This window comes from Pseudomonas sp. A-RE-22, from assembly GCF_019956035.1.
GTDB classification, from domain to species: domain Bacteria; phylum Pseudomonadota; class Gammaproteobacteria; order Pseudomonadales; family Pseudomonadaceae; genus Aquipseudomonas; species Aquipseudomonas brassicacearum.
The window spans coordinates 230,687-285,750 of record NZ_JAHBCZ010000022.1; the positions used below are offsets into that span (position 1 = coordinate 230,687).

Sequence of the window (55,064 nt, forward strand, 5' to 3'; positions counted from 1 at the left end):
CTGGCGCTGGCGGCCAGCGCATTGGGTTTGAAAGCGTTGATCGTCGTGCCGCGCGGTAACTCGCTGGAGAAGAACAACGCCATGCGCGGTTTTGGCGGCGAGGTGGTCGAGTATGGCCGCGATTTCGATGAGGCCCGTGAAGAGGCCGCACGCCTGGCCCAAGTGCATGGCCTCTACCTGGTGCCGCCGTTCCATCCCGAGTTGGTCAAGGGCGTGGCGACCTATGGGCTTGAGCTGTTCAACGCGGTGCCGGACCTGGACACCGTCTATGTGCCGATAGGCTGTGGCTCGGGGATCTGCGCGGTCATCGCCGCCCGCGATGCCTTGGGCCTGAAGACCCACGTGGTGGGCGTGGTGTCCACCGAGGCCGTCGCGGCGAAGTTGTCGTTTGAAACGGGCAGGCTATGCGAGACCGATTCGGCGAACACCTTTGCCGACGGCTTGGCCGTGCGCAGACCCATTCCCGAGGCCTTTGCCATCTACGGCGCTGGGGCGGCGCGAATCGTCGCGGTCAGCGACGCTGAAATTGCCGGGGCCATGCGGGCGTATTACACCGACACCCACAACCTCGCCGAAGGTGCCGGCGCGGCCGCCTTGGCAGCGCTGATGCAGGAGCGTGAAACGATGCGGGGGAAAAGGGTGGCGGTGATTCTGTCCGGTGGGAATATCGACCGGCCGGTGTATGCGAATCTGATTGGCTGAATCCAGGCTTGCCGTTGTGGAAGGCGTTTCCACGCGACAAGTTTAGATCGATTATTTCTTACGGTTATTTATATAGGTTTGGATGGCATATCGATGACCGGAGAATCGAAGCTGTCGTAGGGGAAGTGTCTGCAATGAAAGCGCAGGGCATGCAGCAGCAGACGACTCTGCGCGCGTCACTCCGGTAAGCCTGCTTGAACGTTCATTCCTGCTGTTCGACCGTCATCTTGTCGGGCCCGGGCCAATCCTTAGAATCCGCCCCATCAGCCTCATCCGACTCTCGAACCTTACAGGGAACACCACCATGATGAATGCCATGCAGATGCCGATGAACGCCAACATGCCGATGATGCCAATGATGGGCATGCCGATGATGATGGCGACCATGACCTGCGAAATGATGGATGACGGCATGCTGTGCAAAATGATGCCCGCTGCCGGCATGGACATGGCCATGTTCAAGAACAGCGCCGACATGATGCAGATGATGATGAACTGCGGCATGCCGATGATGATGCACTGCGGCAACATGAGCATGATGTGCATGTCCCCGGCGAGCATGGCCATGCCGATGGCGAGCATGATGATGCCAATGCCTATGATGGGCATGCCGATGCCGTCGATGAAGTGTGTGATGGAATGTACGGTGATGGCTGACTGCATGATGTGCAAAGTCATGCCGATGGCCGGCATGAACATGGACATGATGAAAAGCTGCTGCGCCTTGATGATGAAGATGATGAACGACTGCAGCATGCCGATGATGATGAGCTGCAACGGTATGCCGATGATGTGCTGCACCTGCTGATTCGTTGCTATGGTCAGTGGGGAAGCCTGGCAGTGCGGTGATGTTGTTTACTTATGCCGTTACCGCAGAAACGGATATACACACCACCCTGCCTTTCAGTCCAGGCGTTCCGGGTAGGTAACCACCAGATACGCCACCGCTTCACTGTCGGCCGGGTTGCGATAGCGGTGAGGCTGGTCGGCATAGAACAGAATCGAATCGCCCGTGGAGAGCAGGTAGCGCTCGTCGTTGACGCTGATCTCCAGCACACCTTGGGACACCACCAGGTTTTCCTGGACGCCGGGCCCGTGCCCTTCGGACTGGTCCTCGCCCAAGGGGCTCAGGCGCAGCTCGTAGAATTCCGACTGGCGTGCCACATCGAACGGAAACAAGGCGCGGCTGACGAACGCGCCATTGGCGCTGACCAGGCGTTTGCTCTGGCTGGCCGACAGCACTGCCACCCCTTCGAAAGCCCGGTGTTCCAGGAACGCGGCCACCGACACCTTCAAGCCCTTGGCGATTTTGCACAGCACCTTGATCGACGGCACGCTGCGTCCGGATTCGATCTGCGCCAGCATGGCCCGGCTTACCCCGCACTGGCGGGCAAGGGCGTCGAGGGACAGGTGTCGCTTGGCGCGCAGGCGTTGCAGGTTCTGCGCAACCCGTTCGCAGATCGGATCCTCATCCAAGGCTTCCAGGTGATTGAGGTCCACTTCGGGTTCATCGGTACTCGCCAAAAAGCGCGAGGGTTCCTGGGCGCTCACGCCTGGTACGTCCTGGTCGGCTGGGACGCCTGGATCCACTGGAACGCCTGGTAACCGGCATTACGCGCGTACATTTCCCACATGGCCCGGGCCAGTTGCCGGGCCTGCTTGCGTTTGCGGAATTGGACGAAGTCGATAACGTTGTCAGTCGGTTTCATGAGGCACTTCACTGTCGTGACCAAAGGGACGGGATGAGCTGAGAGTACGTGGTTATTTTTATAACCATAAATACTGATTGTTTATTTATTAATGCTTTTGTGTTCTTAGCGAGGCGCCTGATCAAATCACGTGGGCGCGGTGCAATTCGGTCAGGGCCAGCGCCTTGAGTCGGGCCAGCAACGGGTCGCGCCGGTCACGCGGGTGGTCCAGTTGCACCGCCAATTCTTGGCGAATGCGGCTGGGGCGGTTATCCATCACCAACACCCGGTCGCTCAGGTACAGCGCCTCGTCGACATCATGTGTCACCAGCAACAGGGCGATGGCGTGCCGCTCGGCCAGTTGCAGCAACAGGTCCTGCAGTTTCATCCGGGTGAAGGCATCCACGGCGCTGAAGGGCTCGTCCAGCAACAGCACCTGTGGTCGCGAGTACAGGCCGCGGGCAATCGCCACCCGTTGCGCCATGCCGCCGGATAACGCCTTGGGCAAGGCATCGGCAAAACCCGTGAGGCCGACTTCCTCGATCAACTGCGCGACCCAGGCCTGATCGTAATGGTCGTCATCGCTGAAGCCTATGTTCTGCTGCACCGTCAGCCAGGGCATCAACCGCGGTTCCTGGAACACAAAGGCCAATTGTTCGGTGTGGCTGAGCAGTTGCCCTTCAAAGTCCTTTTCCAGGCCGGCGACGATGCGCAGCAAGGTGCTTTTGCCGCAGCCGCTGGGACCCAACAGGCTCACGGTTTCTCGAGGCTGTAATTGCAGGTGGATGTGATTGAGCACGGTGGTGGCGGCGAAGGTCTTGCGCTCGACGTGGATCTCCAGCATGGCTTGGGTCATGGCTCACTCCTCGGTGCCGTTAAAGGTGTCGCGCCAGGCCAGGAAGCGTTTTTCCAGGCCGGCAAGCAGGCCGTCGCTGAGTTTGCCCAGCAGGGCGAGCACGATGATCGCCGCCAGCACAATGTCTGGGCGCGAGGTTTCGCGGCCATCGCTGAGCAGGTAGCCCAGGCCTTTGGTCGCGGCGATCAGTTCGGCGGCCACCAAGAACATCCAGGCCAGGCTCATGCCGCTGCGCAACCCGGTGAACAGGCCGGGCAGGGCGGCCGGCAGGAGAATCCGGCGCACCAGACAGCGGCGGCTGAAGCCGTACATGTGGCCGACCTCCACCAGTTTGCGGTCGATGTTGCGAATCGCCGCCACGCCATTGAGGTAAACGGGAAAGAACGCGCCGATGGCGATCAGTACCACTTTCGAGGTTTCGTCGATGCCCAGCCACAGCAGGAGCAATGGCACCCAGGCCAGGCTGGGGATCGAGCGCAGGCCGGCGAAGGTCGGCTCCAGATAGGCCTCAGCTTCCCGGCTCAAGCCAACCCAGGCGGCGAAGATCAAGGCCAGGCCAGCGCCGATGGCGAAGCCCAGCAACACTCGCAAGAGGCTGGCGCTGATGTGTTTCCACAGCGCACCTTCGGCCAGGTCGCCAAGGGTCAGGGCGATCTCGCTGGGGGCCGGCATCTGGTAGGCGGGCAGCCAACCGATGCGCACGATGATCTCCAGGAACACGATGATCAGCACCGGCAGGGCCAACCCCTTGAGGCGCAGCCGCCAATGGTCGGGATTGAACAGCGGCGCTTTGCCTGGTGTGGACAGAGCCAGGCGCGGGCTGGAGAGGTCTTTGCTGTTGCTGCTCATGGCGGTTCTCCGGCAACGCCGAATCCGCGCCAGGCGCGGATCGGTTGTCGCCTGGGCTAGGGGTTATTGACGGGCCACGGCCTGCTGGCGGCCGGTGTCGAGCAATTGATCGATCACCTGGTCGACATTCACCCCGCGACGTACCAACTCTTCGGAGACCAGGATCGGCGCTGCAGCCTTGGAGGCCAGCACATCCTTGGCGCTCAACTGCGGGCTGCCCAGGTCGGTGCGCGACAGTTGCAGCCGGGCAACTTCCAGCGGCAGGCCGGATTCGTCGGCCAGCAATTTGGCCAGTTCTTGCGGATGCTCCACCGACCACGCCCGGGCCTGTTCGTAGGCCGCGAGCACGGTGTTGATGGTCTGCGGATGCTCCTGGGCATATTTCTCCGTGACGCTGACCACGCCGTAGCTGTTGAAGGCGGGGTTGCGATAGAGCAGGCGCGATCCGGCCTGCACTTCGCTGGCGGCCATGTGCGGGTCAAGACCGGCCCAGGCATCGACGTCGCCTTTTTCCAGGGCGGTGCGTCCGTCCGGGTGCTGCAGGTGCACCAGCTCCACATCGTCTTTTTTCAGCCCGGCCTGTTGCAGGCTGCGCAGGGTGAACAGATATGGATCGGTGCCTTTGGTGGCGGCGATTTTCTTGCCCTTGAGGTCGGCGATCGTCTGGTACGGCGAATCCTTGCGCACCACCAGGGCGGTCCATTCGGCGCGGCTGTAGACATACACCGACTTGATCGGGCTGCCGTTGGCCCGGCTCAGCACCGCGGCGAGGCTGGCAGACGAAGCGAAGTCGACGCCGCCACTGTTGAGGTATTCCAGGGAACGGTTGCTGCCCTGGCTCAGGACCCAGCTGACCTTGGTCTGGGGCAGGGCTTTTTCCAGATAACCGAAGTGCTTGAGCACCAGGCTGACCGGTGAGTAATAGGCGTAGTCCAGGTGCACTTCGGCCGGAGGGCTTTCTGCGGCCAGGGCCAGGGACGGCAGGCCCAGCGCGAGGGCGCAGGCGCTGATCAAGTATCTGGCGCGGGCCAGGGAGAAGCGGACGTCGGGTTTCATGGAACAGCTCCAGACAAGGCGGCGAGAAGGCAATGTTCTTATTTCCGAAAGATCGGACAGCGGAAGAAAATACCGCCTGAAAGGAATATTGCAGGCTCTGTGCCATAGCCGGCGAAAGGGCGTTTTTCGGGGGGCGCCATGGGGTAAAGGCTTCAAGCCGATGTTGCCCAGCCAACAGTCTGTTGCGGCACTGTTGCGCCCTGGACATTGGCTGCCTGTGACTATGAGCTTATGCTTTAAAAGAATTTCTAATGTGAATTCCAAGAGCGTTATGTTCTATGAAATTCACTCAGGAATGTCTTCATGAAGTTCGCCCGATCCCTGCGCCGTCTGTTCCTCAGCACATTGTTCGCCGCCCCTTTGGTCCACGCCAGCGAGCCCTTGGTACTGCACGTCGGCGACCAGAACTATTACAACGTACGGGCATCGGTGGAGGCTTCGGGTGTGCTTGAGGGCGCACCTTACCAAGTCGACTGGAAACACTTCCAGGCCGCCGCGCCCCTGGCCGAGGCGCTGAATACCGGCGACCTGGACCTGGGTTTCCTCGGCGATTCGGGTTTTCTGTTCCTGGCTGCCAAGCAGGCACCGGTGAAATTGATCGGTGTCTCGCGGCAGAACCCGGACACTATCGCGCTGCTGGTGCCCAAGGATTCACCGGTCAAGACCATCGCCGACCTCAAGGGCAAGAAAGTCGCCTATTGGCCCGGTGCCTGGAGCCAGCAACTGACCTTGCGCGCCCTGGAGCAGGCCGGTTTGCCAGAGAACCATGTGGCATTCATAAAGCTGATGCCGATCGACGCGGCGGCGGCCTTGCCCCAGGGCAGCATCGATGCGTTTCCGGTGTGGGAGCCCTACATCTCGCAACAGATCTTGTTCTCCGGCGCCCGGCCGATCCTGACGGCGAAAAACCTGATGCCCGGCCTCAGCGCCATTGCCGCTTCGACGCCGGCCATCGACAGCAAGCGTGAAGCCATCGCCGACTTTCTCGGGCGTGTGAAACAAGCCCGCGCCTGGGTCGACAACCACACCGACCAATACGCGGACCTGTGGGCGAAAAAGGCCAACCTCGACCAGAACGTCTCGCGTCATTGGTTGCGCCAGGCACACATGAGTGTCGGCCCGGTGGACCAACAGGCTGCCGCCGACCTGCAAAGCACGGCGGACTTCCTGTTCAAGGTCAAGGCGCTGCCGGCACCGCTGGCCACTGCCGGGATTATCGACACGTCCTTCAACCAGGCCTTGAGCGAATAAACCGAGCTGCTCTGGATCAGGGCACCAGTACGGCTTTTGCGCTGCTGCCCTTGGCGATCAGCGCGTACTGGGCCTTGCCGTCCACCAGGGGGATTTCAAGAATATCCGTGGGAGCGTCGATGACGCCTGCCTCGAAGTGCTTGCCAAATTCTTCAAGCATCCGGGCGCAATCGGTATTGTCATAGAGCAGCGAGTTCACCCCGATCAAGATGCCGCCTTTGCGATAGAGCGCCAGGGCGGGGAAGTGCACCATCCCATCCGGCGGGGCAGCAATGATCGCGATGCGACCGAAGTTGGCCAATGCCGATACCGCCTCTTGCAGCCAGAAGCCGGTGGTGTCGAAGATGACCTGCGCCCCTCCCGGAAACACCGCGTTGACCTGCTCTGCAAGGCTGCCGGGCGCGCTGGTCACGATGACGTCGTAGCCTTTGGCTTGCAACTCGGCGGCCCGCTCCGGTCGCCGTACCGCCGCAAGCACACGGGCCCCGCGGGCCTTCGCCAGGGCAAGCGCTGCGCTGCCTACCGCGCCATTGGCGCCAATCACCAAGAATGTCGTGTCGCGCTGCACGTGGGATCGTTCAACGGCATCGTAGGCGGTGGTAAAAGGCACGCCGATAGCCGCCGCCTGGACGAAGGACAAACGCTCGGGCTTCAGGGCCACGCCACTTGCCGGAACCGTGAGATATTGCGCGTGGGAACCGTCACGCAGGAAACCCGGGCCCTTGCCGGTTCCCCAGACCGCTTTGCCGAGCAGGTGTGCCGGGCCTTGCTCAACCACCCCGGCGAAATCACGGCCGGGCACGCGGGGCAAGGTGGTATAGGGGAAGCGGCCCTCGACATTCTTGACATCACTGGGGTTGAGCCCAGCTGCCTTGACCCGGATGAGGACCTCGTCGGGGCCCGGGACGGGTGTCGGCAAGTCAACGAGGCAGAGGTGGTCCAGGCTGCCGGTGGCGGAAAACTGTAGGGCTTTCAAGCTGCAATACTCCTCGACGAAATGTGCATCGAGGATAGCGTCCGGGCCGATAGCGAGCCCGCCAGAGAGTTTCGTCTATCGGACAAATCCCCTTGATGCCATCGCGTTTTTATACGCCGACGGTGCAACGCCCAGGGAACGGCGGAACATCTCGCTGAAACTGCTCAGCGTGTAGCCCAACCGCGCCGCTATCGTCCCCACCGAGTCACCCTCCAGGAGTGCGGCGACGGCGTGGGCCAACTGCACTTGGCGTCGCCACTCGGTGAACGTCAGGCCAAGCTCGCCATGGAACAACCGGGCCAAGGTGCGGGTGCTGGCCCCCACCGACTCGGCATGCTGCTCAAAGGACATGGCCAGGCCGGGGACGTCGAGCACCGTCTCGCACAAATTGCGCAAGCGCCTATCCCCGCCGGCAGGCATGGGCACCTTGAGCACCGCCGAGCGCTGCTCGCGAAGTTCCAGCACCAGCAGGTTGTCCAAGGCATCACGCAACGCAGGATCAGGACGGTTACCCAGCGCCACTCGCCGGATGATCAGCTCGCGCAGCAGTTTGCTGACCTCGAGCACTTCCAGCTCAAGCCCCACGCCCATGGCCAGTTCTGCGCGTAAATAGAGATTGCGCATCTCCAAGGGCGAAACCACTCGGATCCCATGTGTGACCCGCGGCGGCAGCCACACCGCGCGCTGCGGCGGGACCAGCAGCGCAGCACCGGGTGTATCGACCCACATGAGACCACTTTGCGCGTAGAGAAGCTGACCCCATTCATGATGATGAGGCGCGATCAACGTCCCGGATGAGTAGGTGCGGGAAAGCGGTTGAACAAGATGCGTCGTGTCCGTCAGATCGGGAGGTGAAGCAAGGGCCATGACCGGAACTCAGAACGGATAACGGTGCTTTTTAGCACAAGTGCGCAAGCGTTGGGGCCTGGCGTGGCTGTACCGCCGCTATCGCGAGCAAGGGATCCGGGTGTATCTCGAATCTCACAATCACCCCGGACACCTGTGGGAGCGAGCCTGCTCGCAATAGCGGTGGTTCAGATCGCACCGAGATTGGATGCCGCCTCCGCAGCCATGGCCGCCCGGACGCTGGGGCGTGCGGCGATTCGCGCCATGAACGCCGCCAGCGCCGGCCAGTCCCTGATCTGGATATTGAATAACGGCAGCCAGTTCAGGACGGTAAACAAATAGCCGTCGGCCAGGCCAAAGGTGCCCATCAGGTAATCCTGTTGTTCAAGGGCCTGGCTGAGGTAATCCAGACGCCTGAACAGCTTTGCCCTGAAGATGGCCTTGGTCGGCTCTGCAATATCGGCGTTGAACAATGGCGCACATCCGCTGTGAATCTCGCAGGTAATGAAGTTCAACCATTCCTGCAGGCGAACCCGCTCCCAGGTGCCATTGACCGGCGCCAGTGTGTTTGCGGGAACCAGATCGGCCAGGTATTGGACGATGGCGGGGCCCTCGGTCAGGACATCACCGTTATCCAGCACCAAGGCTGCCACGTAGCCCTTGGGGTTGATGGTCAGGAAGTCGAGCCCATCGGCAGTTCGTTTGGTCTGGTTGTCGACCCGGATCAATTCAAAGGGCAGGCCCAATTCCCGCAGCACGATGTGCGGGGACAATGAGCAGGTCATGGGGGCGAAGTACAGTTTCATGGTTTCCTCAAGGTCGGGGGCGTGCCGCCAGAATCCGCGAGGGCCGGAACATTTTCAAAGGACATCTTCAGTGCTAGCGTATGACAAAATCTCATGAGCAAGCCAACCCAATGGCCACAAGAATCCCTTCCTTAAATGGCCTTAGAGCATTCGAGTCGGCCGCTCGGCACATGAGTTTTACCAAGGCTGCGCTAGAGCTGAACGTCACTCAAACAGCCATCAGCCATCAAATTCGCCGGCTCGAAGAGGAGCTGGGCGTGCGCCTGTTCCTGCGGCTCAAGGATGGCCTGGCGCTGACAGACGAAGGACATGGCTATTTCCCAGGCGTTCGTGCGGCGTTCCATGAGTTGCGCTATTGCACGCAGACGTTGCTGGAGAGCCGCAACAACAGCGTCTTGACCATCAGTACGCTGGTGTCCTTTGCCTCCAAATGGTTGTTGCCGCGACTGGCGTCTTTCCAGCAGGCGTTTCCCAGCATTGACGTACGCGTTACGGCCTCCACCGAACGGGTGGATTTTTGCAAGGGCGGCGTCGATGCGGCCATTCGTTACGGTTCCGGGGATTGGAAGGGCTTGCGGGCGGACTGGCTGATGGCCGATGAGATCTTTCCGGTGTGCAGCCCCAGGCTGCTGCAAGGTCCGACAGCCCTGGAGAATCCGCACGATCTGGCCCGGCACACCTTGTTGCAGGTCAGTGGGGTGACCCACGACGACTGGAGTGCCTGGTTGAGTGCCGCCGGCCAACCGAAAAAACTGGCCGAAGGCAGCCGGTTGACTTTCGACCTTGCCATGATGGCTGTTCAGGCTGCGGTTGACGGCCTGGGGGTCTGCATCGGGCGTTCAACCTATGTCGAGGATGCCCTGAAGGCCGGGCGATTGGTTGTCCCCTTCGATCTACGCTTGAAATCTGACCTCGGCTTTTATTTCGTGAGCCCGCATGAAACAGCCGACACCCCAAAAGTGCAGGCCTTTAGAACCTGGTTGATGGATTCGGTGAGTTTTGGCGCCAAAACATAATTACAGCGTACCGTTCAGCCTCCAGCCAGCGAGCCGATATGAATAAAAGGTCCGGTTACTTCCAGGGTTCACCGAGGGTACGTCATGTTTAATACAACACTAAAAAATGAACTGACGGCTAGGACGGCCGAATTGGCAACATACAAAGGACTGGTCGGCGCCTTGGAGCGGTCGATGGCTGTCATCGAGTTCAGCCCCGATGGCAAGGTCCTTCGGGCGAACGAGAATTTTCTTGGCACGATGGGCTACCGTGCGGATCAGTTGGCCAGCCTGTCCCATCGGGATTTTTGCACCCCAGCGCTGGTGGGCAGCGCCGAGTACCGTGAATTCTGGAACCAGCTGCGCGCCGGCCAATTTGTTTCCGGCACGTTTCAGCGCCGTAGCGCGCAAGGGCAGAACGTGTGGCTGGAAGCTAGCTATAACCCGGTAGTGGACGAGCAAGGCCGCGTCGTGAAGGTGGTCAAGTACGCACTCGATGTCACCGCCAAGGTTGCCGCCGAGGCAGAAACACGTGGCCGGCTGGCGGCACTCGACCGGGCCATGGCAGTGATCGAGTTTGACCTGGGCGGCAACATCCTGACCGCCAACGACAACTTCTTGAATGTCATGAATTACACGTTGGCAGAGCTCAAGGGCAAGCATCACCGGATGTTCTGCGAACCGAGCCTGGTGGGCAGTTCGGAGTACAGTGATTTCTGGCGTCGTCTCAACGCCGGCGAGTTTTTCAGTGGCCAGTTCAAGCGCCTCGGCAAAAACGGCAAAGTCGTCTGGCTGGAAGCCAGCTACAACCCGGTCTACGACGCCGAAGGCAAGTTGTGCAAGGTTGTGAAGTTCGCCAGTGACATCAGCGAACGGGTGGAGAAGTTCGAAGAGGATTCGCGTGGCGCTTCCCGTGCGTACCATATCTCCGCCGAGACCGAGCGAGTGGCCGAACAGGGCGCCCAGGTGATCCACCAGACTGCCAAGGAGATGCGCGAGATCGCCGACAACATTGGCTCTTCCGCGCGTCTGGTTGGGCAGTTGGGGGCGCGTTCGGAAGAGATCACAGCCATCGTCAACACCATTCGCGGCATTGCCGACCAGACCAACCTGCTGGCCCTCAACGCGGCTATCGAGGCCGCGCGGGCCGGAGACCAGGGGAGGGGATTCGCGGTGGTGGCCGACGAGGTCCGGCAACTGGCCGGGCGCACCAGTCGCTCCACCTCGGAGATTGCCGAAATGATCGGCATGATTCTCTCCGAAACCCGCGACGCCGTCGCCAGCATGAACGTGACCCATGAAGGCGCATTGCGCGGTGTAACCCTGGCAGACCAGGCCGGCTCGGTCATCGTGCAAATCAGGAACGGGACCACGGATGCACTCGAGGCCGTGAGCATGTTTGCGTCCAAGCTCGACGAGTCCGAGGTGATTCCCAAGACGGCTATCGGCTGGGTGGGTTGAGGTGAGCTGAGTCCTCGCCCCAGCGATCCATGCGCTTGACCAATTCAAGCAATACCGCTCGCAGTTCCGGCGGTCGCACGGGCTTGGCCAGCACCGAGATACTCAGGCTTTGCAGCGATTGGCGTATCCGCTCGATCTCATGCCCGGTGATGACCAGCGCCGGGACTTGCCAGCCGCGCTGCTCGCGTAGCGCGGCAATGCATTCGGCGCCCGAGACTTTTGTGCCCAGGTCGAAATCGGCGATGACGATGTCGCAATCGCTGGTCAGCCCTTCACCGTCGCTGTGGGCCTCCACCTCGCAGCCCCATTTTTCCAGCAGCGCCGAGGTCGCCATCAGCACGTTGGCGTCGTCTTCAACCAAACACACCCGCAACCCGTCCAGGCGATTCTGGACGGGCACCACCTTGGGCGCCATGACACGTGGTGCCGCCGGTTCCAGGCCGCTGATCGCCACCCGGGTGCCTTGTCCGACCTTGGAATGGATGTGTATATCGACATTTAGCATCTGGCTGATGCGCTTGACGATGGACAGGCCGAGGCCGAGCCCCTCGACATCCTTGTCGCGCGCATGGCGAATGCGGTAGAACTCCTTGAACACCTCGGGCAAATGTTCGGCGGCGATGCCGCTCCCCTTGTCGTAGATCACCACGGCCAGGCGCTGGCCCTGGCGTCGCACGCCGATCAGCACGGGTTGGCCGGGTGCGTATTTGAGCGCGTTGGACAGCAGGTTCTGGACCATCGTGGTCAGCAAGCCGGGATTGACGCTGACCCAGTAAGGACAGGCGCGCAAACGCAGCTCGACGCCGGCCCAGCGGGCCGCTTCGGTGTTCTGCTTGACGACGTCCTGCAGCAATTGGCCCAGGTGTACGGTGTCGGCCTTCGGCATCGGTTGGCCGTGATCGAGGGTGTAGATATCGAGGATCGAGCGGAACAGTTGCGACACGGTGTGCAGCGAACGGTCGATGTTGTCCACCAGCCGCAATTCTTCCAGCCCCAGCCTGGCGTCACGCAGGCAGGCCGTAAACAGACCGATGGAGTGGATTGGCTGGCGCAGGTCATGACTGGCCTGGGCCAGGAATCGCGATTTCTCCTGATTGGCCAAAATGGCTTCTTCGGAGGCAATGCGTGTGCGCTTGAGCAAAATGTGCGCGTAGGCGGGCACCACAATGGTGGTGACGATCAACATCAGGAACATGTAGGGCTGCGTATGCCAGAACGGGGTCAGCCAGAAAACCAGTACCAGGGTCGACAGCGCGATAACGGTCGCCAGCGCCAGGTAGCGCGAGCCGAAGCGCATGCCATTGCCCAGCGTGACCCAGAGTAATGCAGCGTACACCGGGAGCGTGCCCTCTCCACCCACGATCATGGCAAATGCGATGCCGGCATAGTCATGCAGCATCGTGAACAGGCGCCGCCAGAAGAAGTGCCCTGGCCAGCGCTTGATGATCATGCGCAGGAACACCGAGACGACGATGAACGTACAGATGTAGATAATGATGGGCACGTAGCTCGCGACGTCTCCTGGATAGAGGCCGGCGAGGATGACGATATACAACAGCGCACAGGCGCTGACGGTCAGGCGTAACGTGGCCTGGTCGAGTTCACTGTTCTTTTCCACTGGCTTTGGCACCGCATGACCTCTGATGCCTCCAAGCGTAGCGGCTAGCCTCGGTGAAGGTTGGGAACAGACGTGATGCTGTCCCCAACGGGCGATGCCATTGCGTCAGTAGACCCTGTAGTACTTCACGACATCATCGACGAAATAGATGGTCAATACCGAACCCTGGCTCTGGCTCTGGCCTGTTTTCGTGCCGGTCACGCTGCTGACGTCATTGGCTACGGTTTGCGCCTTGGACAGTTGTGCCGAGGTTTCATACATCTTCAGGCTGGTTTCGGTCGAGACGTACTTATGGGCCAGCTTCATGTACTTATCCAGGCCTTCATCAGTCTTTTCATAGGTCCAGTTCGACTCGTTGCTGGAGCTCGTCGAATTGAGTTCTTCATTGGTCGGCGCGCCGAACATTTGAGTGATCTGGCCTTTTGTCGTCTTGCCCGGAATGATTGTTTGCTTGAGGTACGAGACGTCGTATTTTTTGGCGCCCTGATTCAAGGAGCCCATCAAGTTGCCCAAGTCGCCGGTGTTTGCACAACCGTTCAGTACGCCCGCCAGCACGCACAGCGCCATTCCATTTCTAAGTGTTTTTCCATATTCGAAGGACATGATGACTTACCTTGAGTTAATGTCAGGACCATTCCATTTCAACCGTGCAGACGGTGAAGTTGACCCAGCATTGCGCCGCCTATCGATTTATAAAATCCATAGGCTTCGCACGTCATAACGTTTCAATAGGTACAGTGATACTGCACGGTGCATGGCATGTTGGCTTTCTTTATGTTTGGCTGTTCCAACAGCCTTTTTATGGAGCGTCCACAGCTTAGGGGGAGAGTACTGGGCGACGCTATAGTACAAGTGTGCTATGGCCTCGGAGATGGGCAGGCAGGGAGGGTGATGCTCAATTAATATTCGCGGTCGTTATACATTTAATTGTCTTGTTTTCCCGGCCATCCACCATTGCCTGGGAAGTTGGAGAACTGCGCCGCAGCCGCCGCGCGCGTGGGCACACCCAGGGATTTGAGCAGGCTTGAGACATGGATGCGCACCGTGAACGGGGAAATGCCCAGGTCCCGAGCTATCTCCTTGTTGGTCTTGCCGGCGGCGATCAAGCCAAGCACTTGCCGTTGGCGCGCGGTCAGTTGGGAAAGTGCATCGTCCAGGATCGCGTTTTCGGCCTGATACTTCACCACCACTTCGCCTTCGCGTATTGCCATGATGGCGTCGGCAATACCGGCGGGGTCGATATTCTTGCCGATGAATCCGTCGGCACCCAGCGCCATCACTTGGGAAATAACGTCGACATCATCCACCATTGAAACCACAATGATCGAGGTGCGCTTGAACTCACTGCGCAACTGGCCGATTACTTGCAACGATTTGATTCCGGGAAAGCGCAAGTCGAGTATCAGGGAGTCCACTTCCATTCCGGAACGTGCCAGCGCCAATACTTCGTCCAGATTTCCAGCCTGTTCTATGGATGCTGTCGGTATGAGTCGTTCAATGGTCCTCAGCATACCTTCGCGAAACAAAGGATGGTCATCTGCCACAATTACTCTGCACGTCATGCTTCAGATCCTTCTGATCTTCCAGTTCACGAATCGTAACCTAAACTGCCCCCTTGGGTTTCAAGTTTGAAACAACCTTTCATGTTGGAATAATCCAGTGACTATGACGGAAAAGAATAGCGAGCTTGATCAGGCTACCTTGAGATTGACGGTCGGGGCCTGTACTGCGCTCTACATCATAGTGGTGGCCTGCCTGGCCAGTGATTTCGAAACCTATGTCCCGATCCTGTGGTACATGGCCTTTTTCTTCGGCGTCGCGGTCCCGCTGCGCATGGCGATCAAGCATTGGCCCGGGCACTTCATCCTGCGTCGTCTTTTTGCCATGACCCTCGACTATGCAAGCCTCGCCTTCGCCTTGATCGTGGGTGGGGAGGGGTTGCTACCGGTGTACGCCGCATTGCTCTGGGTCACGTTGGGCAATGGCATGCGCTTCGGCTCGCGCTACCTGGCTGCCGCGACGTTGATCGCTCTCGCTACCTTGGTGGTGATCTTCCTGCTCACGCCGTTCTGGCGTGGTCAGCCCTACGTGTTCCTGATGCTGATCGTCACCACCATCGTGGTGCCCGCCTACGCGCATATCCTGCTGACCCGAACCCGCATCGCTTCGGAGGAGGCGATTGCCGCGAACCAGGAGAAATCCCGCTTCCTGGCCCAGGCCAGCCACGACTTGCGCCAACCGATTCACTCGATCGGCTTGTTCACCGCCTGCCTGCGCGATGCCCGGTTGGGCCAGGAAGAGTTGCGACTGGTGGACAACATCGACCGCTCGTTGCACATCGTCTCGCAGCTGTTTCGTTCGATCCTCGATATCTACACCCTCGATAACGGGCAGCTTGAACCGCAGGCCGAACCTGTACACCTGGGCGCGTTGCTTCAAGATGTGGTCAAGCAGAACACCGAAGCCGCACGCTGGGCCGGTGTCGAGTTGCGCCTGCGGCCTTGCCGGCATTGGGTCAATGTCAACGCCGGCCTGTTGGCGACCATGGTGCAGAACCTGGTCTCCAACACGCTCAAATATGCCTCCGGCCAACCAGTGTTGATCGGCGTGCGGCCGAAAGGCAGCGGCCTGGCCATCGTCATCTACGACAAGGGCCGGGGCATTGCCGCCGAACACCTGCCCGAGGTGTTCAAGGAGTTCTATCGGGTGCGCCACGTTCGTGACAAGGACGTCGAGGGGCTGGGCCTGGGGTTGTCCATCGTCAAGCGAATCAGCCTCCTGATCAATCTGGACATCCAGCTGGACTCCCGGCTCGGCAAGGGCACGCGCGCCATGATCCAGGGGCTGGAAACGGTTGCGCCAAGGGCGATGGTGGACAGGCCGGTGTCCACCCATAGCCGTTTGCAAGGCTTGCGGGTGTGCCTGGTGGAGGATGACGCCAACGTGCTGATGGCGACATCCGCGCTATTGGAGAAGTGGGGGTGCGAAGTGGAAACCCACAGCGACGGGGTGGGCGTGACCAGTGACTGCGACATCATCATTGCCGACTTCGACCTGGGCACGAAGGTCTCCGGTTCCGAATGCATCGCCGCGATTCGCGAGCAACGGGGTTGGGAAGTCCCCGCCATGATCATGACCGGCCATGAAATCGAAAGAATTCGCCACGCGCTGCACCACATGAACATCTCGATCCTGGCCAAGCCTGTGCGGCCTCCGGAGTTGCGGGCGACCTTGCTCGAGCTGACCAAGAACTTTGCCAGCGTCAGGACCTGACCTCCGTTCGGGCCATGCCTCGTGCTTCCACCATTCCATTTTATGAAACGGTGGATTGCAGTTTGTGCGTATTCCTGCGCCGTCGCTTTGGGCAGAAGATGAGTCCAGCCATTTGCACAGCCGTGCAAACGATGGCGGAGAATCCCTAACCGTAGCGCACTGGCGCAGGCGTTCATGCTGCGAGCGCGAGGAGTAGCTGATGGACGAAGCCTTGCAAGCAAAAACCTCGCCCTGGCACGAAGGAGAGCTGGCCTTGCAGCGCTCCGTCGGGGCAGTCGACATGATGGCCGGTGTCGGGCAACGGCAACTGGCGCGCACGTGGATGCCGGACCAGCATCGGGAGTTCTACGCCCAACTGCCTTTCGTGGTGCTGGGGGCGGTGGATCGGCAAGGCGATGTCTGGGCGACCTTGCGCGCCGGGCAACCAGGCTTCATGAACTCGCCCGATCCGCAGACCCTGCACATCGACCTCGAGCCTGAGCCGAACGACCCGGCCCAGGAGGGCATGGGCGAGGGCGATGCCATCGGGATGCTGGGGATCGAGTTGCACACCCGCCGGCGCAACCGCATGAACGGTGTCGTGCGTCGTCAGCTCGACCCTGGGCTCGAGATTTCAGTGAGCCAGGCGTATGGCAACTGCCCTCGCTACATCAACCTGCGCCAGTACCACTTTGTCGACGCGCAGGCCGTTGCGCCGCGTCAACTGACCGTGTCCGACCCACTGGTGCGGCGCCTGGTGACGGCGGCCGATTCGTTCTATATCGCCACCTACGTGGTGCGCGACGGCGAGCGGCAGGTCGATGCTTCCCACCGTGGCGGCAAGCCGGGGTTTGTGCGCATGGACGAAGACGGATCGCTGACCATTCCGGACTTTTCCGGCAACCTGTTTTTCAACACGCTGGGCAACATCCTGCTCAATCCGCGGGCCGGGCTGGTGTTCGTCGATTTCCAGACGGGCGATCTGCTGCAAATGAGCGGCTCGGCGCAAGTCCTGCTGGACGACCCCGAGATCAGCGCGTTCCAGGGCGCCGAGCGGCTGTTGCGCTTTACCCCGCAACGCATCGTGTATCGCCCGGCGGCCATTGCCCTGCGCTGGAAGGACCAGGACGAAGGCGACTCGCCCAATTCAATGATGACCGGCAGCTGGGAGCAGGCCGCCGAGCGCTTGCAGGCCGAGGCGCTGCGTAGCCGCTGGCGTGCATTGCAGGTCGCGCGGGTGGTGGATGAAAGCCACAACATTCGCTCGTTCTACTTGCAGGCAAGCGATGGCTTGGGTTTGCCCCGGTTTGAAGCCGGGCAACATTTGCCGGTGCGGATCTTGCTGGAAGGACAGAACGCGCCATCGATCCGGACCTATAGCGTATCCAGTGCGCCGTCGGATGATTTTTTGCGCATCAGCGTCAAGCGCGATGGTTCGGTGTCGTCTCACCTGCATGATCAGGTGCAGGCGCTGCACGAGCTTGAGGCGCGGGCGCCCCAGGGCCATTTCACCGTCCAGGCCACCGAGCGACGTCCGTTGGTCTTGCTGGCAGCGGGCGTGGGCATCACACCGTTGTTGTCGATGTTGCGCGAGGTGGTTTACCAGGGCCAACGCATCAGCCGCATGCGCCCGGTCTGGCTGGTGCAAAGCGCCCGCTCGGTGGCCGACCTGGCTTTCCGTGACGAGATCGACGAACTGGCCGCCCGTGCCGGCGACAAGCTGCAGGTGCTGCGCATGGTCAGCCAACCACCCACTGATGGAGGAGGCGCTGAAGGTTATGACCTGACCGGCAGGATCGATGTGGAACTGCTCAAGAAGCTGCTGCCGCTCAACGACTACGACTTCTATTTGTGCGGGCCGGGCAGCTTTACCCAGGCGCTGTACGACGGGCTGCGCAAACTGCGCATCCCTGACGATCGCATCCACGCGGAGACCTTTGGGCCCTCAACGCTCGTGCGGGATCTCGAAGTGAGCATGCCGGCGCCAGAGCAAGTGCCGGCTGCGAGTGAAGCGGTGAAGGTCTTGTTCGCCAGTTCCGGCAAGGAGGCACGTTGGGAGCCGGGCAGCGGGACGTTGCTGGAGCTGGCCGAAGCGCGCGGCCTTAATCCGGAATTCAGTTGCCGCGGCGGTTCCTGCGGCACCTGCAAAACTCGCTTGAGCCGCGGCCAGGTGCATTACCTGAGCCAGCCGGCCGAACCGGTTGGTGAAGGTGAGGTGCTGATCTGTTGCGCGGTGCCGGCCCAGGGGAGCGAGCCGTTGGTGCTCGAGGTCTAGGCTGACCGCCTGACTGTTTCACCGGATGAAATGCTGGATTGTAGAAGCTGGTTATTCCGCTGTCCGGGGCAGGAGCAGAGGATAGCGCCATCGACGCGATCACCGCTTCGAGCCCAAAACAACATGGAGTACGTCATGTCTGAGAAAGCGATCAAACTTTATCGCCACCCGCTGTCGGGGCACGCCCATCGTGTCGAGCTGATGCTCTCGCTGCTTGGCTTGCCAACCGAGTTGATATTCGTGGACTTGATGAAAGGTGAGCACAAGACTCCGGAGTTTCTCGCCATCAACAGTTTTGGCCAGGTGCCGGTGATCGACGACAACGGCACCGTCCTGGCCGACTCGAACGCGATCCTGGTCTACCTCGCGGCCAAGTATGGCAAGGGGCAATGGCTGCCCAGCGATCCGCTTGCCCAGGCGCGGGTGCAGCGCTGGCTGTCGGTGGCGGCGGGCCAGATCAACCAGGGGCCGGCCAACGCCCGGTTGATCACCGTGTTCGGCGCCGGCTATGACGCCGAAGACGCCATCAAGCGTTCCCATGCCCTGTTGAAGGTGATGGAGACGGAGTTGGAGCAGAGCCGGTTCCTGGCCGGTGAGCAACCGACCATCGCGGACGTGGCCGCGTACACTTACGTGTCCCATGCGCCGGAAGGCAACGTCGCGCTGACCGACTACCCGAACGTCCGGGCCTGGCTGGGCAGCATCGAAGCCTTGCCGAATTTCGTCGGCATGCAACGCACCGCCAAGGGCTTGCAGCAAGCCTGATTCACACCGCAGGTGCTTGCCGGGGGGCATCTTCCGGCAAGTACATTCAAGCCACGTGCCCTCAAGGCTGGATCGCCCATGGATCGCTTTCAGGAAATGCAGGTTTTCATGGCGGTTGCCGAGGAGGAAGGGTTCGCCGCTGCCGCCCGTCGACTGCGTATATCACCGCCAAGCGTGACGCGCGCAATTGCGGCGATGGAGGAGCGGATTGGCACCCAGCTGTTGTCGCGCACCACCCGCAATGTGTACCTGACTGAAGCGGGGCAGCGCTACCTGGAGGATTGTCGACGGATCCTGAGTGAGCTCGATGAAGCCGAGGAGGCCGCTGCCGGCAGCTATTCGATCCCCTGCGGGTATCTGACGGTCACCGCCCCGGTGCTGTTTGGCGAGCTGTACATCGCGCCTTTGCTGACGGATTACCTGGATCAATTTCCCTCGGTACACCTCAACGCCTTGTTGGTCGACCGCGTGGTGAACATCGCTGACGAAGGCATCGACGTGGCGATCCGCATCGGCCATTTGCAGGAAAACAATCAGCACGTCATCAAGGTAGGTGAAGTGCGCCAGGTGATTTGTGGCGCCCCGGCCTATTTCCAGCGACACGGACGGCCAACCCATCCTGGCGAGTTGAGCAAGGCCAATATCGTGATGTCTTCGGCCAGTCATTTGCTGAGCCACTGGCAGTTCATGGACGAAGCCAATTCGCTGAGCCTGCGCTTTGATCCACGCCTGGTGGTGACCGCTAATCAGGCGGCAATCAACATCGCCTGCCAGGGTTGGGGCGTGACCCGGGTCTTGTCCTATCAAGTGGCCCGGCAGGTCGCCGACGGCGAGCTTGAGGTAGTGCTCAAGGCGTTCGAGCCACCAGCGTTGCCGATTCACGTGGTGTATCAGAAGAGCAATCGAGTGCCGGCCAAGGTGCGCACGTTCGTGGACTTCCTCGCTGATCGGTTGGGGGACGACGTCACGCTCAAGCCTGTCGTAAAAGGCATCGCCTGATGGCTCGCCACCATGAAATGCTGATGTTCCATGCGCTGTCGCAGTGCCCCAGTCTCGCCTCGGCAGCCCAGCGCCTCAACGTTTCCGGACCGACCGTGATGCGTGCCATCGCTCGGCTGGAGGCGCGACTGGGTGTGCAGTTACTGTCACGCAGCACGCGCGGGGTCGTGCTGACTGAAGCCGGGGTCGGCTTCATGGCTGACTGTTCACGGATCCTCAATGCGATTGACGAGGCCGAGGCGTCGGCCAAGGGCTGGCATGTCCAGGCCCAAGGCAACCTGACGATCCTGTTGCCCTTGCTGTTCAGCCGCTATGTCATGGCCCCGGTGCTGGCCGGCTACATGGATCAGTACCCCGAGATCAGGGTATTTGCCCACTACCACGATCGTTTTCCGAACATGCATGAGGAAGGGCTGGATGTGGCGGTGTTGGTGGGGAATCTGCCCAACTGCTCATTGATCGCACGACCGGTCGGCAGCGTTCGTTCGCTCGTCTGCGCCAGTCCTGGCTACCTGGCGATTCATGGTGAGCCGGTTGTGCCGCAGGATCTGCACAATCATCGATTGATCGCCACGCAGGCCAACCAGGATTGGGTCCAGTGGCCTTTCCAGCAGCAGGCCAGCGGCCTCAAGGCACGCACGCGGCTCAGTTGCGCCACGCTGCAGGCGGCCATCGACGCGGCGGCTCATGGGGCTGGGTTGATGCGCTGCTTGAACTATCCGCTGTACGACTATCTGAACAGCGGACGCTTGCGCCGGGTCCTGCAACCCTATGAACCGCCCTCGATACCGGTTCATGTGGTCTACCGCGAAAGACGCAAGGCGCCGATGCGCGTGCGCAGTTTCGTGGACTACATCGTCGAGCACCTGCGCGAGCACCCGGCGCTGCGAGCGGATGTTTCTTGAATATCAGCTCGCGCTTGGACCCAGGATCCCGCGGCGCACACGGCCTGGCGCCTCACCGAAGACTTCCTTGAATTTCTTGCTGAACGCGGCCTGGGATTGGTAGCCGACCTGTACGGCAATATCGCTCAGCCCCAAGTGTGAGTGACTGAGCAGGCTGAAGGCCAACTCCATGCGGACTTGCGTCAACAGCACCCACGGCGAGACACCGGCCACCTTGACAAATGCACGCATGAAGTTGGCCCGGGACATGCTCGCGATGTCCGCCAGGCCTTGGATGGTCCACTCGTGCGCAGGGTCCGCCAGCATTGCCTGCCAGGCCCGGCCCAGACGCTTGTCGCCGAGCAGGGCCAGCGAGCCGCTGTCCTGTCCCTGGCTGGCCAGATGCGCACGCAGAATCAGGGTGAACAGCGCCTGTGACAGGGCATCGAGCAAGAAGCGCGCGCCGACCTTATTCCCATCTGCTTCTGCGCGCATGACCTCCACCAGCGCCGGCAACGGCCCATTGGCCGGTAATGCGCCGCTGGGAATCACCAGGTATTCGGGCAAGGCGCCGAACAGCAACGAAGCCCGGTTGAAGTGAAAGCCTCCGCAAAGCATGTCCAGCTCCGCGCTGGCGCCGCCAATGCGATGAATCGGCAAGGTGCCCCCGGTCAGGATTCGGGGGGAGGTCGGCGTTACCGTTTTGCCAGGGCTGTGCATGACGTGAGGGGCACCGCGCGGCAACAGCAGGATGTCACCGGCACGCATGGGCAAGCGCTGCCCATCGGCAAACTCGACGCGGCATTCGCCGGCCAGCACGATGTGATAGGGCGCTGTGCCCAGGGCTTGCTGCCCGTGATCCATGGCCCAGTCGCCCTGGAACTGACAGCGCAGGTCCAGGCTGCCGCGCACGTTGGCCAGGCTGATGAGTTTATCGATCGCATTCATTTGAGCATTTCGCCAAAAAAACTGAGCGCATTGAGCAAACCCGAGTGGCGCCAGGGTGAAAAACTGAGGGCGTCAAAACAGTACACCCAACCCACTCAGGAGTTAATGCCATGTTCAATAACTGGTCCGAATTGTTGCCCACCATTCAGAAGGCCTTTGGCGCACTGGGCCGCAGCAACCCGAAAATGGTCAAGGCCTATATGGCGCTAGGGGAAGCCGCCAGCGAAAACAACGTGCTCGATGCCAAGACCCGCGAGTTGATCTCGATCGCCATCGCCGTCACTACCCGCTGCGACGGTTGCATCGCCGCCCACACGGACGCGGCGATCAAGGCCGGCGCGAGTCGCGAGGAGGTAGCGGCGGCCCTGGCAACTGCGATTTCGTTGAATGCGGGGGCGGCCTATATCTACTCGCTGCGGTCGCTTGAGGCGTATGACATGCTGAAGGCGCCGGTGTGATTTGTATGGGGGCATATCCGTTGCTGCGGTAAGGGCGGAACCATAAGCAGCCGTTACCGCAACAACGGATATACACACCAAAAAAACACCCCTCTCGGAACGAAATATCAAAACCTCGGTAAGCCTTTTTTGTTCAGTCAGCTGCGATTGTTTCAGATTACGCAATCAAGTCATGTAATTCCTGGACATTCTCTAAAAACCGTCCGCCAGTGAAACTGATCCCAGAAGCGATTGACCGTTTCGGGTCGTCGCAGCGTTCTCCATCCATCGGGAGATTCCCATGATCGACACGACTTGCACCGGCAACCTTCGGCCCGATACCTCCGTTGCGACTTACCAGGAGCACGAAAGCGGATTCCTGTTGCCCCAATTGATGGGCGCCTTGGCAAGCGAGTCCGCAGGTTTCGTCTCGAACGACCTGTGTCAGCAACGCGCCCACGGCACTTTGCTGGCGAAGGCTGGCGCCTTGGTGATGCGGGTGCTGAAGCTAACGCCGATCGGCTAACGCAGAACCCGTGGCGAGGGAGCAAACAATGAAGCGTCGCTTCGTGCGTACTTGAAAATGGGGATGAAAGAGGTCGCTACTTTTCCGTTCACCGGACTTGAATTCGCTGTTTATTCGTACATTGGCTAGGCAGGAAACGAAAGCGGGCCATGCATTACGATCGACTAAGTCGACACCGAATCATGGCAGCAGACGCAAAGCTTGTTGCCATCGAGATCTCGAAAGTAGGCGCCGTAATAATCAGGGTGGTAGTGGGGTCTCAAGCCGGGTTCTCCCTCACACGTCCCGCCCAGTGCCAGCGCTGTCGCGTAGCTGTTCCTCACCGCTTCCCGGCTGGGGGCAAGCAGAGCCACCATTTGTCCGTTGCCGGGTTGGTGCACCTTGCCGTCAAAGGGTTTTCCAATCACGAAGATCGGGCGCGGTGAATGCTCGGCAATCCAGCCCGCCCAGCCTTTGTGGGCGTCGCTAAATTTCAATGTCAGGCCCAGCCCGGCCATGACCTTTGAATAGAACCCGAAGGCGCGATCAAAATCGGCGATACCTAGAAAAACATGCGAGATCATGATGACTACCGTTTTGCCGTGGGCGCGAGGGTTGTTTGAAATTCCAGCCTACGCTGCCACAGGAATCATCGCGCTGCCAAGTCCGGGCGGTTAGCGCTCCGGCTCAGACGCTCGGCGCCTGGCCTGCCGGGCTTCGGTGCCGACGACCAGCCAGATGCCAATCCCGGAGACCGCCATGCCCGAGACCATCTGCCATGAAAGCGGCTCGTTGAACATAGCCCACGCCCAGAGCATCGTAATGGGCGGGCTGAGGTACAGGACGCTGGCGACCCGGGTGGCGGTTGCGCGGCGCAGGCACAGCCAGTAGAGCCCATAGCCGCCCATCGTCGACAGGCCCGCGGTCCACAATACGCTCAGTGCAAAGCCTGTGCTGGGTATCGGGGCGAGGCTGCCATGGGCGGCTTCGACCAGGGCGAAGGCCAGTCCCGAAACGCAGCATTGCAGCCACAGGTTAGGCAACAGACCCAGCGATTGCGCGGGGGGGAGATATTTCTGCCACAAGGTCGCGACAGCGAGCGAGAGCATGCCAAGCAGCGGCAGGCCATAGGCCCACCAAGGCGCGTTGCCCCACGCCAGCGCGCCTTGGGTCACCAGCATGACGCCGAGCAGGCCGATGAGCAGCCCGGCCCAGATCTGCCAGGCCAGTCGTTGCCGCAGTACACTCGCAGCCAACAGCGCCAGGCCCATCGGCAGCAGGTCGGCGACAAGCGCGGCCAGGCCCGCCGGCACACCCAGGGCAATGCCTTGGGTGATACCGGCCAGGTAGCCCGCCATCGCCAGAAGGCCGATACCGGCATTTTTCAACAACACGACGGGCGAGGTTCGGCGCAGCGCTCTGGCGACGAAGGGCAACAGGACGAGCGTGACCACGACGCAACGCCAGAACACCACCAGCAATGCTGGCGCGTAATCAATGGAAAAACGCGCGCCGACGAAGCCGGAGCTCCACGTCAGCAGCAACGCCGCCTCGAGCAACGGCAATGGAATCAGCCAGTGCCAGTCGGGCTTGGGCAGGGAAGGGCAGTTCATCGATTTGGTCGGGTTCATGACCACAGGCTACGAAACCCGCGTAATCTAATAAATCAAAATGTAGTGCATCAGTCCTTCACAAAGATTGAATCATGACAGCCATACTCGATATCGACTTGATACGTACCTTTCATGCGGTGGCACGGATCGGCAAATTCAGTGCGGCGGCAGAGCAACTGCACAAAAGTCCGGCGGCGGTCAGCGTGCATATTCAGCGCCTGGAAGCGGTCGCTGGCGGGCGTTTGCTCAACAGGGACAATCAATCGGTATCCCTCACCGCGTTGGGCAAGCGTCTGCTCGTGGCGACGACGGAACTGCTGCGCACCCACGACCGGGTGCTGGCCGATCTCCACGGAACCCGGCTGGCGGGACGCATTACGTTGGGGGTGCCGGATGAATACGCCGAGCATGTCATCCGCGACATCCTCCCGACCTTCGCCGCCGCGTGGCCCAACGTGGTGCTGGAACTCAAGACCGCGCCCAGCTACGCGCTACGTGACCTGGTCCAGCGCGGCAAGCTCCAGGCAGCGGTGGTTGCGCAGCCGAAGGGGCAGGTCAGTGCTGGCGGACAAGTGCTGGTTTCCACCACGCCGGTCTGGGTCGGTCCGGCCCACGTGACGGTGGCCTCTATGGAGCCATTGCCGCTGGCGGTGCATGCGGCGCAATGCCCTTATCGGCAAGCGATGATGGAGGCCCTCAGGCAAAGCGGCCGCAGGACCCGAGTCGTCCTGGAAAGCCCCTCCAACCAGGCCGTCAAGGCGTGTGTGGAGGCAGGGTTGGCGGTCAGCCTGATAGACCGCGCGCGGGTGACGGACGCCATGCAGATCCTCGAAGGCCTGCCGGTTATTCAGGAGCATGAGGTGGTGTTCATGCGAGCGCAGGCGTCACATGGCGATGAGGCCGTGGACCTGCTTTCCCGTGCCATGCAACAGTCTTTCCGGCTGTAGAGCCGGTCCAGGGACTGCTGCGCAGCCCCAAGACCAAACCCGCCAAACGATCAAGCCGACAGCGGCGGCGTCCGCGGTGGGATCAGGCGTTTGGAGCCAATCGATTCAAACGCCGAAGCCAGTCGCAACAGCGTCGAATCGTCATAGGCGCGGCCAGCGAACGTCAGCCCGACGGGCATGCCGATGTCCGCCATGACGCCCATCGGCACCGTGACAGTCGGCACGCCCAGGTGGCGGATGGCGAGGTTGCCATTGGCGACCCAGACGCCGTTGCTCCAGGCGATATCGGCAGACGCCGGGTTGATGTCCGCATCCGCCGGCCCGACGTCGGCGACGGTCGGGAAGATCACCGCGTCCAGGCCCAGCTGCGCCATCCAGTCCTCCAGATCGATTCGACGTGTCTCTTCAAGTCCACGCAGGCCGTCGGGCAGGGTCGGGATCTGGTCCCACGGCGTGATGCCGCGCTGGGCCATCTTCACGTACTCATCCATGCCGGCGGCCAGATCGTCCTCCCGGTTGGGCAGGGTGCCCGGGTCGTGGGGGAAGATCTTCGGTCCGTCGACGTCGGCCAGGCGATTCAACTTCGGATCGCCGTTGGCCCGCAGGAAATCATCGAATGCCCAGGCCGACAGGTCCCACAACTCATGGTGCAGGAACTCCTTGGAAACCAGGCCGCGGGTGAAGACCGTCGGTGCGCCAGGACGATCGCCCTCGCAGTTGGACACCAGGGGGAAATCCACCTCGACCACTTCGGCACCACAGGCCTCAAGCGCCTTGCGCGCTTGCTCCCAGAGCTCGATCACCGAGGCGCGGGTGATGATTCGCTGCCCCGTCGGGCCGCCGATGCCGGGGGCCGGGGCCGTGCCTGCTTCAGGGTCGGCGTTGATGTACATCCGAGGAACGCCGAACCGAACGCCTGCCAGCGCACTTGGGTGGCTGGCAAGGCTCGGATACGAGGCCGGGCGAACCGAGTCGACGCTCGGAATCGGCACCCAGGGTTGCAGGCGCCACAGGTCGCCACGGGTGTCCAGGTCCTCGGCGACCACCACGTCCAGCACTTCGAGCAGGTCGGCCATGGTCCTGGCGTAGGGCACGACGACGTCCATGGTCGGCGTCAACGGCCAGTTGCCACGCACCGAGATCACGCCGCGCGACGGCGTATACGCGCACAAGCCGTTGTTCGACGCCGGACCGCGTCCGCTCGACCAGGTTTCTTCGGCAAGGCCGAACGCCGCGAAACTGGCGGCAGTTGCCGTGCCCGCACCGTTCGAGGAGCCCGAGGCAAAGGGCGCGGTGAGGTAGTCGCCGTTGTACGGGCTTTCGGCACGGCCATACACCCCGCGCTGCATGCCGCCGTTGGCCATGGGCGGCATGTTGGTCTTGCCCAGGCAGATGGCGCCGGCGGCGCGAAGCCGCTCGATGGTGAACGCATCGCGATAAGCAACCAGGTCCTTGAACGCCGGGCTGCCGGAAGCGGCAGTGAGCCCCTTGACCAGGTAACTGTCCTTGGCCGTATAGGGAATGCCGTCGAGCGGCCCCAGGGTCTGGCCGCTGGCCCGACGGGCATCGGAGGCCTGGGCCTCTTTCAATGCATCGGGGTTGCGCACCACCACCGCGTTGAGGGCTGTGGGCGTATCGGGGCCGTCGTAGGCATCGATCCTGGCAAGGTAGGCCTGGACAAGCGCCACCGCCGTTGTCTGGCCCGACTCCAGCGCAGCGCGCAATTGGGCAATGGAGGCTTCGGTGATTTCGATCATGCTGTTAGCGCCGCGGCAGAGGGATGGCGGGGTGTTCGGGTCCATTGAAGTTGCTCCTGAGACTTCAGGTCATCTCAAAGTGGATATTTATCGGACTTGCGCACTGTACTACGGAATAGCGATCAGGGGCAGTTCAGGTTTGACCGAACTGCCTCTCTAACGAGCCAAAATTTTCCACCTTCAGACTTCGTTAAGAAACGACCTCGATACTTTCTCCCAATAGCCCGAGGGAGAACGTTGACTCATGCCCGATTTCGACTGGAACATCCACCTGCCGCTGGCCTTCGGTGATGCCGGCCCGCCGGTTCGCCACTTGCACCGGGCTTTGCCGGGACAAGCGCGGCGAGATGAGTTCGAAGCGTTCATCCAGCAGCGTTTTCGCCAGGTCCACGGTGCCGACATTCGTCATTTCATGCCGGAGCTGTTCGGGCTCGACGATGTCCACGGCACGCTCTGCGCTGCCGCTGGCGTGCGCCGCGCCGCACAGGGGCCGCTGTTCCTCGAACGTTATCTGGACAGCCCCATCGAGCCCTTGATCAGTGCCGCCGCTGACCGTCCGGTGGACCGCGCCGGCATCGTCGAGGTTGGCAATCTGGCCGCCAGCGACACGGGCAGCGCCCGGCTGAGCATCATCGCGATCACTTATCTGTTGGCCATGGGCGGTCTGGAGTGGGTTGCGTTCACTGGCAACATCGGCCTGGTCAACAGCTTCCATCGCCTGGGTCTCAAGCCTGTGACGCTGTGCCCGGCCGACCCTCAGCGCCTCGGCGAGGACCGCCATCTCTGGGGCCGCTACTACGAAAGCCAGCCGTGGGTTCATGTCGGAAACATCCGCGCCGGTTTCATTCATCTGCGCAATACCGGCCTGTTCAATCGTCTGGGATTGTCGACGGACCTCGGAGAAACCAGCCATGTCGCCTGAAATGGAACGCTTCAAGCGCACCCTGCGTGGTCATGCCGAGCGCAGGGGCCACGCCGTGGCGCTGTGGGGCGACGGCTCGCAGCTCGACTACGCGACGCTTTATTCCGAAGTGGTATACCGCCAGCAACGCCTGCGCGATGAACACATCAGCGTGGTCGCCCTGGCCCTGGACAATGGCATCGAAGCGATGCTCTGGGACCTTGCCGCACTGTTCGAAGGGCTCACCTGCGTCTTCCTGCCCGGTTTTTTCAGCCAGGCTCAACGTCGGCACTGCCTGGAACAGAGCCAGGCCGAGCGTGTGATTGCCGAGCCTGCGTTCGAGGCGGAGCTGCAAGCCGCTGGCTACCAGCACAGTGGCGAGTTCTGGCGGCGGCACTTCGACGGACCGAGCCGTCTGCCGGCGGGCACCGCCAAGCTGACCTTCACCTCCGGTACCACCGGCACGCCCAAAGGCGTCTGCCTGAGCGCCGACAGCCTGTTGCGGGTGGCCCGTGAACTGGAGCAGGCCAGCCAACCGGTCGAGGCCAGGCATCACCTGGCGTTACTGCCCCTGGCGATTCTGCTGGAAAACCTTGGTTGCTACGCGGCGTTGTATGCCGGTGCCATGCTGAGCCTGCCCAGCCAGAAGACCCTCGGCATCCAGGGTGCCAGTGGGGTCGACCCGACGCGTCTGCTGGGATGCCTGGCCGAGCGTCGGGCGCAGAGCCTGATCCTGGTTCCGCAGTTGCTGTTGATGTTGGTCACGGCTGCCGAACAGAAGATGTTCAACCCGCACATCGTGCGATTCGCCGCCGTCGGCGGGGCACGGGTGTCCCACGATTTGTTGCAGCGGGCCCAGCGTGTTGGCCTGCCGGTGTTTGAAGGCTATGGGCTGTCGGAATGCGCCTCGGTGGTCTGCCTCAATCGGCCACAGGCCCACCGTGCCGGCAGTGTCGGCCAGCCGCTGCCCCATGTGGAGATCCGCTTGGCCGATGACGGCGAAGTCCTGATCAAGGGCTCGACGCTGCTCGGTTACCTGGGTGAGCCACCGCACACCAGCGAATGGTGGCCCAGCGGCGACCTGGGCGAGTTCGACGAAGACGGTTTTCTTTACCTGCGCGGGCGCAAGAAGCACCAGTTCGTGACCAGTTTCGGGCGCAACGTGAACCCCGAATGGGTTGAAGCCGAACTCACCCAGGGCGGTGACATTGCCCAGGCCTTTGTCTATGGCGAAGCCATGCCGCACAACCATGCACTGCTCTGGCCCGCCCGGGCCGACTGCACGGATCAAACGCTGGAGCTGGCCGTGGCCAAGGCCAACGACACGCTGCCCGATTACGCGCGGGTCCATCACTGGACGCGCCTGGACCAACCCTTCAGCGCTGCCAACGGCATGCTCACCGCTAATGGCCGGCCACGCCGGGAGGCCATCGTCGAGCATTACCGCGCGCAGCTCACTTCATCTGTCTTGTCCGAGGAATCCCCATCATGAGTTTTTTTGACACGTTGCAAGAAGCCACCCAGCAAGAACGCCAGACCCTGTTCAATCTGCCGATCATTCGTGACGCCCTCAACGGCCAGGTCAGCCTGGCCAGTTACCGGGGCTTCCTGATCCAGGCGTATTACCACGTGCGCCATACCGTACCGTTGATGATGGCGTGCGGGGCGCGGCTGCCAACGCACCTGGAATGGCTGCGCAAGGCCGTGTGCGAATACATCGACGAAGAGTACGGCCACGAGCAATGGGTGCTGGATGACATTGCCGTGTGCGGTGGCGATAAGGAAGCGGTGCGCAACGGCCAGCCCTCGTTGCCCATCGAGCTGATGGTCAGTTACCTCTACGACTTGATCGCCCGAGGCAACCCGGTAGGCCTGTTCGGCATGGTCAATGTGCTGGAGGGCACCAGTATCGCCCTGGCGACCCATGCCGCCGACAGCATCCGCGAGCGCCTGGAATTGCCGCCCACGGCGTTCAGCTACCTCAGTTCCCATGGATCGCTCGACATCGAGCATATGCAGACCTATCGCGGCCTGATGAACCGCCTGGACGATCCGGCGGACCAGGCTGCGGTGATCCATGCCTCCAAGGTTGTGTACCGGTTGTACACCGACATGTTCCGCGGCCTGCCGCGCGACGGGGAGCATGAACATGCGCTTGTGTGATGCGCGTGTCGTGCTGACCGGTGCCAGCGGCGGAATTGGCCAGGCCATCGCCGCCGCCCTGTGTGCCAGTGGCGCGCGGGTCCTGGCCGTGGCCAGGCATCGCGAAGCCTTGCAGCCGTTGCTGGAGCAGTATCCGCAGCAATTGAGCTGGGTCGAAGCCGACCTGACCTTCCTCGCCGACCGGCGCAAAGTGCTGGTCGCCGCCGAAGCCCAGGGCGGCATCAACCTGCTGATCAATGCGGCCGGCGTGAACCACTTCGCCATGCTCGAGCAACTCGACGACAGCGAGATCAACGCCATGCTGGCGCTGAACATCAGCGCGCCGATCTGCCTGACCAAACTGCTCTTGCCGCTGCTCAAGCAAGCTGACAGTGCGATGGTGGTCAACGTCGGCTCGACCTATGGATCAATCGGTTACCCGGGATACGCCAGCTACTGCGCCAGCAAGTTTGCCTTGCGCGGTTTTTCCGAAGCCTTGCGCCGGGAGTTGGCCGATACCCGTGTCGGGGTGCTCTACGTAGCGCCCCGGGCCACCCGTACCTCGATGAACAGTCCGGCGGCCGATGCGCTCAACCAAGCCCTCAAGGCCAACGTCGACGACCCGCAAACCGTGGCGGCGGCGGTGATCCACGCGATTATCGGCGACCGACGCGAGCTGTATCTGGGCTGGCCCGAACGCTTTTTCGTCGGCCTCAATAGCCTGCTGCCCAACCTGGTGGACCGTGGCCTGCGCAAGCAGTTGCCACTGGTGCGCCGTCTCAGTCATAAACCCGAAAACGAGCACCTCAAGCCATGAAAAAAATCTTCGCTTGCCTGTTGATCGGCACCCTGAGCCAAAGCGTCTGGGCGTTGGAGGCGGCCGACCAGCAACGTCTCGGCGACATCCAGCAGAGTTGGGCCCATATTCAATATGAAGTGCCTGAAGGCCAACGCGCCGATGCGTTCGAAAAACTCGCCGTCCAGGCATCGGCGTTCAAGCAGGAGCGCCAATCGGTGGCCGAAGCGTGGATCTGGTCTGGCATCGTCAACAGCAGTTGGGCCGGTGCCAAGGGTGGGATCGGCGCGCTGGGCAAGGTCAAGGATGCCAAGGGCGACCTGGAAAAAGCCCTGACCCTGGACCCCAAGGCCCTGCAAGGCTCGGCCTACACCAGCCTCGGCGCACTCTACGACCGGGTGCCGGGCTGGCCCTTGGGTTTCGGCGACTCGGACAAGGCCGAGCAATTGCTCCAGCAGGCTTTGCAACTCAACCCGAACGGCATCGACAGCCTGTACTTTTGGGGCGATCACCTCTACCGTCAGAAGCGCTATAGCGAAGCCAAGGCAGCGCTGCAAAAAGCCTTGCAGGCAGCACCGCGGCCAGGTCGAGAAACGGCCGATGCCGGGCGCCGCAAGGAGATCGACGCTTTACTGGTGGATGTGAACAAGAAACTGAACTGACAGGAGCGGATGTGCGTTTATTACTGATCGAGGATGACGTGGCCTTGGGGGAGGGCATCCATCAGGCCCTGAGTCGCGAAGGTTATACCGTCGACTGGGTGCAGGACGGCAGCAGCGCCTTGCATTCGTTGCTCAGTGAAACCTTCGACCTGGCGGTGCTCGACCTGGGCCTGCCACGCATGGACGGCCTGCAAGTGTTGCGGCGCTTGCGTGACAGTGGTTCCAACCTGCCGGTGCTGATCCTCACAGCCCGCGATGCCACCGAGGATCGCATCGCCGGGTTGGACGCCGGGGCCGATGATTATCTGGTCAAGCCCTTCGATCTGGCGGAACTCAAGGCCCGGCTACGGGCCTTGTTGCGCCGCAGCGCCGGCCGCGCCCAGGCGTTGATCGAACATGCCGGTATCAGCCTGAACCCCGGTACCCAGCAAGTCAGTTACCAGGGCAAGCCGGTGGCGCTGACACCCAAGGAATATCAGCTGCTCCATGAGCTGCTCTCGCCGCCGGGCCGAGTCATGACCCGCGATCATCTGATGCAGCTGCTCTACGGCTGGAGCGAGGAGGCCGAGAGCAACACGCTGGAAGTGCACATCCATCACCTGCGCAAGAAATTCTCCACCGACCTGATCCGCACCATCCGCGGTGTCGGTTACCTGGTGGAGGAGCGTCGATGAGTTCGATCCGGCGTCGTACCCTCACGTTGATCCTCGGCCTGCTGTTCCTTGGCCTGTTGATCATCACCGTATTCAACCTGCATGACAGCAACCACGAAATCGCCGAGGTCTACGATGCCCAGTTGGCGCAGAATGCCCGGCTGTTGCAGGGCGTGATGCGCATGCCGATGGCGAGCAAGGAACACGCCGAGCTGTATCAGGCGTTCAATTCGGCGCTGGGGCAGGCGGTTCCCAGGGTCGATGGCCATCCCTATGAAAGCAAAATTGCTTTTCAAGTCTGGAACTCACAAGGTTCGGTGCTGGTTCATACCTCCAGCGCACCCTCGTTCACCTCACCGCCGGGCGCGCCCGGTTTCAGTGAGGTCGTGGACCAGAAGAACCGTAAGTGGCGGGCGTTCGTCCTGGACGATGCGCAATACGGCTTGAAGATCTGGGTGGGCGAGCGCGACGACGTGCGTGCCGACCTGGTCGATCGCATTGTTCGTCACACTGTCGTGCCCAACCTGATCGGCAGCGTGGTGCTTGCCGCAGTGATCTGGCTGGCCATCGGCTGGGGGCTCAAACCCCTGGTCGATATGGCGGCGAAGTTGCGCGCCAGGCATCCCGGCTCACTGGAACCCCTGCAAATGATGCCGCTCCCTACGGAGCTTGAGCCCATGCAGGCGGCGCTCAACCGCGTCTTGGCGCAGATCCAGGAGGTGATGGGCCGTGAGCGGCGTTTCATTGCCGACGCCGCCCATGAAATGCGTACGCCCCTGGCCGTGCTGCGGGTGCATGCACAGAACCTGATGGAGGCGGGAAGCGAGCAAAGCCGGCGCGAGTCCCTGGAGCACCTGATCGCTGGCGTCGATCGCACTACGCGCCTGGTCAATCAACTGCTGACCATGGCGCGGCTCGAACCGCAGGCAGGTGTTCCGACGCCTGCGGTCATCGACCTGCCCGCCACGGTTCGTGCGAGCCTGGTTCAACTGACGCCCTGGTTGTTGAGCAAGGGGCTCGAGCCGGTGCTGGACGTCAGCGATGACATCGGCCCGGTTCGAATCGACCCGGTGGTCATCGACATCGCCCTGAACAACCTGGTGACCAACGCGGCCAATTTTTCTCCGGCCAACGGCACGATCACAGTGAGCCTGGCCAGGAAGGGCGATCACTATGAGTTGTCAGTCGAAGACCAGGGGCCGGGTATCGACGAGGCCGAGCGTGAGCGGCTCTTCGAGCGGTTCTACAGCCGCGGCAATGACCAGGGGGCTGGGCTGGGCCTGACGATCGTGCGCACCATCGCGGATCGTCTGGGAGGGCGCATTCGCTTGGAAAATCGCACCGAGGGTGGGCTGTGCGCGACCTTGGAAATAGGGCGCTTCTAAGCGGTTTCCCGACGCCATGACAGGCCAGCCCCTGGTGGTGGGCTCAAGCCGGCGTATCGGCCGTGGATTGTTCGGCGAGAAAGGCGACTATCTCGTCGACCGTGCTGCGTGCCGTGCGTGTAACGCCGATCAGGGTGGCGGAAGCCGACCCCGTCCACTCGCCGTAGCCGACCAGCCACAGCCTGGGCTCTTGTATCGAGCGGGTGCCCTCGACCTCCACACGGCCCTCGTTGTTGAGCACCTCCAGCGTATCAAGGTGCTGCAGGGCGGGCCTGAATCCGGTGCACCAGATCACCACGTCCACGTCTGATTCGCGGCCGTCGGCCCAGATCACGCCGTTGCGGGTAAAGCGCTCCAAAGGCCTGACGGCCTGAAGGACGTTGCGTTCACGAGCCTCGACCACCGGCGGCACCATGACGATGTCACCCAACCCTCCCACGGGTTGGTCGATGATGCGACCTTCCTGTTGGGCCTTCCAGCGTTCGGTGGCGCGCTCGAACAACACGCGCCCATCCACTTCGTCGGGAAGGAACAGTGGCTCGACGGGAGTGACCCAAGTGGTCTCGGCGATTTTCGACACCTCGGCCAGAATCTGCGCCCCTGAATTGCCGCCGCCCACCACCAGGACTCTCTTGCCAGCGAAAGGGGACGCCTCGACATAGTCCGCCGAATGCAGTTGCTGGCCGGCGAACAAGGCCGCATCAGGGTAGCGAGGGATGTAGGGGTTGCTCCAGGTGCCCGTTGCGCTGACCACGACCCGTGCGTCCCATTGCCTGTCCCGGGAATGGACGCGCAAACCCGTTTCCGTGGGTTCCACACGGGTGACCTGTACCGGCCGCACCACGGGAAATCGATAGCGCTGTTCATACTGCTTGAGGTAGTCGATCACGTGGTCTCGTGACGGATAGCCATTTTGTGTGGGGGGCATCATCCAGCCGGGGATCGAACTCCAGGTCGCCGGGGAAAAGAGTCGTAGCGAGTTCCAGCCATGCCGCCAGGCACCACCGGGTTCTTCCTGGGCGTCGAGGATGACGAACGACAGAGGCGTACGCCGCAGGAAATAGGCCACCGCCAAGGCCGCTTGGCCGCCACCGATGATGACTACGTCAAATGTATCGGGCTGTGAGCGGGGCATGACGGCGAATCCTTTGGTCGAGTGAGAGCCTGTTGCGGAGCTCCAAGGGTGACTGGCAAGGTTCAATGGCCGTTCTAAAAGAACGGCCATTGCGCCTCTCAGCTACGTTTGCAGGTCTTGATGCCCAACAACGAATAGATCGGGCAGAAGCGCATGAAACCGGTGGCCAATGGCACCAGGCCGATCCAGCCCCACGCGCCGATCAAGCCGGTCAGGCTGAGGATGATGAGGGCAAGCCCCACAGCGATACGTGCGCCCCGGTCAATGGTTCCAATGTTGGCTTTCATGACAATCTCCCGATCAATGGCTGCGCCGGGTTTCCAGCGCGGTGAACAACAACATGCCCGCCAACATGGCCAGCATGAACACAAATGCTTGCCAGTGTCCGGTCAGCAGGATGGCCACGGCAGGGCCAGGGCAGATGCCGGCGATACCCCAGCCGATACCAAACACCAGGCTGCCACCGATCAGGCGTGGGTCCAGTTCTCGCTTGACCGGCAACTGCATGGGGCTGCCCAGCAGCGACTGAGTCTGTTGGCGCGCCCAGGCCAGGGGGGCGATGGCGGTGCCAATCGCCCCGATCATCACCAGCGCCAGGGACGGATCCCAGGCACCGGCCAGATCCAGGAAACCCAACACTTTTTTCGGGTTGGCCATGCCTGCCAGGAGCAGCCCGAAGCCAAAGAGCAGGCCAGCGATGAATGCCGTCAGTTTGCGCATGTTCAAATCCCCATCACGTGACGCAGGACAAATACCGTGGTGAAACCGCTGAGCATGAAACACGCGGTGGCGACCATCGAGCGCGGTGAAAGGCGCGATAGGCCACACACGCCATGGCCACTGGTGCAGCCCGAACCGTAACGAGTGCCGACACCCACCAACAGGCCGGCGACAATGAGGCCGAGCCAGCCGCTCTGGAACTCGATCGGCGGCAAGGTGGCAAACACGCCCCATAACAGCGGCGCGACAAGCAGGCCCAGGAGAAACAGGGCCTTCTCGCCCAGCCCTTCGCTGCCACGTTGCAAGAGGCTGCCGATCAGCCCGCTGATGCCGGCGATCCGGCCGTTGGCGACCACGAACAGGCTGGCCGCCAAGCCAATCAACATGCCGCCGGCCAGGGATGCCCACGGCGTAAAGTTGAGCCAGTCAATATTCATCAGCGTTCTCCGCTACACATCGTTGATATTCCATCTGGTTTCAACCCAGGACCTTTACCAGCAGGGCGACCGCTACCAGCGTCGACACGAGGGCGAAGCCTCTTTGCAGATAGGGTTCCGGCAACCTCGCGGCGACCAGGCGCCCGCCGAGCATGCCGACGATGGCCCCCATGGAAAAGGGTAGCGCTATTGGCCATTGCAGGTGGCCCATCGCCGAACTCGCCAGCACCCCTGACATGGAAACCAAAGCGATGACGGTCAGCGACGTGGCGAGCACCGACTGCGTGGTCAAATTGGTGTACCGCTGGAGCGCCGGAACCATGACGAAACCACCGCCCACGCCGAGCAGTCCGGAAAGCACCCCAGCGACCATGCCAGAAGCCGTGAGCGCCCACGCGCAAGGGCCGGTCCAGTTCAGCTTGCCGCGATTTTCGTCCAGGACACAGGGCGGTGGTTTGCGCGTGGCGGACGTCTTTGCCCAGACACGAGAGGGCAGTGATTTTTGCAATGCCCGGAACGCCACGTACATCAGCAACAAGGCAAACAGGATCGTCAGCGGACGGTTGGGCGTGCGCTGCGCCAACCAAAGGCCCAGCGGTGAACAGATGACCCCCGCACTGGCCGTCACCAGTGCAGCCTTGTAGCGCACGATGCCATTGCGCAGGCCCATCACGGCGCCCAGGGTGGCGGCCAGGCCCACCGCCAGCAATCCAATGGGCCCGGCTTCGGCCATGCTCAAGCCCACGCCAAAAACCAGGAACGGGACGGCGAGTATGCCGCCGCCGGCACCGGTCAGCGCCAGGATCACGCCCACCGTAAAACCCAGTACCAGGACGGTAATCATCTCGGTCTCCTGGAGGTGAAGGTTGATTTCATAGGTCCGCCAGTTCAGGTTTTGCCAGCCATTCACGGCCCTTGAGCATGGCTTTCCAGTACAGCGGTGGAAGAATTCGCTCTTTAAGTAGCCAGGCGAGCCACGAAGGCCGAGTACCGTCGATCAGCCAGGACGGGAAACTGGGGGCGAGCTTGCCGCCATAGGTGAATTCAGCGAGAACGACCTTGCCCCGTTCCACGGTCAGCGGGCAGGAACCGTAGCCGTCGTAATGGGCGCTGCCCTTGGCCTTGCCCATGGCCGCCAGCACGTTATGGGCGACCACGGGCGCCTGCTTGCGCGCCGCCGCTGCGGTCTTTGCGTTGCTGGTATTGGTCGCATCGCCCAACGCGTGAATATTCGCCCAGGCCTTATGCCGCAAGCTGTCGGGATCGACATCGATCCAGCCCGCCCCATCGGCCAGGGGGCTTACGCGGATAAAATCCGGCGCTACCTGAGGGGGCACCACATGCAGCAGGTCGAAGTCGTGCGTCACCAGGTGCGTACTGCCATCGGCCTTGACGCACCTGAAGGTCGCCGTTTGTGCCGGTCCATCGACAGACGTCAGCGTACTGCCGAAATTCAGGTCGATCCCATAGGCGTGGACGTACTCCATCAAGGCTGGCACGTAGTCGGGAACGCCAAACAGGACTGTCCCGGCGCTGCAGAAGTCGATCTCGATATCGCCGAGTACCCCTTGGCGTCTCCAGTGGTCGGCGCACAGGTACATCGCTTTTTGAGGGGCCCCGGCGCATTTGATCGGCATGGGGGGCTGCGTGAAAATCGCCCGGCCACTGCGCAGTTGCTGCACCTGTTCCCAGGTGTAGGGGGCCAGGTGGTACAGATAGTTCGAGGTGACGCCGTTGCGCCCCAGTGTCTGCGGCAAACCTTCAATGGCATGCCAATCCAGTTTAAGGCCCGGGCACACGATCAACTGCTCGTAGCGGACCACGCGGCATCCATCGAGAATAATGGCGTCGTTTTCAGGTTCGAAGGCCGCGACAGCCGCTTTGATCCAATGCACGCCCCGGGGAATGGTCGCGCCCATCGTGTGGGCCGTTCTGTGCGCGTCGAAGACGCCACCGCCGACGAGGGTCCAGCCGGGCTGGTAATAATGCACATCCGCCGGATCGATAATGGCAATGTCCAGGCCCGGCTCGCGGGCCAATAGGCTTGAAGCTGCCGCGATGCCCGCCGCACCGGCGCCGACAATGACCACGGCATGCCGGGCTTCGGCCACGCCAACGGGCGTGCGTCCCTCGTTGGCAATTCTACGGATGACGCCTTTCATGTCGAAGCCGGCTTTGCTGGCTGTTTCGACAATCCGTGGCAAGGGCTGCTGGCCGGCCTGGGACAGGGCCCACATCGTCGTCGAGCGCATGCCGGAGCGGCAATACGCCAACACTGGCTTGGGTAAGGACTCGAACAATTTACCGAAGGCAACGCCCTGTTCGTCGGTCACCTTGCCGGACTCTGCGGCAAGGTAATGCGCCTCGATGCCCATCGCTTGTGCCGCACGCTGGATGTCGGCAAACAAAGGTTGATCGCTGCCTTCACCATCAGGGCGGTTACAGATGATGGCGCGAAAGCCGCTGGTTTTGATCTCACTCATCTGGTCGGGATGAATCTGCCCTGAGATCGAGAGGCCGGACGCAAGGTGGCGGATGTCCATGACTGTCTCCGTGATGACGGTTTTTCTTATGAGAGGGGGCGGGTCTTCAGAGCCGATTGAGTGGGATTTTCAGGTAGCACGTGCCGTTCGACTCCGGCTCCGGGAAATGCCCGGCCCGCATGTTGACCTGGACCGATGGCAGGATGAGCGTCGGCATTTCCAGCGAGGCATCGCGCTGGGTGCGCATCGCCACGAATGCTTCTTCACTGATGCCGTTACGGACATGGACATTGTCGGCACGTTGCTCGGCGACGGTGCTGGAAAATTGCACCTCGCGGCCACCCGGTTGGTAATCGTGACAGGTGTAGAGGAGGGTGTTGGCCGGCAGGCTCAAGACCTTGTTGATGGATCGGAACAACGTATGCGCGTTGCCCCCGGGGAAATCACACCGTGCGGTACCGTAGTCGGGCATGAACAAGGTGTCGCCAACGAATGCCGCCGTTTCCTGGCCATCGCTGATGACATAGGTCATGCAGGCGGGCGTGTGGCCCGGTGTATGGAGCGCACGGCATTGCAGCGTTCCGACTGTAAACGACTCGTCATTGACGAACAGATGGTCGAACTGACTGCCATCGCGGGGCATCTGCCCACCTGTGTTGAACAGCGTGCCAAAGACTTCCTGCACGGCGGTAATCTGGCTGCCGATCCCTATCGTGCCACCGAGTTTTTCCTTCAGGTACGGGGCGGCGGTGAGGTGGTCGGCATGGACGTGGGTTTCAAGAATCCATTCGACCTTCGCCCCCAGCTCGATCACCCTGGCCATCAGCTTGTCGGCCGAGGTGGTCGTGGTACGGCCTGATTTGGGATCGTAATCCAGGACGCTGTCGATCAACGCGCACTGGCGGGTCACTTCGTCCAGCACCAGATAGCTGACAGTGTGGGTCTCAGGATCGAAAAATCCTTCGACGTACGGTTTTACGGTCATGAACGGTCTCCTTCGGGGCTCTCAGCCGCTTGAAGAACAGACACAGCAATAATGCTGCCATGTCGATCATGGGCTGCTTGGAAACGCTAACCGTATGATTTTATTGGTTTAAATTCATGGGTGCCGACAAGGTCTCTTCCGATGTCCAGACAATTGAACTGCCATTGGCAGCGTTTGTTGGCATAGTGGCAGTGTCAACCTTACTGGATGAATCACTGGAGCCGCGATGACACACAGCCTGCCGCCCACCCAAGACCTGCTTCCGCATCCAGACCAGGTGCAGTCCCTGGTCTCGTTTCTGGAGCACGAGCCCCAGCCGATGATCGTCCTCGATCCCGATTACAACATCCTGGCGGCAAACACGGCTTACCTGCGTCAGTTCGGCAGCGCCGACAAGCCGTTCATTGGCCATAAGTGTTATCGGGTTTCCCACCACTACGATGTGCCTTGTGACCAGGCCGGTGAGAACTGCCCGATGAAAAAGGCCAGGGAGATGCGCAGTCCGGATCGGGTCTTGCACATTCATCACACACCGCGCGGGCCCGAACACGTCGATGTGGAATTGCGCCCGATCCTGAATGAGCAGGGTGTCATCACCGCTTATGTGGAACGTCTTACCCAAGTGCGTAGCGCATCGGCACGGCCCAGCAACGAGGGGCTGGTGGGCAGTTCGCCGGCCTTTAATCAGGCGCTGCTGGAGCTGCAGCGGGTCGCGCCCTCGATGTTACCGGTCCTGCTGCTGGGAGAGTCCGGCACAGGCAAGGAGCTGTTTGCCCGCGCCGTTCATGAAACCAGCGAGCGGGCCGCGGGGCCTTTTGTCGTGGTCGATTGCTCCGGGTTGACCGAAACCTTGTTCGAGAGCGAGCTGTTCGGCCACGAGAAGGGCGCGTTTACCGGCGCCACTGTGCGCAAGGTGGGCCTGGTGGAGACGGCCCAGGGCGGCACGCTGTTTCTCGATGAGATAGGCGACGTTCCTCTGGCCATGCAGGTGAAACTGTTGCGACTGATCGAGTCTGGAACCTATCGCCGTGTCGGCAGTGTGGAAACCCTGCACGCGGATTTCAGGCTGGTGGCCGCGACCCATAAGCCGTTGGAGAAAATGCTCGAGAAAGGCGAGTTCAGGCAGGACCTGTACTACCGCATCAGCGTGTTTCCCATCCATTTACCGCCCTTGCGGCATCGCCTTGAAGACATCGGCTTGTTGGTGGATTCGTTCCTGCAACGTTCCGGGATCAGTAAGCGTCGACTGACCATCGATCCCGAGGCGCTGATGCAATTGCAGCGGTTTTCCTGGCCGGGCAATATCCGCGAGCTGCGCAATGTCCTGGAAAGAGCTGCGCTGTTTGCCGACGACGGCGTCATTCACGCCTTGCATCTGCCCGCGCCCCCCGTGGCGTTGTTCGCCCCAGCCTTGACGCCTGCGCCCGACAGCAGGGACCTGGACCAGCTCCTGGCCACTTTCAAAGGCACCCGCAGCGAACTGGCCAGACACCTGGGCGTGAGTGAACGCACGTTATACAGGCGGTTGAAGGAGCAGGGCCTGGCCTGATCGCCGGGAGACAGGCCTAGCGAGCTGGCGTGCCCATGTGGTCCTGGTGCTGCATCATCTGCTCCATCATCATCTGTTGCATGCCCATGTACCTGTCCATCATGTACTGGTGCTGCTTCATCTGCTCGGGCGTCATCCGGGAATAGTGGTTGCCCATTTGTTTCCAACCCATCATCGGGCCGTTTCCCTTCATGTGGCCGCCCATCATGCCACCTCCGCAACACCCCATCATCCCATTCATCATCTGCATGCTTTGCCGCATCGAGGCCTGGTGTTCTTGCATGAGTTTCTGGCGTTGCGCCGGATCGCTGGTGTTCTGGATCTGGGTCATTTGTTCCTGCATTTTTTCCAGGTTTTCCTGGGCCGTCGCCATTTGCTGATCGAATTGCTCGACGCTCATCGACGACTGGGGCGCCTTGGCGGCGTCGGTGGCTTGCTGGGCAAAGGTCAGCGTGGGGAAAAGCACCGCGGTCAGGGCGAGGGCGGCGAGTCTGGATGCATTCATGGTTCAGGTCCTTGCGGGGTGGGTGGCAGGGAATGCCGGGCCGGACTTCGGCGATGTCCAGCCCGACTTGCTCATTGACACAGGCCTGCCTTCAACCCATCTGCTGCGGCGCAATCACCCACACGCTGCAGGGCATCTTGTACAGCAGGCCTTCGACGGTGCTGCCGATCAGCTTGTCCAGGCTGCCATAGCGCACGCGCCCCATGACGATGACATCAATGCCATGGGACGCGGCGTAGCTCGCCAGCACCTTGGCCGGGTCACCCATGATCATGCGTCGCTGGTCCGGGGCGATGCCATTGCGTTCGGCCAGTGCATCGAAGGCCGCACCCTGGGACTCGTAGAGCTGGCGGGCCAGGGTCGAGGAGAAGAACATCGAACCGTTGCCAAAACCGTATTCTGCGGCGGTGATGGACGAAAGGTCATAGGCGTAGATGACTTCCAGCGTCGCGTCGCAGCTGGTGGCCAGCTTGTTGGCTTCGCTCAGGATCCGGTCATTGAGGCCTTCGTAGCGTCCGTCCTGATGGAACGGGTCGATGGCGGCCAGGATCTTGCGCGGACGGGGGTGGGCGACCTTGTTGACGAAGTGCAGTGGAACCTCGCATTCGCGCAGCAGATGCACGTCCAGCGGCGTGAACATCAGTCGGGAAAACCACGACTCGGGGTCCACCGACTTGATCAGCGCATCCATAGGCGCTTCCTTGAGGTGGACCAGGATCTCCTGCAAGGGGCGCTCGACCCACGTCACTTCTGTCGTGACCTCGATGCCGAGGTTGCGCAGGGGCCTGGCCTGTTCCTCCAGCCACTGCCGATGGCGCTCGATGTAGCCCAGGCGCATCTGCTCCAGTGCTTGCTCATTGACCAGGCCGGCCGTGGCCAGGCCTTCGAGGTAGTCAAAAGCGACGATGTGCAGCGCCGCGCCTTCGGCCTTGGCCAGTGCGGCAGCCCGGTCGAACGCCGGGCTGTGTTCCATCAGTGGCGAGACGACCAGCATCAAGCGTGATTGCGTAAACATGACAAACCTCCCGGGCAAGGACCTGTTGGCGCCGGGCGAGGTTTCGCGCGGCGTGGTGTCTGTCATTGATCATGAGCGCCATGGAGCTCGCTAACTTGATTTGCATCAAACACGCTGCAAAGCGTTGAATTGAAGGCGGCAACGGCGAGGCAATCGCGCTATGTTTGAGCATGATCAGTCGCCCCAGGGCACGAGCGCCGCCGGCTCGGACCGCTGGATCGAGTGACAACCGCAGACAGTGCCAGGGAGCCGTAACCATGACTGAAACCCTGGCCTTCGCCAATGCCGCCGCCGCACTGGGAATCGGCCTGCTGGTGGGGCTTGAGCGCGAACGACGCAAAGGCGAGGGCGACCGGCGCGACTTCGCCGGTTTGCGCACCTTCGCCATCACGTCCGTGCTCGGCTACCTGGCGGTCCAGGCGGGCGGCCCCCTGTTGCTGGGGGGCATGACCCTTGCCCTGGGCGCTTTGGTGACCGTGGCCTATTGGCGAAACCTCGACAAGGATCCCGGGATTACCAGCGAGGTGGCCTTGTTCGCGGTATTGGCACTGGGCGCGCTCTGTGCGAGCGCCCCGGGCCTGGCGACCGCGATTGGGGTGGTGATGGCCGGGCTGCTTGCCAGCCGCCAGGCGTTGCACCACTTTGCCCGCAAGCAGTTGACCGCTACCGAGATGCGCGATGGCCTGGTGCTGTTGATCGCCGCGCTGGTCGTGCTCCCGCTGGCGCCGGATCGCTTCCTCGGACCTTATGACGCAATCAACCTGCGCAACCTGTGCACGCTCACCGTTATGCTGATGGCGGTGGGTGCACTGGGGCATGTCGCGGTTCGAACCCTGGGGACCCGCTATGGCTACGCTCTCAGTGCGATTGCCTCTGGATTCGCCTCCGCCACGGTGACGGTCGCGACCATGGGTGGCATTGCGGCCAAAGACCCGATCAATCTCAAGGTGGTGAGCGCCGCGGCAGTGTTATCCAACCTGGCGACGGTGGTTCAAATGGGCCTGATCCTCACGGCCGTGGACCCCGCGCTGTTGCGTTGGATGTGGGGCTCGCTGCTGTGCGGGATGCTGATGGTATTGCTCTACGCCGGCGTGCTGATGTTTCCCCGCCCAAGGGCGCGGGCCGATGAGCCCATCAAGCATGGCGGTGCCTTCAGCCTCAAGCTGGCGGTGACGATGGTCCTGGCGATGACCGCTATCACCGTCCTCTCGTCGGCAATGCTCGATGCGTTTGGCCAGGCCGGGGTGACCGTCACCGCGATTTTCAGCGGGTTGCTCGACGCCCACGCCTCGACAGCCTCCATCGCTTCCCTGGCCAAGGGCGGGTTGTTGCCCTTCGACGGCGTCGCCGTGCCGATCTTGATCGCGTTCAGCAGCAACTCCCTGAGCAAGTGCGTGGTGGCCTGGCTCAGTGGCGGGCGAAGGTTTGCCGCGTATGTAATTCCCGGCCAGGTGCTGTTAACGCTGGCGATGTGGGTGGGGCTGTTGCTCCCGAGTTTGTCAGCCTGAATGATGGCCGTTTGATAAAGATCAAGTCCCGTCCGTGGCATATGTTCATTCTGGAACCCTCAATCCTTTAAGTGGCTGTCGCCACGTGCCGAGGTGTTCCATGTCCCAGACTCAACGTTTATTGCTAGTGGCGCCTGACGCCATGATCCGTACGCCGGCGTTCGACCGCGCCACCGAGTTGGCCCTGGCGCTGGACCTGCCCCTGCACATCGTGGCGTTCGACTACCTGGAGTTGCTCTCGGTGGCCGGTCTGTTCGCCCCGGAGCAGGTCAAGCAAGCGCGTGAGGGCTATCTGGAAACCCATCGGCATTGGTTGTGGCAACAGGTCGAACTGGCGCGCCGGCACGGCGTCGAGGTGACCTGTGAGGTGGTTTGGAGCAAGGATGCCTTCCAAGCCTTGCAGCAATACGTCACGGAGATGCCGATGGCGTTGATCATCAAGGACGCGCAGCCGGAACCGGCGATGAAGCGGGTGTTTTTCACGCCTCTGGACTGGCGCTTGTTGCGTGACTGCCCGGTGCCAGTGCATCTGGTCACGGATTCGCGTAACCCGCGGCCTCGGCGGGTCCTGGCGATCGTCGATGTGCTGCGCAGCGAGGAGCAGGACCTGGTGTTCAACGACCGGATCGTCGACGCCGCGGTCAAACTGGCCGAGCAATGCAACGCCCAGGTCGAGTTGCTGCACGCCTTCGATTGGACGGCGGTCTACGCCTCGGACATGGGCATTGGTGCGCTGCCCCTGGCCACCGGGCTCTATGAAGCGTTGGGCCAGGCACAGCATGAGGTGTTCGAGTCCCTGGCCGAGCGGCATGGGGTCGTACCGCAGCAGCGCCACTTCATCGAAGGGGCGCCGCTGAACAGCATTTGCACGTTCGCCAGCGATCACCAGATCGATGTCATCGTCATGGGTACCACGGCACATCATGGCCTGGACAAGCGCCTGGGCACCACCGCCGAGCTGCTGCTGCAACGGGCGCCTTGTAGCGTGTTGGCGATCAAGCCGCAAGTGTGATTGGAGCAACGCTGCGCGAGGCCATACCAAGGCCTCGCGCGGCGTCCGGAGCTAAAGGTAGAGCCGGTGGATAACCTGCCGGGTGTCATCGGGATCGCTGTGGGTTTCAAAACCCAGGCTGTGGGCAAGCTCTCGCATTGGGGCATTGCTGGCCGCGTCCACGGAGTACATCTGGCGGTAGCCATTTTTACGCGCGGTGTCGATCAGGTGTTCCATCAATAACGTCCCCAGCCCCAGGTGTTGCCAAGGGTCGGCGACCGTCACTGCGCACTCGCATTCGTGTTCCTGGGTCGCGCAATAGCGGCTGACCCCGATCTCGATCAACTCGCCGTTGTCATGGACCAGGGCGATGTAGGCCATGTGCGTCTTGCAGTCGACATCCATCAATTGATCGAGCAGCGCCGCGCCTGGCTCATTGATCTGCGCCAGGAAGCGCATGTGCCGGGACTCCGGTGACAGGCGCATGATGAAGTCGTATTCGCGCTGGCGGTCCTGCTCCCTGAGCGGGCGGATCAAGACATGCCGGCCGTCCTTGAGTGCCTGGATCCAGTGTTTGCCACTGATGCTGGCATACAGGGCAGCGGCGCGTTCGTTGTGGTCTTTGACAGTAAGCATGGTGCGATCCTCCCTCGGATGTGCACGTGCGGTGCGATAAATAGCTACGCATTCGGTACTGTTCTACGCCCGCCACGGCGATCGATTCTGATCTGGATCAGTGCCCGCGTATCCGTCCATCGATTGCCCTGCCTTTGATTCAGATCAAACCGTCCGGGGCCTTGATGGGCGCACGCTGAAGATCGCGCCGGAAAAGGCCGGTGCAAGGTTTCGGGCCTGAGTCGATCTGCCCGATGGAGGTGTGCGATGGGGCAATACCAGCGTCTGCTATTGATCGTCGAACCGGATCTGCACCCCTCCGCAGCGATGCGCAGGGCCTGTGCCCTGGCCCGGGCCAGCGGCGCGGCGCTGCATTTGTGCGCTTTCGTCCAGCCGCCGGCGCGTACCCACTTGTGGGGTGAAAAAACCGACGAAGCGAGTGTGCAGCGCTATTTGCACCACTACCGTCGCTGGATGGTAGAAGAGGCGGAGCTGCTCAAGGAGGAAGGCCTGGATGTGACGACTCACGTGGTGTGGACGCTCCATCCGTTGCTGGACATCCTGCGCTATGTCGAGCAGTTCCAACCTGACCTGTTGATCAAGGACGTCACCCTCGAACCTTTGCTCAAGCGCGTGTTCGCCACGCCCCTTGACTGTCATTTGTTGCGCGACTGTCCGGTGCCGGTGCATCTGGTCAACCAGGCGGTACACGGCTTGCCGCGCCGGGTCGTGGCGGCGGTGGACCCCTCGGACCCCGAGGCCAATGCCTTGAACGAGCACATCGTCCAGACTGCCGACGCGCTGGCCCGGCAATGTGACGCCTCGTTGAATCTGCTGTATGCCTGCGACCTGTCGCCGGCCTTCAATGGCGAAACCTCGTTGCTGGCCGGTGCCTGGGATGACGACTTTGCCGACGCCCTGCGCGAATCGCTGCATGCGGCGTTTATCAGCCTGGCCGAGCGCTGTGGCGTACCAGCGGAACGTCGGCACTTTGTCGTTGGCCTGCCGGTGCCGGTCATCCGTGAGTTCATCGACGAATTCGAGGCCGACGTGGTGGTGATGGGCACTGTGCACCGCGCCGGTCTTGAACGTTTGATTGGCAGCACGACAGAACGCGCCTTGTATTCGGTGCCGGGCAGTGTGCTGGCGGTCAAGGGATGAGTACGGCCACGTTGTGAGGCCGGCGCTCCGGGGGCTTGGTTTGCCTGGGCTGAGGGAGGGCAGGTTGCAGACTCGTTACAGGGGATTTTCTGTGGTCGCCGGACTTGTGCTCACCACGACCCCATGTGGGAGCGAGCTTGCTCGCGAAGGGGCCGGCAGCTTCAACGATGCATCACAGTTCCGCATGACGATGGCAACCGGCGACTTTTTGCTTGAGGCCGGGCAAGTCCAGAATGGTGACATTGCGCCCATGTATGTCCACCAGTTCCTCCTGGCGCAGGTGGGCGATGCCCCGGCAGATGGTTTCCAGGCGCAGGCCCAGGTAGGAGCCGATGGCTTCGCGGCTCATGCGCAGCACGAATTCCCTGGAGGAATAACCGCGCATGTTAAGCCGCTGGGACAGGTTCAATAGGAACGCCGCCAGGCGTTCGTCGGCGTTCATGTTGCCGAGCATCAACAGCATGCTGTGGTCGCGCACGATTTCCTGGCTCAGGAGTTTGTTCAGGTTGTGCTGCAACGACGGTAAATCGTGGGCCAGTTTTTCCAGGAGGTTGAAAGTCAGCGGGCAGACTTCGCTGTCTTCCAGGGCAATGGCATTGCAGGCGTAGTGATCGGTACTGATAGCGTCCAGGCCAAGCATTTCGCCTTGCATCTGGAACCCAGTGACCTGTTCGCGACCGTCTACCGAAAGGACGCTGGTCTTGAAGAAGCCCAACCTCACGGCATACAACGAGCGCAGTGGGTCGCCGGTGCGATACAGCGCCGTGCCTTTCTTGACCTTCACCCGCTGGGCGATCAGGGTGTCGAGGCGCTCGACTTCACCGCCCGTCAGGCCAATGGGCAGGCACAGTTCGAGCACGCTGCAGTTCGAACAAGCGGTCTTGAGCGCATGCACCTGCAGAAGTCGCGGTTCAAGCTCGCTCATGGGGAAATTTCCTTTATTTGGTGCAAGCATAGAAGAACAATTCAGCTGTGCTTGTTTTTTGTCGGCCTAAAGTGCTTCCGGCTGTCGATAGGTGCAGAACGGGTACAAAGGATGGAGGTGCTAACCTTCACTATGGGGTTTGCAGATGACGCTATTGCGTCGTGTGTGTACAGGAGGCGTTGGACTCGTTCGCGTCGTGACAGATCGATCAACGGCCAGGCGCCCTCAAACCAGTCGCAAAGCCAGCGCAGTGTGTTTATGCGGCAGTAGCGGGGCAAACTCTTCAGGCGTCAGGGTTTCCTTTTCCACCAGCAGATGGGCCCCGGTGTCCAGCTCTTCCCGATGGCTTTCCAGCAGTGTCCTGGCGCGTTGATAGGCTTCAGCGAGCAAGGCGCGAATAGCCAGGTCGACTTCCCTGGCGGTTTGTTCCGAATAGTCCTTGTCACCGATTTCCATGCGCTCGCCCAGGTAGCTCGCACTTTTGCGTTCCAGCACCGCCAGGCCAAGCGCTGTGCTCATGCCAAAGAGGGTGATCAACTGCCGGGCGATATCCGTGGCGTGAGCCAGCTCGACCTTGACACTCGAGCCAGTTGTTAGACGTTTTTTCCTGCTGTGCTTACGGCAAGGCTCAGGGCGGATGAGGCCCACAGGAAGGTTGAGCAGGCCGAGATAATGTCCGAGCAGGCGCCAGTTGCACACGACTTCGTTTTGCCCGATTCAGAAATGACCAAGGCTGACTTCAATGTCTGCACGTTGAGCCAGGTTGATCATTTCCTCTACCCGTTCGGCGTCAACGATAAACCCGCAGTAATCGTCATCCCCTGTATCCAGGTGTAGGTATCGCCTACCGAACCGGAGCAGCCATCTATCAAAGTCGTCAAGCACCTGCGTCATCGATGCGCCGCCGCCATGCTCGTAGGTGTAGGGCTCATTTATGCCGTTGGCCTTGGTTAGATAGGGCGCTAGGTACTCAAACCCGTCGTAGCCTTTCCAATCGACACTCAACAGCACGAGATACTCGAGTTTTTGTCCCCTTGCATCCTCAAGCAATCCCTCCGACAGGGCGCTGGAGGCTTCGAATCCCACGGCGAATTTACGCATGATGCGCTTGACTAGCCTGGCGTTCTCTTTTTCCGGAACCCGTGCCAACAGCGTCTGGGCGAAAGTTTTAAGGGCCTGTTCCTGCTCCTGATTCTGGCAAGGCCGAAGCTCTTTCATGATCGCAGCAGTGCTGAGGTCGGTTTCATCGGGCGCTGGCATGCTAAAACGTCCACCGAATAAACGATCAAAGATCCCCATGCTATTCGACTGCCTCTATCGTCCATCTAACATGCGATCTCGGCCCTCTGAATTCCGTCGCTACAAACATCCCGTATATCTCCAGGTAAGCATGGACGGTGATTTCTTCGCTGGCGTAATCAATGCGCTTGCAACTGAGCTCCTTGGCATTTCCGATTAAAGCTGGATGATAGGCACTGGCTGGTTTCTGCGATTGCATTTCACAGCTGAATTGTTTTACGACGGGGCGGCGGTTTCTCGCGCCGGAATAGTAAGGCGGTCGTTCCGTCGAGTACCGCAGACTGGTGCCTACTGGCATGTTTGCCCAGTCGCCCTCGAATTTAAGGGTGTTGAGAGTGTTTTCCCGAAAGCTGAATCCATCGTTGCTGCGTCGAAACTCACTATGTGCAAGGTCGATCAAGTCACGGAAACTGACGACCACCCGCTGTCCTCGCTCGTCTTTGGATCGTCGAGTCAAGTGTTTTCCCGTTTCGCCCGGGAGATAGGTGTAGTCATAAACTTCCTGTTTTGTCGTCGAATCCTGGCGTACCACACGCAGATGCTGAATGCTTTTCTGCGGTTCAGGCATATTCAACGCTTCGATGGATTTCAAGACAGGAGCGGCAGGTGTTGGCGCAGGTAACTCGAATGAGGATTGGATACGCCTTTCATAGGGTTTATATCGGTCCTGGGATTTCGGGCTGCCACAGGCCGCCTCAAACAGTGGCCGCTCTTCCATCGGCAGGCTTTTTAAAGCGATGGCTTCTGGTTCCGTGTTCAGGCGTCCACCGAGCACGCGGTGCTCTTTATCAATGTAAAAGGAACTCAATTCGGTGAGTTGCTGCAATGAGCAGTTAGCGAGCCACCGTTGCTGTATTTGTCCATAGAGGAGGTCGGCTCTGGGCACCCTTGCCTCAGAGGGTAATACGCGAGCGCTCCAAAAAGTCACCTCATCGCGTTGTGCCTTCAGGCTGGCACGGTCCAACAACTGCCAATCCCCCCGTTCCGGCGTTGTCAACATTCGCCAGTCCGGCGGTGCCGTCTGGGCACACACTTGTTTGAGCTGCGCACTTTGCAGGTACTGGGGCATTTGTTGGGCAGGCAGCTGCCAAGACTCTTCGGTCTTTCCTCGTGGGTCGATAGAGAATCTCTTCATCCCTCCATTGACCTTGTAAGCCATCTGCGCTTGAGGGCGAACGCAATTGGCATCGAATCGCGCCATGAAGCCCAAGGCCTGAGCCGCGGGTGACACCACCATATAGGTCACCCGATCTCCATCGCGAATGATGGAGTTTGGCAAAGGGGGCTCGGCCAAGGCTTGGTTGAAGACAGTGAGTCCTTCCAAGTCCACGCCAGGGGTGGCTTGGCTGACGGGTGCAGGTGCGGTCGCCTGGCATCCGGAAAGAAGCAGCGCAGTGATGAGCGCTGACGAACAGCTGGAACGGTGAAGCGTGGCATCCATGCGAGTGCACTTTAATCGACTGCGAAGCGTGGCATGGTAGCAGGGGGCGTAGGCCGAAACACTACCGAGGAGAAGTTTCAGAACCCCAGCCGGCCCAGCCTTTACCGGCGTCGAAAAAAGCATTTCAGTCAAGGCATGGGACTTTTCTATCAGGGACAGTGGACGTCAGAATGATACGAACTGCCATCCCCACCCCCACCAGCACGCCAGCAAGGCCGGACGCTTCTAGAAGCGTTGGCAGCCGCTGATGAAACAACAGGCCCAGTAGTGTGGCAAATAGTGATTCCAGGGATATCAACTGCCCGGAAAGCACCATGGGAAGGCGACGGGACGCCGCGTTCCACGCCCAGGCCCCGATGACTGACGACATCAGCGCAATCACAAGACCCCAGGCATACAGGTGTCCCGCCAGGGAAACACCGAAACCCAGGCTTGGCAGCTTGAGAAGATCAAACGCTTGCGCTGCTGGTAACAAGCACAAGGTGCCGATCCCTGCGCCGACCATCATGAGGCCGGTCCAGGCCCCCGAAGCGCTGGCCGACAGGTTGACCAAGGCGCCCTGGTTCAACCAACTGAATACGATCCACAAGAGCACCGCACCGATCGAGAAAAACACGCCCGTCAACCATGAACCGTCGTCGCTCAGGGGCTGCTGGATACTGCTGATGTTCGACAGCAATAGCCCTCCCGTTAAAAAAACCAGCGGTATCGCCAGCCTTCGCCATGGGAGGGTTTTGTGGGTGGCGTTGCCGAGCAGTGCCTGCAGGATCGGCACCATGCCAATAAACGCCGGGGTCAGTACCGGCCCGGCAAACATGACGCCTGCGGCAATGCAACTGCTGTAGCCGAGATACCCGATGACCCCCAGGCTGGCGCCAAGTAGCAGTTGGCTGCGACGCATACGCCGGAGCTGGGTTCGATAGCCCACCACGACAGCCACACCCAGCGCCCCGGCGATCAGGAACCGTATGATCATCAGATCGTGGATCGTGTAGGCACCGACGACGTAAGGCGCAACGAAATTCAACGCCCAGCCCAGCGTCGCGATGATGGCAAGGCTCACGCCGGCGAGGGTGTTCGAGTAGGCATTGGGCATTCATGCATATCCTTAAGGTATTGAACTCATGTTGCACAGCGTCGCAGCTATGCTACAAACGAGTTCTCGGCCCTGGATGCATTACCTCTGATTATGAATACCCTTGGAAAATCATTGCCGCCGCTTGCCAGCTTGTTGCCCTTCGAAGCGGCTGCGCGCCTGGAGAGTTTTTCCAAGGCCGCCGAGGAACTGCACATCACCCAAGCGGCGATCAGTCGGCAGATCCGTGGGCTCGAAGAGGACTTGGGGCTGAAGCTTTTCTGCCGTCGTAACCGCGCCGTCTTCCTGACCCCCCAAGGACGTGAGTTGGGCCGTGTGGTGAGTAACGCGTTGCAAAGTATCAGTGCCAGTGCTGTCAGCCTTCGTCAATCGCCAGGTAAAAACCGAGTCGTTTTGCTGTGCCAATTATGCGAAGCGTTCTATTGGTTGATGCCGCGGCTCTCGACGTTCCACCAGCGATACCCGGAAATCGAGATCCAGGTGGCCACATCCACCGGGCCGCTGACTGAGTTCAATGAGCATTTTGACGTGGCCCTGCAAAGCACGGGACGGCCCAGCGGCGTCCATGGCTTGATGTTTACTGCCGCTGATGAAGTGTTTCCCGTATGCAGTCCTCATTACCTGCGTACCCACAAAGCGTTGCAAGTCCGTGACCTGAAGTCCCACACCCTTTTGCACTATCACGCTACGCCGCCTCATTGGATGCAGTGGGGTGCCTGGTTCCAGGCGTTTGGACAGCCGTTCGACAACGCTTCCGAGGGCTCGGTGTTCGATAGCTACCCCTTGATGCTCCAGGCGGCGGTCGAGGGGCATGGCATCGCATTAGGGTGGCGGCGCACCGCCCAAGGGCTGCTTGAGAGCGGTGCGTTGGTGAGGCCTTGCGCAGAAAGTGTCCCTTTGCCTGATGCGATATCGGTATTCAGCCGGCCGGGCGGGGAAGGTCGGGTTGAGGTAAGCGCGCTGCTCGACTGGCTTGAAGGTGAATTGGGAAGTGATCGTCAGGCCGGCTTCGGTCCGTCGCGGTTAAACCGTTGAAGCTGCCATGACGGATAAAGTATTGGTATCCATTGTTGCAGGGTCAGAACGGCCCCAGCTTGAGGGGGTACTGGATGACGATATACAGCCGGTCGATGTCATCGCCGCCCTGGCTGCTATTGGCGCGATGGGTGACATGGGACAGTTGCAGCGACAGGTCCTTGGCCGGGCCTGACTGCACGATGTAATGCAGGTCCAGGTCGCGCTCCCAATGGCGTCCGCCAGCGCCTTGTTGCGGACTGTAAGTGCCAGTGTCGCTATCGAACAGGTTGTAGGCGCCGCCTTGGGGGGCATGGCTACCGTCTATCCCGCGTCCAGTCACATAGCGGGCCATGAAGCTCAGGCCGGGGACGCCCAAGGTGCCCAGGTCAAGGTCGTAGCGCGCTTGCCATGAGCGCTCACCCGGGCCGTTGAAGTCGGCATATTTGATCGAGTTGGCCAGGTAGATGGAGTCGCCGCCGACGAAATCGAAGGGCGTGTCGCCGTTGATTTTCTGATAGGCCAGGGTGAACGCCTGGGCATTGAGCCGGTATTTGCCACTCAGGCTATAAGCCGTGGTGTCGATGGCCCCGGCGTTGGCCTTGCCATAGTCGCGGGTGTGATACAGGTTGCCGTCAAGGAACAGTTCGCCAAGGGTGGCGTGCAGGTTGGCATAGTACTGGCGCCAGGTGTCGCTCAGTTCGGAGGCGTAGAGCGCGCCGCCCAGGGCTTGGCCGGTGAACAGGTCGGCGCCGATCAAGTCGATGGCGCCGTTGCGCGTCGTCGCCCCATACCCGGAAAAGTCACCCTTGCTGGTCGAGGCGTCCTGATTCTTGAACGCACTGAAGTGGCCCGCCTGCAGATCGACCCCTTCGACCTCGCGGCTGGAGAGCAGCAGGCCGCTGGCGTATTCGGGTTGCAGGCGCTTGTCTGCGGTGTCGAATACCGGGCTCTGCACAGTCATTTCGCCGACCGCCAGGGTGGTGCGTGAGGTGTTGAATTTCAGCGCGCCACCCGCACTGGAGTAGTGGTCCTCGCTTCGTCCGTTCTCATCCAGCGGCAACAATCCCGTTCCGGAATGCCCCTTGCCGCCGTCCAGTTTCAACCCCAGGAACGCGTGGGCATCGATGCCTACGCCGATCGTGCCGGGGGTGAAGCCGGACTCGAACGAGGCGATGAAGCCCTGGGCCCATTCCTGTTTGTAGCTTTTGCCGGCCGGGGTCGGGGTGCGATAGTCATTGTTGAGGTAGAAGTTGCGGCTGAGGACTTCCAGCGTCGCGCCGTCGAGAAAGCCAGGCGTGCTTTGCGCGAGCTGCGCTGCCATCGCCGGTGCGGCGCTGCCGGTGAGCAGGGCAAGCAGCCAGAGCGGTTTCAGGGCGACGGTTGAGTGGTGTTGTGCAGGCAACATGCTTCATTTCCATGTGAAATTGGGCGGGCGAAGAGGGCGGTACTACGCGCAGCCAGGTGTGTACGGCTGAGCGCGCAGTTCCCGACACCGCCAGGCAAACGGATTGATGCCTTCGCTGTGGGTGAAGATGTGACAAAAGTGCGCCTGGTCGCAGAACCCGTATTCCAGGCTGATTTGCGTCAGGGTCAAGTCGGTCTCCCGGATCAGTTGCTTGGCCCGGGCGATGCGCTGGCTACGGATCCAGGCTTGAGGGGACTGGCCGGTGCTGCATTTGAATGCTCGGGAAAAATGACTGCGGGACAGGGCGCAGGCCTTGGCCAGTTCGGTGATTTCCAGCGTGTCGCTAAGGCCGTCGAGAATCACTTTCTTGACCAGGCTTTCGCGCCAGGGAGACAGGCCCCCGGTGCCGGCTTTGCGCGTTGGCTTGATGGCCGCCCTGACGGTGGTGTGTGATGCACGAGCCATGACAAAAACTCCGTGTCAGTGGGAAATGCCGGGCGCACCGTACGGTGGACGGCCAGCTTCCCGCTTGAGAAAACAGGTCTGGGCAGAGGGCTTCATTCTTGGGCGTGAGGCGCGAGCGTGCGAGTTAAACGTTGTTAATTGCGTTCAGGTGCAGCACCGGACGCAGTACTCACTCAGCACATGCCTGCAAGTTCTGCGGGGTGAGACGAGTGCATGATGACCTTCTCCGGCTGGTGTATGAGTGGCCGTTCTTCTGACTCGATCAAGGTGAAGGTATGAAGCATTCT

Annotated in this window: 56 protein-coding genes and 3 pseudogenes (2 of these 59 running past the window's edge); 27 read left to right on the top strand and 32 right to left on the bottom strand. The window is 61.2% G+C overall.

Annotation, left to right across the window (positions count from 1 at the left end; all coding sequences use genetic code 11):
* Both KGA89_RS13020 and KGA89_RS13025 read left to right on the top strand, forming a co-directional pair.
* Positions 1-702: the 3' portion of a threonine dehydratase gene (locus KGA89_RS13020; protein WP_039011729.1), read on the top strand. The gene continues 255 nt to the left of window position 1, outside the view; 702 of the gene's 957 nt are visible here — the last part of the coding sequence; its start codon lies off the left edge, out of view; it ends in the stop codon at positions 700-702.
* A gap of 304 nt (positions 703-1,006) precedes the next feature.
* Positions 1,007-1,510 (top strand): hypothetical protein, encoded by a 504-nt coding sequence (locus KGA89_RS13025; RefSeq protein ID WP_077506097.1) that lies wholly within the window; start codon positions 1,007-1,009, stop codon positions 1,508-1,510.
* Between the two features lie 95 nt (positions 1,511-1,605).
* Here the strand turns inward: KGA89_RS13025 and KGA89_RS13030 are convergent, their stop codons facing one another.
* The 5 genes from KGA89_RS13030 to KGA89_RS13050 all read right to left on the bottom strand — a co-directional run bounded on the left by KGA89_RS13030 (position 1,606) and on the right by KGA89_RS13050 (position 5,151).
* The gene (locus KGA89_RS13030; RefSeq protein ID WP_223471820.1) at positions 1,606-2,202 is read right to left on the bottom strand and encodes a helix-turn-helix domain-containing protein; all 597 of its coding nucleotides are present in this window, start codon (positions 2,200-2,202) and stop codon (positions 1,606-1,608) included.
* Positions 2,203-2,249: 47 nt separating this feature from the next.
* Positions 2,250-2,411, bottom strand: a complete 162-nt coding sequence (locus KGA89_RS13035; protein ID WP_223471759.1) for a hypothetical protein — start codon at positions 2,409-2,411, stop codon at positions 2,250-2,252.
* A 121-nt stretch (positions 2,412-2,532) separates the two neighbouring features.
* A complete protein-coding gene (locus KGA89_RS13040; RefSeq protein WP_223471760.1) occupies positions 2,533-3,246 on the bottom strand; it encodes an ABC transporter ATP-binding protein in 714 nt (237 codons plus the stop codon).
* A gap of 3 nt (positions 3,247-3,249) precedes the next feature.
* Positions 3,250-4,095, bottom strand: a complete 846-nt coding sequence (locus KGA89_RS13045; protein WP_223471761.1) for an ABC transporter permease — start codon at positions 4,093-4,095, stop codon at positions 3,250-3,252.
* Positions 4,096-4,158: 63 nt separating this feature from the next.
* Entirely contained in the window at positions 4,159-5,151 is a 993-nt protein-coding gene (locus KGA89_RS13050) for an aliphatic sulfonate ABC transporter substrate-binding protein (RefSeq protein WP_223471762.1), read from the bottom strand.
* Positions 5,152-5,454: 303 nt separating this feature from the next.
* Between KGA89_RS13050 and KGA89_RS13055 the strand changes: the two genes are divergently transcribed.
* Positions 5,455-6,402 (top strand): ABC transporter substrate-binding protein, encoded by a 948-nt coding sequence (locus tag KGA89_RS13055; protein WP_003201065.1) that lies wholly within the window; start codon positions 5,455-5,457, stop codon positions 6,400-6,402.
* Positions 6,403-6,418: 16 nt separating this feature from the next.
* On the opposite strand, the gene KGA89_RS13060 is transcribed toward KGA89_RS13055, so the two are convergent.
* From KGA89_RS13060 to gstA, 3 genes are all read right to left on the bottom strand, one after another.
* Complete coding sequence (locus tag KGA89_RS13060) at positions 6,419-7,378, bottom strand: zinc-binding alcohol dehydrogenase family protein (RefSeq protein WP_123350855.1); 960 nt, start codon at positions 7,376-7,378, stop codon at positions 6,419-6,421.
* Positions 7,379-7,453: 75 nt separating this feature from the next.
* On the bottom strand, positions 7,454-8,245 hold the full coding sequence (locus tag KGA89_RS13065; protein ID WP_223471763.1) for an AraC family transcriptional regulator: 792 nt from the start codon (positions 8,243-8,245) through the stop codon (positions 7,454-7,456).
* 167 nt (positions 8,246-8,412) lie between these two features.
* Positions 8,413-9,030, bottom strand: coding sequence for a glutathione transferase GstA (gene gstA, locus KGA89_RS13070; protein WP_114730977.1), 618 nt, complete (start codon positions 9,028-9,030; stop codon positions 8,413-8,415).
* A 110-nt stretch (positions 9,031-9,140) separates the two neighbouring features.
* Here gstA and KGA89_RS13075 point away from each other — a divergent pair, with 110 nt between their 5' ends.
* The 3 genes and pseudogenes from KGA89_RS13075 to KGA89_RS30815 form a co-directional block, all read left to right on the top strand.
* Positions 9,141-10,046 (top strand): transcriptional regulator GcvA, encoded by a 906-nt coding sequence (locus KGA89_RS13075; RefSeq protein WP_223471764.1) that lies wholly within the window; start codon positions 9,141-9,143, stop codon positions 10,044-10,046.
* Between the two features lie 174 nt (positions 10,047-10,220).
* Positions 10,221-10,898, top strand: a pseudogene (locus KGA89_RS30810) (PAS domain-containing protein); the annotation flags it as partial.
* Between the two features lie 114 nt (positions 10,899-11,012).
* A pseudogene (locus KGA89_RS30815) lies at positions 11,013-11,486 on the top strand (methyl-accepting chemotaxis protein); the annotation flags it as partial.
* Here KGA89_RS30815 and KGA89_RS13085 read toward each other — a convergent pair.
* The 3 genes from KGA89_RS13085 to KGA89_RS13095 form a co-directional block, all read right to left on the bottom strand.
* The gene (locus KGA89_RS13085; RefSeq protein WP_223471766.1) at positions 11,467-13,104 is read right to left on the bottom strand and encodes a hybrid sensor histidine kinase/response regulator; all 1,638 of its coding nucleotides are present in this window, start codon (positions 13,102-13,104) and stop codon (positions 11,467-11,469) included. The pseudogene KGA89_RS30815 and the gene KGA89_RS13085 overlap by 20 nt on opposite strands.
* A 105-nt stretch (positions 13,105-13,209) precedes the next feature.
* Positions 13,210-13,707: a hypothetical protein gene (locus tag KGA89_RS13090; protein ID WP_003201077.1), complete on the bottom strand. Its 498-nt coding sequence runs from the start codon at positions 13,705-13,707 to the stop codon at positions 13,210-13,212.
* A gap of 320 nt (positions 13,708-14,027) precedes the next feature.
* Complete coding sequence (locus tag KGA89_RS13095; protein WP_003201079.1) at positions 14,028-14,666, bottom strand: response regulator; 639 nt, start codon at positions 14,664-14,666, stop codon at positions 14,028-14,030.
* Between the two features lie 103 nt (positions 14,667-14,769).
* Here KGA89_RS13095 and KGA89_RS13100 point away from each other — a divergent pair, with 103 nt between their 5' ends.
* From KGA89_RS13100 to KGA89_RS13120, 5 genes are all read left to right on the top strand, one after another.
* Entirely contained in the window at positions 14,770-16,377 is a 1,608-nt protein-coding gene (locus KGA89_RS13100; protein WP_223471821.1) for a hybrid sensor histidine kinase/response regulator, read from the top strand.
* A 199-nt stretch (positions 16,378-16,576) separates the two neighbouring features.
* Positions 16,577-18,631 carry a pyridoxamine 5'-phosphate oxidase family protein gene (locus KGA89_RS13105; RefSeq protein ID WP_038856975.1) on the top strand — a complete coding sequence of 685 codons (2,055 nt, stop codon included), beginning with the start codon at positions 16,577-16,579 and terminating at the stop codon, positions 18,629-18,631.
* A gap of 135 nt (positions 18,632-18,766) precedes the next feature.
* Positions 18,767-19,396 (top strand): glutathione S-transferase family protein, encoded by a 630-nt coding sequence (locus KGA89_RS13110; RefSeq protein ID WP_003201089.1) that lies wholly within the window; start codon positions 18,767-18,769, stop codon positions 19,394-19,396.
* 78 nt (positions 19,397-19,474) lie between these two features.
* Positions 19,475-20,395, top strand: coding sequence for a LysR family transcriptional regulator (locus KGA89_RS13115; protein ID WP_003201095.1), 921 nt, complete (start codon positions 19,475-19,477; stop codon positions 20,393-20,395).
* Positions 20,395-21,300, top strand: a complete 906-nt coding sequence (locus KGA89_RS13120) for a LysR family transcriptional regulator (RefSeq protein ID WP_003201098.1) — start codon at positions 20,395-20,397, stop codon at positions 21,298-21,300. Before KGA89_RS13115 ends, KGA89_RS13120 begins: the two co-directional genes overlap by 1 nt.
* Before the next feature lie 3 nt (positions 21,301-21,303).
* Here the strand turns inward: KGA89_RS13120 and KGA89_RS13125 are convergent, their stop codons facing one another.
* Positions 21,304-22,227 carry an AraC family transcriptional regulator gene (locus tag KGA89_RS13125; protein ID WP_003201099.1) on the bottom strand — a complete coding sequence of 308 codons (924 nt, stop codon included), beginning with the start codon at positions 22,225-22,227 and terminating at the stop codon, positions 21,304-21,306.
* Positions 22,228-22,337: 110 nt separating this feature from the next.
* Here KGA89_RS13125 and KGA89_RS13130 point away from each other — a divergent pair, with 110 nt between their 5' ends.
* Positions 22,338-22,685 carry a carboxymuconolactone decarboxylase family protein gene (locus KGA89_RS13130; protein ID WP_003201101.1) on the top strand — a complete coding sequence of 116 codons (348 nt, stop codon included), beginning with the start codon at positions 22,338-22,340 and terminating at the stop codon, positions 22,683-22,685.
* A 280-nt stretch (positions 22,686-22,965) separates the two neighbouring features.
* Positions 22,966-23,190, top strand: coding sequence for a hypothetical protein (locus tag KGA89_RS13135; RefSeq protein WP_003201103.1), 225 nt, complete (start codon positions 22,966-22,968; stop codon positions 23,188-23,190).
* 164 nt (positions 23,191-23,354) lie between these two features.
* On the opposite strand, the gene KGA89_RS13140 is transcribed toward KGA89_RS13135, so the two are convergent.
* Together KGA89_RS13140 and KGA89_RS13145 are read right to left on the bottom strand one after the other, a co-directional pair.
* Positions 23,355-23,753 (bottom strand): VOC family protein, encoded by a 399-nt coding sequence (locus KGA89_RS13140; RefSeq protein WP_003201106.1) that lies wholly within the window; start codon positions 23,751-23,753, stop codon positions 23,355-23,357.
* A gap of 90 nt (positions 23,754-23,843) precedes the next feature.
* On the bottom strand, positions 23,844-24,800 hold the full coding sequence (locus tag KGA89_RS13145) for a DMT family transporter (RefSeq protein ID WP_223471767.1): 957 nt from the start codon (positions 24,798-24,800) through the stop codon (positions 23,844-23,846).
* Between the two features lie 74 nt (positions 24,801-24,874).
* Here KGA89_RS13145 and KGA89_RS13150 point away from each other — a divergent pair, with 74 nt between their 5' ends.
* Positions 24,875-25,729 carry a LysR family transcriptional regulator gene (locus KGA89_RS13150; protein WP_223471768.1) on the top strand — a complete coding sequence of 285 codons (855 nt, stop codon included), beginning with the start codon at positions 24,875-24,877 and terminating at the stop codon, positions 25,727-25,729.
* A 50-nt stretch (positions 25,730-25,779) separates the two neighbouring features.
* On the opposite strand, the gene KGA89_RS13155 is transcribed toward KGA89_RS13150, so the two are convergent.
* Positions 25,780-27,486, bottom strand: coding sequence for an amidase (locus tag KGA89_RS13155; protein ID WP_027912294.1), 1,707 nt, complete (start codon positions 27,484-27,486; stop codon positions 25,780-25,782).
* A gap of 244 nt (positions 27,487-27,730) precedes the next feature.
* Between KGA89_RS13155 and KGA89_RS13160 the strand changes: the two genes are divergently transcribed.
* From KGA89_RS13160 to KGA89_RS13190, 7 genes are read left to right on the top strand one after another with little or no spacing between them, the layout of a single operon-like run.
* Positions 27,731-28,408: a thermostable hemolysin gene (locus tag KGA89_RS13160; protein ID WP_223471769.1), complete on the top strand. Its 678-nt coding sequence runs from the start codon at positions 27,731-27,733 to the stop codon at positions 28,406-28,408.
* Positions 28,398-29,879: an AMP-binding protein gene (locus tag KGA89_RS13165; protein WP_223471770.1), complete on the top strand. Its 1,482-nt coding sequence runs from the start codon at positions 28,398-28,400 to the stop codon at positions 29,877-29,879. Before KGA89_RS13160 ends, KGA89_RS13165 begins: the two co-directional genes overlap by 11 nt.
* Complete coding sequence (locus KGA89_RS13170) at positions 29,876-30,550, top strand: TenA family transcriptional regulator (protein WP_003201118.1); 675 nt, start codon at positions 29,876-29,878, stop codon at positions 30,548-30,550. Before KGA89_RS13165 ends, KGA89_RS13170 begins: the two co-directional genes overlap by 4 nt.
* Positions 30,537-31,346, top strand: a complete 810-nt coding sequence (locus KGA89_RS13175; protein WP_013693148.1) for an SDR family oxidoreductase — start codon at positions 30,537-30,539, stop codon at positions 31,344-31,346. The genes KGA89_RS13170 and KGA89_RS13175 overlap by 14 nt, the downstream gene beginning before the upstream one ends.
* Complete coding sequence (locus KGA89_RS13180; RefSeq protein WP_003201121.1) at positions 31,343-31,987, top strand: tetratricopeptide repeat protein; 645 nt, start codon at positions 31,343-31,345, stop codon at positions 31,985-31,987. Before KGA89_RS13175 ends, KGA89_RS13180 begins: the two co-directional genes overlap by 4 nt.
* A gap of 11 nt (positions 31,988-31,998) precedes the next feature.
* Positions 31,999-32,661: a response regulator gene (locus tag KGA89_RS13185; protein WP_003201124.1), complete on the top strand. Its 663-nt coding sequence runs from the start codon at positions 31,999-32,001 to the stop codon at positions 32,659-32,661.
* Positions 32,658-34,025, top strand: coding sequence for an ATP-binding protein (locus KGA89_RS13190; RefSeq protein ID WP_223471771.1), 1,368 nt, complete (start codon positions 32,658-32,660; stop codon positions 34,023-34,025). The genes KGA89_RS13185 and KGA89_RS13190 overlap by 4 nt, the downstream gene beginning before the upstream one ends.
* 43 nt (positions 34,026-34,068) lie before the next feature.
* Here KGA89_RS13190 and KGA89_RS13195 read toward each other — a convergent pair whose 3' ends face one another.
* The 7 genes from KGA89_RS13195 to KGA89_RS13225 all read right to left on the bottom strand — a co-directional run bounded on the left by KGA89_RS13195 (position 34,069) and on the right by KGA89_RS13225 (position 39,785).
* A complete protein-coding gene (locus KGA89_RS13195; RefSeq protein ID WP_223471772.1) occupies positions 34,069-35,160 on the bottom strand; it encodes an ArsO family NAD(P)H-dependent flavin-containing monooxygenase in 1,092 nt (363 codons plus the stop codon).
* Positions 35,161-35,258: 98 nt separating this feature from the next.
* Positions 35,259-35,447 carry a DUF2892 domain-containing protein gene (locus KGA89_RS13200; RefSeq protein ID WP_223471773.1) on the bottom strand — a complete coding sequence of 63 codons (189 nt, stop codon included), beginning with the start codon at positions 35,445-35,447 and terminating at the stop codon, positions 35,259-35,261.
* A gap of 13 nt (positions 35,448-35,460) precedes the next feature.
* On the bottom strand, positions 35,461-35,880 hold the full coding sequence (locus KGA89_RS13205; RefSeq protein ID WP_223471774.1) for a DUF6691 family protein: 420 nt from the start codon (positions 35,878-35,880) through the stop codon (positions 35,461-35,463).
* A gap of 2 nt (positions 35,881-35,882) precedes the next feature.
* Positions 35,883-36,317, bottom strand: coding sequence for a YeeE/YedE family protein (locus KGA89_RS13210; protein WP_223471775.1), 435 nt, complete (start codon positions 36,315-36,317; stop codon positions 35,883-35,885).
* 40 nt (positions 36,318-36,357) lie between these two features.
* Positions 36,358-37,161, bottom strand: a complete 804-nt coding sequence (locus KGA89_RS13215) for a sulfite exporter TauE/SafE family protein (protein ID WP_223471776.1) — start codon at positions 37,159-37,161, stop codon at positions 36,358-36,360.
* Positions 37,162-37,189: 28 nt separating this feature from the next.
* Positions 37,190-38,860 carry a bifunctional protein tyrosine phosphatase family protein/NAD(P)/FAD-dependent oxidoreductase gene (locus KGA89_RS13220; protein WP_223471777.1) on the bottom strand — a complete coding sequence of 557 codons (1,671 nt, stop codon included), beginning with the start codon at positions 38,858-38,860 and terminating at the stop codon, positions 37,190-37,192.
* 46 nt (positions 38,861-38,906) lie between these two features.
* Positions 38,907-39,785, bottom strand: a complete 879-nt coding sequence (locus KGA89_RS13225) for an MBL fold metallo-hydrolase (protein WP_223471778.1) — start codon at positions 39,783-39,785, stop codon at positions 38,907-38,909.
* Between the two features lie 226 nt (positions 39,786-40,011).
* Between KGA89_RS13225 and KGA89_RS13230 the strand changes: the two genes are divergently transcribed.
* Complete coding sequence (locus KGA89_RS13230) at positions 40,012-41,334, top strand: sigma-54 interaction domain-containing protein (protein WP_223471779.1); 1,323 nt, start codon at positions 40,012-40,014, stop codon at positions 41,332-41,334.
* A gap of 16 nt (positions 41,335-41,350) precedes the next feature.
* Here the strand turns inward: KGA89_RS13230 and KGA89_RS13235 are convergent, their stop codons facing one another.
* Complete coding sequence (locus tag KGA89_RS13235) at positions 41,351-41,839, bottom strand: hypothetical protein (RefSeq protein ID WP_223471780.1); 489 nt, start codon at positions 41,837-41,839, stop codon at positions 41,351-41,353.
* A 91-nt stretch (positions 41,840-41,930) separates the two neighbouring features.
* The gene (locus tag KGA89_RS13240; RefSeq protein ID WP_223471781.1) at positions 41,931-42,854 is read right to left on the bottom strand and encodes a universal stress protein; all 924 of its coding nucleotides are present in this window, start codon (positions 42,852-42,854) and stop codon (positions 41,931-41,933) included.
* A gap of 257 nt (positions 42,855-43,111) precedes the next feature.
* On the opposite strand from KGA89_RS13240, the gene KGA89_RS13245 reads away from it, so the two are divergent.
* Together KGA89_RS13245 and KGA89_RS13250 are read left to right on the top strand one after the other, a co-directional pair.
* Positions 43,112-44,362, top strand: coding sequence for an MgtC/SapB family protein (locus tag KGA89_RS13245; protein WP_223471782.1), 1,251 nt, complete (start codon positions 43,112-43,114; stop codon positions 44,360-44,362).
* 100 nt (positions 44,363-44,462) lie between these two features.
* Positions 44,463-45,374, top strand: a complete 912-nt coding sequence (locus tag KGA89_RS13250) for a universal stress protein (protein WP_223471783.1) — start codon at positions 44,463-44,465, stop codon at positions 45,372-45,374.
* Between the two features lie 51 nt (positions 45,375-45,425).
* Here the strand turns inward: KGA89_RS13250 and KGA89_RS13255 are convergent, their stop codons facing one another.
* Complete coding sequence (locus KGA89_RS13255) at positions 45,426-45,989, bottom strand: GNAT family N-acetyltransferase (RefSeq protein ID WP_223471784.1); 564 nt, start codon at positions 45,987-45,989, stop codon at positions 45,426-45,428.
* 246 nt (positions 45,990-46,235) lie between these two features.
* Between KGA89_RS13255 and KGA89_RS13260 the strand changes: the two genes are divergently transcribed.
* Positions 46,236-47,129: a universal stress protein gene (locus KGA89_RS13260; RefSeq protein ID WP_003201166.1), complete on the top strand. Its 894-nt coding sequence runs from the start codon at positions 46,236-46,238 to the stop codon at positions 47,127-47,129.
* Between the two features lie 172 nt (positions 47,130-47,301).
* Here KGA89_RS13260 and fnr read toward each other — a convergent pair whose 3' ends face one another.
* The 5 genes and pseudogenes from fnr to KGA89_RS13285 form a co-directional block, all read right to left on the bottom strand.
* Positions 47,302-48,054 carry a fumarate/nitrate reduction transcriptional regulator Fnr gene (gene fnr / locus KGA89_RS13265; RefSeq protein ID WP_223471785.1) on the bottom strand — a complete coding sequence of 251 codons (753 nt, stop codon included), beginning with the start codon at positions 48,052-48,054 and terminating at the stop codon, positions 47,302-47,304.
* A 225-nt stretch (positions 48,055-48,279) separates the two neighbouring features.
* Positions 48,280-48,654, bottom strand: a pseudogene (locus KGA89_RS13270) (cell division protein FtsH); the annotation flags it as partial.
* 117 nt (positions 48,655-48,771) lie between these two features.
* Positions 48,772-49,314, bottom strand: a complete 543-nt coding sequence (locus KGA89_RS13275; RefSeq protein WP_317846361.1) for a hypothetical protein — start codon at positions 49,312-49,314, stop codon at positions 48,772-48,774.
* A gap of 40 nt (positions 49,315-49,354) precedes the next feature.
* On the bottom strand, positions 49,355-50,794 hold the full coding sequence (locus KGA89_RS13280; RefSeq protein WP_223471787.1) for a hypothetical protein: 1,440 nt from the start codon (positions 50,792-50,794) through the stop codon (positions 49,355-49,357).
* A gap of 124 nt (positions 50,795-50,918) precedes the next feature.
* A complete protein-coding gene (locus KGA89_RS13285) occupies positions 50,919-51,890 on the bottom strand; it encodes a DMT family transporter (protein WP_223471788.1) in 972 nt (323 codons plus the stop codon).
* Between the two features lie 93 nt (positions 51,891-51,983).
* Between KGA89_RS13285 and KGA89_RS13290 the strand changes: the two genes are divergently transcribed.
* Positions 51,984-52,925: a LysR substrate-binding domain-containing protein gene (locus KGA89_RS13290; protein ID WP_223471789.1), complete on the top strand. Its 942-nt coding sequence runs from the start codon at positions 51,984-51,986 to the stop codon at positions 52,923-52,925.
* Between the two features lie 43 nt (positions 52,926-52,968).
* Here KGA89_RS13290 and KGA89_RS13295 read toward each other — a convergent pair whose 3' ends face one another.
* Both KGA89_RS13295 and KGA89_RS13300 read right to left on the bottom strand, forming a co-directional pair.
* Complete coding sequence (locus KGA89_RS13295; protein ID WP_223471790.1) at positions 52,969-54,312, bottom strand: OprD family porin; 1,344 nt, start codon at positions 54,310-54,312, stop codon at positions 52,969-52,971.
* A gap of 42 nt (positions 54,313-54,354) precedes the next feature.
* Complete coding sequence (locus KGA89_RS13300; protein ID WP_223471791.1) at positions 54,355-54,777, bottom strand: helix-turn-helix domain-containing protein; 423 nt, start codon at positions 54,775-54,777, stop codon at positions 54,355-54,357.
* A gap of 275 nt (positions 54,778-55,052) precedes the next feature.
* On the opposite strand from KGA89_RS13300, the gene KGA89_RS13305 reads away from it, so the two are divergent.
* On the top strand, positions 55,053-55,064 hold the start of the coding sequence (locus tag KGA89_RS13305; RefSeq protein WP_223471792.1) for an MBL fold metallo-hydrolase. 978 nt of this gene lie beyond the right edge of the window; the window shows 12 of its 990 coding nt (coding positions 1-12); its start codon is at positions 55,053-55,055; its stop codon lies beyond the right edge, outside the window.

What these genes read in the sequence shown, in the direction of transcription:
- KGA89_RS13025 (WP_077506097.1), top strand. Translation starts at nt 1,007, where the DNA reads ATGATGAATGCCATGCAGATGCCGATGAACGCCAACATGCCGATGATG.
- KGA89_RS13035 (WP_223471759.1), bottom strand. Translation starts at nt 2,411, where the DNA reads ATGAAACCGACTGACAACGTTATCGACTTCGTCCAATTCCGCAAACGC.
- KGA89_RS13040 (WP_223471760.1), bottom strand. Translation starts at nt 3,246, where the DNA reads ATGACCCAAGCCATGCTGGAGATCCACGTCGAGCGCAAGACCTTCGCC.
- KGA89_RS13045 (WP_223471761.1), bottom strand. Translation starts at nt 4,095, where the DNA reads ATGAGCAGCAACAGCAAAGACCTCTCCAGCCCGCGCCTGGCTCTGTCC.
- KGA89_RS13050 (WP_223471762.1), bottom strand. Translation starts at nt 5,151, where the DNA reads ATGAAACCCGACGTCCGCTTCTCCCTGGCCCGCGCCAGATACTTGATC.
- KGA89_RS13055 (WP_003201065.1), top strand. Translation starts at nt 5,455, where the DNA reads ATGAAGTTCGCCCGATCCCTGCGCCGTCTGTTCCTCAGCACATTGTTC.
- KGA89_RS13065 (WP_223471763.1), bottom strand. Translation starts at nt 8,245, where the DNA reads ATGGCCCTTGCTTCACCTCCCGATCTGACGGACACGACGCATCTTGTT.
- gstA (WP_114730977.1), bottom strand. Translation starts at nt 9,030, where the DNA reads ATGAAACTGTACTTCGCCCCCATGACCTGCTCATTGTCCCCGCACATC.
- KGA89_RS13075 (WP_223471764.1), top strand. Translation starts at nt 9,141, where the DNA reads ATGGCCACAAGAATCCCTTCCTTAAATGGCCTTAGAGCATTCGAGTCG.
- KGA89_RS13090 (WP_003201077.1), bottom strand. Translation starts at nt 13,707, where the DNA reads ATGTCCTTCGAATATGGAAAAACACTTAGAAATGGAATGGCGCTGTGC.
- KGA89_RS13095 (WP_003201079.1), bottom strand. Translation starts at nt 14,666, where the DNA reads ATGACGTGCAGAGTAATTGTGGCAGATGACCATCCTTTGTTTCGCGAA.
- KGA89_RS13100 (WP_223471821.1), top strand. Translation starts at nt 14,770, where the DNA reads ATGACGGAAAAGAATAGCGAGCTTGATCAGGCTACCTTGAGATTGACG.
- KGA89_RS13105 (WP_038856975.1), top strand. Translation starts at nt 16,577, where the DNA reads ATGGACGAAGCCTTGCAAGCAAAAACCTCGCCCTGGCACGAAGGAGAG.
- KGA89_RS13110 (WP_003201089.1), top strand. Translation starts at nt 18,767, where the DNA reads ATGTCTGAGAAAGCGATCAAACTTTATCGCCACCCGCTGTCGGGGCAC.
- KGA89_RS13115 (WP_003201095.1), top strand. Translation starts at nt 19,475, where the DNA reads ATGGATCGCTTTCAGGAAATGCAGGTTTTCATGGCGGTTGCCGAGGAG.
- KGA89_RS13120 (WP_003201098.1), top strand. Translation starts at nt 20,395, where the DNA reads ATGGCTCGCCACCATGAAATGCTGATGTTCCATGCGCTGTCGCAGTGC.
- KGA89_RS13125 (WP_003201099.1), bottom strand. Translation starts at nt 22,227, where the DNA reads ATGAATGCGATCGATAAACTCATCAGCCTGGCCAACGTGCGCGGCAGC.
- KGA89_RS13130 (WP_003201101.1), top strand. Translation starts at nt 22,338, where the DNA reads ATGTTCAATAACTGGTCCGAATTGTTGCCCACCATTCAGAAGGCCTTT.
- KGA89_RS13135 (WP_003201103.1), top strand. Translation starts at nt 22,966, where the DNA reads ATGATCGACACGACTTGCACCGGCAACCTTCGGCCCGATACCTCCGTT.
- KGA89_RS13140 (WP_003201106.1), bottom strand. Translation starts at nt 23,753, where the DNA reads ATGATCTCGCATGTTTTTCTAGGTATCGCCGATTTTGATCGCGCCTTC.
- KGA89_RS13145 (WP_223471767.1), bottom strand. Translation starts at nt 24,800, where the DNA reads ATGAACCCGACCAAATCGATGAACTGCCCTTCCCTGCCCAAGCCCGAC.
- KGA89_RS13150 (WP_223471768.1), top strand. Translation starts at nt 24,875, where the DNA reads ATGACAGCCATACTCGATATCGACTTGATACGTACCTTTCATGCGGTG.
- KGA89_RS13155 (WP_027912294.1), bottom strand. Translation starts at nt 27,486, where the DNA reads ATGATCGAAATCACCGAAGCCTCCATTGCCCAATTGCGCGCTGCGCTG.
- KGA89_RS13160 (WP_223471769.1), top strand. Translation starts at nt 27,731, where the DNA reads ATGCCCGATTTCGACTGGAACATCCACCTGCCGCTGGCCTTCGGTGAT.
- KGA89_RS13165 (WP_223471770.1), top strand. Translation starts at nt 28,398, where the DNA reads ATGTCGCCTGAAATGGAACGCTTCAAGCGCACCCTGCGTGGTCATGCC.
- KGA89_RS13170 (WP_003201118.1), top strand. Translation starts at nt 29,876, where the DNA reads ATGAGTTTTTTTGACACGTTGCAAGAAGCCACCCAGCAAGAACGCCAG.
- KGA89_RS13175 (WP_013693148.1), top strand. Translation starts at nt 30,537, where the DNA reads ATGCGCTTGTGTGATGCGCGTGTCGTGCTGACCGGTGCCAGCGGCGGA.
- KGA89_RS13180 (WP_003201121.1), top strand. Translation starts at nt 31,343, where the DNA reads ATGAAAAAAATCTTCGCTTGCCTGTTGATCGGCACCCTGAGCCAAAGC.
- KGA89_RS13190 (WP_223471771.1), top strand. Translation starts at nt 32,658, where the DNA reads ATGAGTTCGATCCGGCGTCGTACCCTCACGTTGATCCTCGGCCTGCTG.
- KGA89_RS13195 (WP_223471772.1), bottom strand. Translation starts at nt 35,160, where the DNA reads ATGCCCCGCTCACAGCCCGATACATTTGACGTAGTCATCATCGGTGGC.
- KGA89_RS13200 (WP_223471773.1), bottom strand. Translation starts at nt 35,447, where the DNA reads ATGAAAGCCAACATTGGAACCATTGACCGGGGCGCACGTATCGCTGTG.
- KGA89_RS13205 (WP_223471774.1), bottom strand. Translation starts at nt 35,880, where the DNA reads ATGCGCAAACTGACGGCATTCATCGCTGGCCTGCTCTTTGGCTTCGGG.
- KGA89_RS13210 (WP_223471775.1), bottom strand. Translation starts at nt 36,317, where the DNA reads ATGAATATTGACTGGCTCAACTTTACGCCGTGGGCATCCCTGGCCGGC.
- KGA89_RS13215 (WP_223471776.1), bottom strand. Translation starts at nt 37,161, where the DNA reads ATGATTACCGTCCTGGTACTGGGTTTTACGGTGGGCGTGATCCTGGCG.
- KGA89_RS13220 (WP_223471777.1), bottom strand. Translation starts at nt 38,860, where the DNA reads ATGGACATCCGCCACCTTGCGTCCGGCCTCTCGATCTCAGGGCAGATT.
- KGA89_RS13225 (WP_223471778.1), bottom strand. Translation starts at nt 39,785, where the DNA reads ATGACCGTAAAACCGTACGTCGAAGGATTTTTCGATCCTGAGACCCAC.
- KGA89_RS13230 (WP_223471779.1), top strand. Translation starts at nt 40,012, where the DNA reads ATGACACACAGCCTGCCGCCCACCCAAGACCTGCTTCCGCATCCAGAC.
- KGA89_RS13235 (WP_223471780.1), bottom strand. Translation starts at nt 41,839, where the DNA reads ATGAATGCATCCAGACTCGCCGCCCTCGCCCTGACCGCGGTGCTTTTC.
- KGA89_RS13240 (WP_223471781.1), bottom strand. Translation starts at nt 42,854, where the DNA reads ATGTTTACGCAATCACGCTTGATGCTGGTCGTCTCGCCACTGATGGAA.
- KGA89_RS13245 (WP_223471782.1), top strand. Translation starts at nt 43,112, where the DNA reads ATGACTGAAACCCTGGCCTTCGCCAATGCCGCCGCCGCACTGGGAATC.
- KGA89_RS13250 (WP_223471783.1), top strand. Translation starts at nt 44,463, where the DNA reads ATGTCCCAGACTCAACGTTTATTGCTAGTGGCGCCTGACGCCATGATC.
- KGA89_RS13255 (WP_223471784.1), bottom strand. Translation starts at nt 45,989, where the DNA reads ATGCTTACTGTCAAAGACCACAACGAACGCGCCGCTGCCCTGTATGCC.
- KGA89_RS13260 (WP_003201166.1), top strand. Translation starts at nt 46,236, where the DNA reads ATGGGGCAATACCAGCGTCTGCTATTGATCGTCGAACCGGATCTGCAC.
- fnr (WP_223471785.1), bottom strand. Translation starts at nt 48,054, where the DNA reads ATGAGCGAGCTTGAACCGCGACTTCTGCAGGTGCATGCGCTCAAGACC.
- KGA89_RS13275 (WP_317846361.1), bottom strand. Translation starts at nt 49,314, where the DNA reads ATGCCAGCGCCCGATGAAACCGACCTCAGCACTGCTGCGATCATGAAA.
- KGA89_RS13280 (WP_223471787.1), bottom strand. Translation starts at nt 50,794, where the DNA reads ATGGATGCCACGCTTCACCGTTCCAGCTGTTCGTCAGCGCTCATCACT.
- KGA89_RS13285 (WP_223471788.1), bottom strand. Translation starts at nt 51,890, where the DNA reads ATGCCCAATGCCTACTCGAACACCCTCGCCGGCGTGAGCCTTGCCATC.
- KGA89_RS13290 (WP_223471789.1), top strand. Translation starts at nt 51,984, where the DNA reads ATGAATACCCTTGGAAAATCATTGCCGCCGCTTGCCAGCTTGTTGCCC.
- KGA89_RS13295 (WP_223471790.1), bottom strand. Translation starts at nt 54,312, where the DNA reads ATGTTGCCTGCACAACACCACTCAACCGTCGCCCTGAAACCGCTCTGG.
- KGA89_RS13300 (WP_223471791.1), bottom strand. Translation starts at nt 54,777, where the DNA reads ATGGCTCGTGCATCACACACCACCGTCAGGGCGGCCATCAAGCCAACG.